Origin of the sequence: Aerococcus sanguinicola, from assembly GCF_008726925.1 — a bacterium.
Taxonomy (GTDB): Bacteria; Bacillota; Bacilli; order Lactobacillales; family Aerococcaceae; genus Aerococcus.
Window position 1 is genome coordinate 1 of record NZ_VYWO01000003.1, and the last position, 57,671, is coordinate 57,671.

The window sequence follows — 57,671 nt, forward strand, 5'->3', positions numbered from 1 at the left end:
ATTCCCTCTTTATATAGATGGATATAGTTAGCCAATTCTGCTGGTGAATGTTTTCTATTTGAACGCATAAAAACTCCCCCTAAAGTAGTTTACTTTTTTTAGTGTCTACTTTAGGGGGAGCATACCAATTTTCCAAGCATCTTTTTTTAGATATTAGATAAATACAGATTATATATACTGGTCAGAAATGGTAAATTAGTTTTGATTGATTAAGCTTTTTAGCGCTCAGATCGTTTCTTGTATTTAGACTAATCTAACTTTGGGCAAAATTTTATAAAAGTAGCTTTATGTTTTAGCTAATTATAGGAGGAAGACTATGGTTGGAAAAAATAACTACCAAGTGAAGAAGGAGAAGCAGAGTAATAAATTCTACCGCTACTCTATTAAGCGCTTAAGTGTTGGTGTGGCTTCAGTTGCCGTAGCAGCCGGGCTTCTTTTTGCTGGTGATGCTGTGGTTGTTGAAGCAGCTGCGGCGGAAGAAGCGAACACTAGCGAGGAATTGCCGACTGCCCCAGAGGAAGAAGTTCCAGCTGAGGAGGAAGCAGCTCCGGTAGCTGAAGAAGAAGTACCTGTAGAAGAGCCTGCACCTGTTGTTGAAGAAGCACCAGCTGAAGAAGGCCCTGCTGAAGAAGAGGCTCCAGTAGCTGAAGAAACAGTTGCTGAAACGAGCCCAGCTGATGAGGACGTCAAGGTCACAACTTATGCGGCACCTGAGGGAGCCCCTTCTAATACATCTTCACGTGCTGCAGCTGATAATCCAGCACCAAATAAAGAGAATTTAGATACTGCGATTAACCAAGAAATTCCTTTTAAGGAAGAAACTTTTGGTAAGACAGAATATGAGCCAGGGGACGCGGGTCCTATCCGCTATAATACAGCGGAAGTTATGGATACTACTGAAAATACCGCAGATTTGGCTATTCGCTTCTGGCCTTTCGCTAGTGCTGCTGGTCGCTGGGGAGCTGTAGAAGGAACTACTTACCCAGGTCGCTATGTGATTTCTTTTGAAAATCCAGATTTCTATCAAAATATTGCTTCTGTAGAAACAACCCGGGGGAATGGACCACTTGGGTCAACAACTTGGGCAAGCGCAACTAGTGGCCGTGATTGGACCATGCCATTAACCAATGCGAACCTCCAAGCAGGTATTACGGGCTCTATTTCCGATGTCGATGTTCGTATTACGCTTAAAGAAGGTACAACCTTTGAAAACCTAGGCCTTGCTGAAACGCCCTTACCATTTACTGTAGGTATGGTCACTGGTGAAGGTGCCGGCAATGACTTTAACTTGATCGAGGGTAGAGCTTTAGATAATGGCTTTATCTTGCGTAATAATCCGAATAACCCTGATCCTGAAGAAAATCCAGAGCTTTTTGCTCCGCATCGCACAATTGGAGCGACCGGGGAGTCTCGATTTGCGGATGGTAAGTTCTATGAAAAAGGAATGAGCCATACGGTATACTTTGATGAAACGACCAACTCCATTGTCTCACGCCATACGGTTCAACCTGACCAGAACTTCAGTGAATCAAGTTTCTCAAATGTTCATTACTTCATGGAACAAATTCCTAAGGTCTTAGTACCTTATATCGACAAGAATAGTGTGAAAATTGGGGTAATGAATGATGTCTCAAATCCAAACTTATTCCGGAACTCAGTCAATCGTCCAATTGATCCGATTCCATTGGTTATGGATGATTCTGGTCTCGTGGATTCACGCAAGACACCTGCTATCTCGATTACCCACGCAGATCCTAATGATCGTCAAGCTCAGAGGGATGCTCTTAGAAATGCTCGAAACAATATCAATTCTAAGATATTAGAGGGTACTTTAGGTCAACCGCGAACCTATTCAATTGTGTATCCATTGGCAGAAGGTTATACCACTCGTGATGTTGCTCAAGCTATGGCCGAATATACCCAAAATAATAATAATAAACTCTTATTTGAGACTTGGGTAGAACAGGACTTTGTGGATACACCAGGTGGTCCGCTTAATGGTCAAACACCTTATGCCGATAATGGGGAACCTACCAAGCGCTTAATCGGATCTTATGGGAATGCTTACTTCGATGCTTATTATGAATTAAGCTTGGCCGCCACGAATGATCCAGAGACACAATTAGTTGAAACTGAAGTTGGTACAGTACCTCCAGCAGAAGATGGCATCAGCAATAAGGCTGATTTACCTGAAGGCACAAGCTTCTCATGGGAAGAAGAGCCCGATGTAAGCCAAGTAACAGCTAAGGATGAAGAAGGTAACGACATCCCTCAAAATGCAAGGGTCAAAGTTACTTATTCAGATGGCAGCTCAGAAGTTGTCAATGTCCCTGTTGTTGTTCGTGAAAAGACAGAAAAAGACGCGGACAAGTATACGCCAGAAGCTCAACCCGTTGAGAAGGCACATGGTGAAGCAGCGACAGAGGATGATGTTACAAATGCCGTGAAAGTTCCAAACTTCCCAACAGAAGGTGAACAACCAGGCGTGACAGTTGACGATACAAGTCAATTGCCAGATGGTACGACACCAGGGACAACTGATGTACCAGTGACCGTTACGTATCCAGATGGTTCAGAAGATAAGCTGACCGTACCAGTAACTATTGCTGAACCCGAAGCACCAGCTGAGACTGACGCAGACAAGTACGACCCAACAGCAGAAACTGTTACGAAGCCAAATGGTGAAGCCGCAACAGAAGAAGACGTTACAAACGCCGTAACTTTCCCAGACTTCCCTGCAGAAGGCGAACAACCAAGCGTCACTGTCGATGATCCAAGTCAATTGCCAGATGGTCAAACACCAGGCACAACTGACGTACCTGTAACTGTAACTTACCCAGATGGTTCAGAAGATAAGTTGACCGTACCCGTAACGGTTGAAGAAGCGACAGAAACTGACGCAGACAAGTACGACCCAACGGCAAAACCCGTTACGAAGCCAAATGGCGAAGCTGCGACAGAGGAAGAAGTTAAGAATGCTGTAACTGTTCCAAACTTCCCAACAGAAGGTGAACAACCAAGCGTCAAAGTTGACGATCCAAGTCAATTACCAGATGGCCAAAACCCAGGCACAACTGACGTACCTGTTACCGTGACGTATCCAGATGGTTCAGAAGACAAGTTAACTGTACCTGTAACGGTTGAAGCCCCAACAGAGACTGACGCAGACAAGTACGACCCAAGCGCAAAAGAAGTGACCAAGGACCATGGTCAACCTGCAAGAGAAGACGACGTGAAGGGCGCAGTTACTGTTCCAAACTTCCCAGAAGATGGCGAACAACCAAGCGTGACAGTTGATGACCGAAGTCAATTACCGGATGGTCAAACCCCAGGTACCACTGACGTCGATGTTACGGTAACTTACCCAGATGGATCCGAAGACAAGGTTAAGGTTCCAGTAACTGTTAAAGAACAATCAGTAGCAGATAAATATGAACCAAGCGCAGAAGAAGTGGCCAAGGACCATGGCCAAGCTGCAAGTGAAGATGACGTGAAGGGCGCAGTCACTGTTCCAAACTATCCAGCAACAGCTGAGAAACCAAGCGTAACAGTTGACGACCCAAGTCAATTACCTGATGGCCAAACCCCAGGTACGACAGAAGTTCCTGTAACTGTGACTTACCCAGATGGTTCTGAAGATAAGTTGACTGTTCCAGTAACTGTTGCGGAACCCGAAGCGCCTAAGACCGAAGTCGGTGGTTCTGTTAAATCAGTTGAACCAAGTGATGAAAAACAAGGCACTGGTATTACAGTGACCAACCCTGATGAGTCAACAACTGTAACTGCTTCTGACGAAGATGGCGAAGAAATTCCAGCCGAAATCAATCCAGAAACAGGCGAAGTTGAAGTCACCCCAGGTACTGACGTGGACGGCCCAATCGATGTGGTGATCAATGACGAAGACTTGCCAAATGGTAAGGCTACTATCCCTGTTCCAGTAAATGGTCACGAAGAAGATCGCGACGACAATGGTTCAGAAGAGAAACCAGCGACTGAACAAACCAGCATCGATGACTCCAACGTCACACCAGTTGATCCAACAAAAGACCAACAATCAACCGGCGTCGTTATCGTCAATCCAGATGCAGATACAGAAGTAACTGCCAAGGATGAAGATGGCAAGGACGTTCCAGTTGAAGTCACTACAGACGAAAACGGCCGCTTCGGCGATGTCAAGGTCACTCCAGGTACAGATGTCGATGGTCCAATTACCGTTACCATCAAGGACCCTGAATTACCAGAAGGCCAAGAAGAAGTTACCGTTCCAGTTAACGGTCATGAAGCAGGCCGCGATGACAATGGTTCAGAAGAGAAACCAGCGACTGAACAAACTCGCATCGATGATTCCAACCTCACACCAGTTGATCCAACTGAAGACCAACAATCAACCGGCGTTGTTATCGTCAACCCAGATGCAGACACTGAAGTAACTGCTAAGGATGAAGATGGCAAGGACGTTCCAGTTGAAGTCACTACAGACGAAAACGGCCGCTTCGGCGATGTCAAGGTCACTCCAGGTACAGATGTCGATGGCCCAATCACCGTCACCATCAAGGACCCTGAATTACCAGGCGGTCAAGAAGAAGTTACCGTTCCAGTTAATGGTCACGAAGCAGGCCGCGACGATAACGCACCTAAGACCGAAGTTGGCGGATCTGTAGGATCGGTTAACCCAACAGACGAAAAACAAGGGACCGGCATCATCGTCACTAATCCTGATGAGTCAACAACCGTAACTGCTTCTGACGAAGACGGTAAGGACATTCCTGCTGAAATCAATCCAGAAACAGGCGAAGTTGAAGTCACTCCAGGTACTGATGTGGATGGTCCAATCGATGTGGTGATCAATGACGAAGACTTGCCAAACGGTAAAGCTACTATTCCAGTCACTGTCAATGGTCACGAAGAAGGTCGCGACGACAACGGATCTGAGAGCGAAGTTGGCCATGTTGGTATCCCACGTGCTGAAAATGAAATTGGCAAAGATACCACAACAGTAACAGCTTTAACCGATCCAAACACCGATGTGGAAGTCACAGATCAAGATGGCAAGACGATCGCTTCTGGTACATCCAATGGCGAGGGTGAAATTAACCTTGAAGTGCCTAAGCAAAAGGCTAACAGTACCATCACAATCGTCCCAGGCACGAAAGACGAGCAAGGAAACTTCATTCCAAGCCCTGATAAAGCGGGTGAAACAGTAGTTCGAGAAACCCCAGTCATTACCACTGCTGAGGCTAATAATGAAGCCAATTCAGAATACACTGTGGTTAGCGGTAAGACTACCGTTCCAGGTGCAGAGATTGACGTAGAAGATAAGGATGGAAACTTCCTCTTCTCTACAATCGCTGACGAAAATGGTGACTTTAGTTTCAAAGGCCCACGTTTAGAACCTGGCACAGTCCTTGTCTTGAAACCATTAAGAACATATTGGATGCTAGATGATACCATTGAAACGCACCGGGGCGATTCAGTCGAAGTCACAGTAACAGGTCCGAATGACGATAACGCGCCTAAGACCGAAGTTGGCGGCTCTGTTGGTTCAGTTAACCCAACAGACGAAAAACAAGGGACTGGCATCATCGTCATCAATCCAGATGACAAGACAAGCGTGTCTGCTAAGGATGAAGACGGCAAGGATATCCCGGCTGAAATCAATCCAGAGACAGGCGAAATCGAAGTCACTCCAGGGACTGACGTGGACGGCCCAATCAAGGTAGTCATCGAAGATGAAGATCTACCAAGAGGCAAGGCAACCATCCCAGTCACTGTTAATGGTCATGAAGAAGGCCGCGATGACAATGGTTCAGATACGACCACACCACCAACTGGCGGCGACACAGGTGAAACCCCAGGGGACGGTGGCCAAAAACCAGGACAAGAAGGCGACCACAAACCAGGTACAACCACACCAAGCCGTCCAGGTTCAGACCAACATGACCAAGCACCAAGCACCCGTCCTGACGGTCAAGACCAAACACCAAGCCGCGAAGACACTGACCAAGCTCCAGCGACACAACCAAACCGTGATCAAGCAGCAGGTCAAAAAGATGAACAGACTGGCGCCCAACAAGTCATCAAGAACTTAGTGCCAACTGTTGAAGCTGCAAGTCAAGCCCCAAGCACTAGCGCGAAGAAGGAAACTGTGAAATCAGCTCTCCCACAAACCGGCGCTATCGTAGGCTTGACGAGCGGCCTAGCCCTCGCCCTCATCGGCGCAGGGAGTGTCCTCGCTCTCGGCAAAAAGAAAAAAGAAGACTAAGCAACTGAGCTAGTTGATAGCCTTCACTTTCAGCACCTCGCACAAGCGGGGTGCTTTTTTGCTTATCTAAAACCGCTTCTACCTCCTGATGATAGTTCCAAACATAATAAGCAGTATTGTTCATTGCTTTATTCTATTTATTATAAAAGCTTGATTATATACAAAATATGTATTATCGATTGATGAAGAAATGATGAGTTTGACGAAAAATAACGCCTAAACCAGGCTTTTTGACGCTTTTTCTGGTTTTTATAGTTTTAATAATTAAACGAAATAGTTAAGAACAATACACCTTTGTCTTTTTTGTTGATATCTTAAAATTTTTTCTGTACGATAGTTTTATCAAATGGATTTCATTTGGAAAATACTAGTTATTTGTACTGTATCGCCCGATGAACGAAAAATCTGACAAATCGCTAGCGCTACTGAAACATAATGCATATTATTAATCAATAAGAACTATTGGATATGGAATGTGCTTTGACGGATCAGTAATTTTAAAACCATGGGAATTTTTGTTTAGGCGAGAAGGTAACAAATGATGGTATTGATGTGAATGATAATATGCTTTGACTAAATATTAGGAGGAAAGCTATGGTTGGAAAAAATAATTATCAAGTGAAGAAGGAGAAGCAGAGTAACAAGTTCTATCGTTACTCCATTAAGCGCTTAAGTGTCGGCGTGGCTTCTGTCGCTGTGGCAGCGGGGCTCCTCTTTGCGGGAGACGTTCAAGTCGCTCGCGCTGCTGGTACCAATGATGCTGTGAATGGTGAGTTGAACTTAACGGCTGAAGAGCAAGGTAAAGTAGACCAAGCAGCCAAAGACAATGAAAACCAGCCCAACACCCAAAAAACGACCAGTGATCCTGTAACTAAACAAGTGATCCCTGCAGATGGTGGCGTAGCTGAAACTATTGAAACCGAAAAGGACTTAAAAGTTCAAGATCCTAAACTAGCTGAAAAAATTGAAAGCCAGTCAGATAATGGAGCTTCTGACGGGGCAGTATCTACTAAACCTGCACCTAAGGAAGCAGCCTTGGAAGAAAAGACTGAAGTGGCGAATGCGCCAACAACAGACGAAGATGGGACTGAACGCACTGGTCAACCCTTAAATAGCAATGACCTGAATGCGGCACTTGATCAAAATAATCCTGAGGGTAGCTTGAAACAAAATAATATTCGTGATTTCGGGATTGATATTGAAGATTTAACCGATGAAGAAAGCACGGCGAAAGATACCCTAAAAATCGAAAACCGTGTCTACTTAGAAACAGTACCACCAGTTGATCGTTATGAAGTTCGTTATGAAATTGATGAACGTCTGGCTAAGCATATTACTGATATTCGTTATATTGCCAGTGACAGCGATAAGACATCCGACCGTGATTTCTCTTTCACCCGGATGCAAGATGCTGAAGACCCAAGTAAATTAACGAATACTTGGCGAGCAAATGCCTTTGACGTCAACATTGTGTCGACTTCAAGCAATCCTAATGCTTGGAATAACTATGATTCTGTTTTCGCTTCTTCACAAACTGGTTTCTCGAGACTAGCGACAGTTCAAGTTAAATTTAACAAATCCTTAGCTGATATTATCGGCGCCTATCCTGATGCGCGTCGCCGTAATGAACTATTCTTCAATGCTTATATCTACGACCCCGTAGAAAAGAAAATCATTGAAAGAACTGTGGATACAGCAGTTGTTAAGACGGAAGATACGAATTTAGATAAATTACAAGCAGCTGGCCATGCTCAAGAAGTTGAAGGAGAGTATTCCAATTCTAATGGCTTTGGTCAGTATGTGGAAGGCGGGACCTACAACCCTCACACGGGTCAATATGATGAGAATGCCAAGGTACGGGGGATTGCAGTTGACCATTACTTTACTAAGAAGTCTTCCAACTCCAGCCCAGATTCACCCGCAAGCTATCATTTCCAAGCGGATGAACGCCTTGTGCCATATATTAAGGGGGTAGGGATTTATCAGCTTTCTGATGGATCAAGAGAATTTGATCCCAAGTCCCAAGTCTTCTATAATGGCTTAATCCTTCATGCTAAAGGTGGTGTGGCTAAGACTTTACCTATCGCTAGTGATGGTGGTTTAGATGGTAAGTTTGACCAATACTTCTTAGACTACAATCCAAGAACTGGTGCAGGCCGTTTCCGTTTAGACCCTAATGATAAGGTACAATTTAACGAGGGGGTAGGCAGTAATCCTTCATCTGTTCGTGTCGTTTACTACCTTAAAGATGATGTGAATATTAAGGGTCTCATGCCAAACAACCTCGACCAACGCTATGTCTTCAATGGTTTCTTCTTAGATGAGAAGGGGAACTATGTTGCGAATACAGAAGCTAACATTGGATACAACTTCGGTGACTTCTCTGGCGATCCAAGCCCAATTACTAATGAAGGCAATCCAGGCGTAGATGATACCAGTCAAACGAATCCAGCAGAAGGTGACTTGCCAGAACCAGCTAAGCCTGAAATTAACTATGAATTAGCTGGCCAAAATCGGACCGTTCTCCTGAATACGGAAGTCACTGCTAAAGATTTGGCTCAAAACTTGACGAAGACGGCAGACGGTCAAGCGGTTGATTTGCCAGAAGGGACCAAGTTTAGCTTTGCGGATGATGAAGCCACTCAAGCTGCGATTGTTGAGCTCTTCGAAAAAGATGCAGACGGCAATGATAAGTTAGATGCAGAAGGGAATAAGATTTCACGTGGCTTCTTTGTAGATACTTCCAAAGTCGGCCAAAAAGAAATTAAAGTGGTGGTTGAATTGCCACGTTCATCGACTTCTAACTTGATTTCTGGTTTAGTCGATGTGAACAAACGCCCTGGCGAATCTGGGCAGAAGGTTTCTGAAGAGCGCTTCATTCCACAAAGTATTGAAGATTCTCGTAATGAAAATTCAGAAGGCTTCTTCAACAACCAAGTGCACCAATTAGCCGATGCGATTACGCCTGAAACTCAAGCCAAGAATGAAATTGATGTGACCATCTCCAGTCTGATCCATACCATTCCAAGCTCAAGCCTTGAAACACTGAAGAAATGGGACTATGTCATTTGGTTCTCAGATAACTTAGCTAAGCACATTACTAAGGTGGAGAATGGCTCTGGAACTGAATTCGAACGGATTGTCAACCGCAATGGCGACAAGACTAATTCATGGCGGATGCGTGCCTGGGGTGGGGCAGCTGATAATGAAGCCCTGATGACCAATACTGCAGTTGGGGCACAGTACAACTACCCAGCTAAGGTGACTTTAGATTCTTCTATCAAGTCCATTATCGATGAGACGGAACAAGAACTAGGACGTCCTGTAACCAACGGCGACTTCGGCTCAACTTCCTTCATCTACAACAATGCCAACAAGGCCATGATCGAAGGCTCTTACTCATCCACCTTTATGAAGGTTAACCCAACCCAGTATGATGAAAAAGTAGCTGCTGACAATGTAGCCAAGAACCCAACCTTCAATAACTGGTTCCGTCTTTCTGGTGGGGAAGTCAGCTACAAGGAAGGCGACGAAGTGAGCCCATACACCGGTTTAACTGGGGATAAGATGCGCGGTTTTGTCTTTGACCAAATCTTTGCTAAGCAAGGGGGTTCTTCACTGAACACAGCTGGGGCAACCACCGATCCAATCCACTACCACTACACTGTGGACCAACGGCTCTTGCTATATATTGAGTCAGCTGAACTCTACTATGTACCAAATGGTGAGGATTACTACAATAACTCCGCTGTTGGCTTAGACAAGTCCTATATTCCTCAAGCCAAGGTCTTCTTCAATGGCCTAGATTCACGGAATGATGACTTCCAAAGCGAATTCAATCGGGAAACAGGTGAAGGGGTCTTCAAGTTAGATCCACAGAACGATACCGTAAGTCGGGTCTTCAACTTCAACAACTCTCACTTGGATCCTGCAGCTGCTCGGATTGTTTACAAACTGCGTGATGGAGTCACAACTGAAGACATCCTCAAGGCTTATCCAGATGCCAGCTTTGCCTTCACGGGGTATCTCACCCTTGAATCCGGCCCAGTTGTTCGTAACTCCAACGCCAATGTGGGTTACCGCATCTCAGATATCGATGGCGATGGCCGTCCGGATGAATTCCAGAATGATCGCTTATCCAATCTAAGTGAGGAAGAAAAACAACTTCTTTCCCCAATCGAAAAAGCTATCGTCAATGAAGGCCTCACCGGGACCAATGCGAATATTCTTGTCCAATCAGCACGTGATAAGGATACGAACGTTCATGGCGTAATTAACACAGGCTTCAGTGAAGCAGATGCACCAAGTGTTGAAGCAGCTATTGTTAATGAAGACGGTAGCGTGACGGCACTCGGCAGCTCAGCTGTAGATCCTCAAAGTGGCGAATACAGCATTGACACGCCAGAGGGAACAACCTTAACCCAAGGCCAAACGATCTTGATTACCTTAACGACTGGTGGACAAGTTCACTCAGCTAATTACACCACTGTGGGTGAAGGTAATCCAGAAGTAACTGCCAAGGTTGATGTTCTTGATCTTAAAGATATAAACAATGATCAGAGAGTAGCCAAGGGTCAAGACATGACAGCTGTTAAGGTTGACCAATTTGTCGATGCAGCGGGTCAAGTGAACCCAGCAAGCACAGAAAATGGTCAAGTACACTTTGCAACTGTAGATACGGATGGTCAAACAGATACAGAAGAGCTCGCGAACCAGCTCAGTGTACGTATCGCAACAACCGATGCCCAAGGCAATGTGACCTATCAAGACCTTGCCAGTGCAGGTTTAACTTATAATCCTGAAACTGGTCAAGTGACAGGTAGCCCAATCTTGCCTGAAGGGGAAGAAGAGCACACTTATACTATTGTGGTAGACGCGAAGAATGCTAAAGCAGGGGATGCGACCAACCGGACCTTTACCGTAACGGTTTACAGCCAAGCTTCCGAATACACACCTGCATATGAAGCAGTTGATGTGATTCCAGGGAATAAGGCTGAAACAGCTAGCCCAAGCTTTACAGATTCTAATAATCAAGCGGCTACACCAGCTTTAGACTCAGACGCAGCTTATACTGCACCTGAGACGGTGGATGTTGAAGGCACACAAGTCGCTGTTCAGGTAGACCCACGAACAGGGGTTGTCACTGTAGATCCTGCTGAAACAGCTAAAGTACCAGGCAAGGCCATCACTGTTCCAGTAACCGTTAAGTACCAAGATGGGTCAACTGACCAAGCCAATGCTACCATCAATGTCATGGATCCAGGCTTTATCGATCGGACAAACGACCCAGATGCGTCTGTTCCTGAAGGTTACAAGAAGGTAGATCTCATTGCTGGCGAAGGGGTCACACCATTTGAAGGTGGCAATAAGACCTATCATGTTAAGGAAGGCACTAGCATTCCAGCTGATAAGATTCCTCAACTTACTGCACAAGCGGGTTACGAAAATCCTGCTTGGGACAATGATCCGGCACAAACGGTAACTGCTGATAGTCCATCTCGCTTCACAGCGACAGCTGGCCAAGTTGCAGAAGCCGACACCACCGCCCCAACCATCACCGTTTCCGCTAAGGATATCCAAGCGACGGAAGGTCAACCAATCGATCCGGTTTCTGTAGAGACTGATGATCCGGAAGCGACCGTGACCGTTGACGGCTTGCCAGATGGTTTAGTCTACAATCCTGAGACCAAACAGATCGAAGGAACGGTTCCAGCGGGTTCCGTGCAATGGGCGGATGACCAAGATGAGTCGCGCGACTTCCCAGCAACCGTGAAGGCCGTAGATCCAGCGGGCAATGAAGCGACTGAGCCAATCAATGTCACTGTTCTCCGCGACACAGACGGCGACGGCCAAGCGGATAAGACCGACGACGATGATGACAACGACGGCATTCCAGATACAGAGGACCAAGCCTCTAAGACTTGGGACGGCCTGGATGCGCAAACGACTGATGTCACAGCCACTAATGGCCAAGAAGTCCCAGCTGACACCAAGGTTGTCACACCGAACAAACCGGGTGCCAAGGTTTCAACCCCTGCCCCAGTGGATGGCCTGTCTGTGGATGAAAACGGCAACTTAGTCGGCACACCGACCGTGGACTTCCAACCTGGTGAGACCGAAAAAGTCGTTGAAATCCCTGTTGAAATCACGTCAACTGGCACCGGTCAAAAAGATGGTCAAGGCCAACCGACCGATGAAGCTATCACGCGAACCGTCAAAGTTACTGTGACGAATCCAAATGCGGGTGAAACCCCTGCCGAGTCCAGCGTCGAGCTGACACCGAAGTCACAAAACGCTCTGGAAGGTAAGGACATCACCCCAGTGACGCCAGATGCTAAGGACTTGCCAGAAGGCGGCAGTGTCAAAGTCAGCATCGATGGCCAAGACACTTACCCAGGTCTGACGGTCGACCCAGACAGCGGCCAAGTAACCGGTCAACCTCAAATCACCGACTGGGCCCCTGAAGAGGAAACGCGGACCATTACCGTAACCGCCCAAGTCCAAGACAAGGACGGCAACCCAGTCCGTGATGCAGACGGCAATCCAGTGACAGCTGAATCAACCATCACCGTTTACCGCGATACCGATAAGGACGGCCAACCCGACAAGGATTCCGGCATGCCGCAAGATCCAAATAATCCATCTGTCCCAGGCATCGACCAAGGCGACAAGGATGACGACAACGACGGTTGGACCGACCAGGAAGAAAAAGACCGCGGAACGGACGGCAAAGATGAAAACAGCTTCCCACGTGTAACGGAACCTGGTGCCGAAAACACTCCAGGTCAAGACACCACCAAGGTCACCGGCAAGACCACGCCAAATACCGAAGTGGAAGTTAAGGATAAAGATGGCAACACCATCGGCACCGGAACATCCGATGACCAAGGTAATATCGACCTTGATGTGCCTAAACAAAATCCTGGCGACAAAGTAACCATCGTTCCAGGTAAGAAGGACGACCAAGGCAACTTTAAGCCAGGTAATCCAGAGGGTAACGGCGAAAGCGTGGTTAAGGAAACCCCACAAATCAGCAACCCAGGGGCTAAGAACGAACCCGGTTCCGATAAGACTCAAGTGACCGGTAAGACCACGGTGCCTAACTCTAAGGTTGAAGTGAAGGATAAGGATGGCAATACCATCGGCACCGGCACTTCCGATGAGAACGGTGACTTTAGCATCGACGTGCCACGCCAAGAAGGCGGCGACACGATTTCGGTGACCCCATCCAAGGACTATACCAACCCAGATGGCTCTACCGAAACACGGACGGGCGACCCTGTCGAAACCACCGTTAGCGAAGAGGCCCCAGTCCTTTCTGAAGCGAGCGTCGACATGACACCGAAGTCACAAAATATTGGCGACTGGCAACATGATTACATCATCCCAATCCAGGTGACTTCTGAGAATGTTCCAGAAGGCGGCTCGGTGAAGGTTAGCTTCGACTACCAACCAGGTACTCAAGGCCTCCACTACTCCCCTTCAGACGACGGCCTCAGCGGTACGGTCACTGGCAACCTCGAAGCAAGCTGGCAAGGAGACCAAGAAACCCAAGTCGTCACGGTAACTGCTGAAGTCGTAGACAAGGACGGCAATCCAGTTACTGACGCAGACGGCAATCCTGTGAAGACCGAAGCCACCATCACCATTTACCGCGACACGGACGGCGACGGCAAGGTGGACAAGGACTCCGGCATATCAAGAGACGAGAACAATCCATACTCACCTGACGCCGATGGTGACAAGGATGACGACAATGACGGTTGGACCGACCAGGAAGAAAAAGACCGCGGAACGGATTCCAAGGATGCAGACAGCTTCCCACGTGTGACCGAACCTGGTGCGGAAAACGAGCCTGGTCAAGACACCACCAAGGTTACCGGCAAGACCACGCCAAATACCGAAGTTGAAGTCAAGGATAAAGATGGCAACACCATCGGCACCGGCACTTCCGACGACCAAGGTAACATCGACCTCGACGTACCGAAGCAAAATCCTGGTGACAAGGTGACCATCGTTCCAGGCAAGAAGGACGACCAAGGCAACTTTACCCCAGTGAAAGATGACCAAGGCAATCCGCGTGGCGGCGTCGAAACTGTGGTTAAAGAAACCCCACAAATCACCAACCCAGGAGCTGATAATGAAGCAGGTTCCGATAAGACTAAGGTCACTGGTAAGACCACGGTGCCAAACACCACCGTTGAAGTGAAGGATAAAGATCGCAAGACCATCGGCACCGGCACTTCCGATGAGAATGGTGACTTCACAATTGAAGTGCCTCGTCAAGGTAAGGGCGACACCCTCACCATCATCCCATCCAAGGAATACACTAATCCAGATGGTTCTACCGAAACCCGGACGGGCGACCCTGTCGAAACCACTGTAACTGGTCAAACGCCAGCGGTTAAGGAAGACAAGGACATCTACCAACCAGAATACAAACCTGGCACTGGTCAACCCGGCACCAAGGTAGAAATCGGCGAACCGATTTTCAAGGATGAAGAAGGTCAAGTGGTGACCCCACCAACCGGCACCAGCTTCAAGCCAGGCGAAGGTGAAACGGGCATCACAGTAGATCCTGAAACAGGTGAAGTGACGGTCGACGTACCTGCAGACGCCAAAGCAGGCGACACGATTGAGAAAACAATCACCGTGACCTACCCTGACGGCTCAAGCGAAAGCGTCACCGTTACCGTGACAGTCGAAGGCAAGGGCGGCAGCGGCCTGACACCTACGCCAACACCAACGCCTGAACCTGAACCACAACCCGAAGGCAAAGATGAGGTCAAGGACGAGCCAGCGCCTGACCAAGACCCTGTCGAAAAACCTGGCAAGCAAGACGACACGACCCCATCAGACCAAGGTCAAGTTGTCCTCAAGCCAGCTGCTAAGGACCAAGGCAAAGCTCAAGCAGCCCCAGCCAAAGCCCAAAGCAAACTCCCACAAACCGGCGCCATCGCAGGCTTAACAACCGGCCTGTCCCTCGCCCTAGTCGGAGTCGGCAGCCTACTCGCCCTCGGCAAAAAGAAAAAAGAAGACTAAGTAACTTAGGAAGTTGAGTGGTTAGCCTTCACTTTCAGCACCTCGCACAAGCGGGGTGCTTTTTTTCTTTTGTAAGGTTGAAGGGAGCTGGCCTCCTTTTTTATTTTGATTAAGGAGGCGGAGATTTTGGCGGTTAGCGACAGAAGTCAGGCGATATGTCGGTAATTGGGGTAGAAAGCGACATAACTCAGGGGACGTGTCGGTAACTGGGGGGGCATTGCTGCCATATCGTCAGGGGAGATGCGGAATCTCAGTTAGAAAAGGCATGTTTCTAAAAAGGTGGTTTTCCCCAAAGCAGCCACGGCCTTTTTCCTTAATATAGGTCCCTCCAATACAAAAGAACAATCGTGTCTCGCTCAGTAATGATCACCAAAACAGGACTTGCTAGGAATCTTGATAAATCAGCCTTATTGATCAAGGCTGGTTTTTATTTGCGATCACGGCGAAATATTTGGGACAAAAATATACAATAGTGTTCCATATCAGGACAAAATTTGGTCTTATATTAATTAATTTTTAAAACCAATTTTTGTAAACGATAAGAAAGCCGATAGAATCAATATTTGATCCAATTATCAAGAAATATATTTCATGAAATAAGTTTGTGTTATTTTTATAATTTTATTATGAACTATATAATCCATTTAACAAATGTTTCATTATTGCATTGTTTAATTTATAAGGAGGAGACATATGGTAGGTAAGAATAACTATCAGGTCAAGAAGGAAAAGCAGGCAGACAAGTTCTACCGCTATTCCATTAAACGATTAAGTGTCGGGGTGGCCTCGGTTGCTGTTGCAGCCGGCTTGTTATTTACCAGTGACGCTGCCGTGGTTGAAGTAGCCGCCGCAGAAACTGGCAATACGAGCACCCTCGCACAACCGGAAGAAACTGAAGAGGAAAAAGCGCGCCGAGCTGCCGCTGCAGCCGCAGCCCTCGAAGCTGAGAAGCAAGCGAAAGCAGTTGAAGCGCCAGCTGAAACAAGCGCCGCTCCTGTAGCTGAAGCCCCAGTAGAGCCAACCGCTCCTGTTGCTGAAGCTGACAAGAAGGCCGAAGAAGCCCCAGCTGAAAAGCCAGCAGAAGCTGAGAAAGTTGAAGCTGACAAGAAGGCTGAGGAAAAAGCGCCAGAAGCTAAGAAAGCCGAAGAAAAACCGGCTGAAAAGACTGAAGCTAAGAAGGCTGAAGAAGCGCCAAAAGCTGACAAGAAAGCTGAAGAAAAGCCAGCTGATAAAGAAGTTAAGGCTGACGAAAAAGCAGCTGAAGACGAAAAGCCAGGTGAATTGACTTTCTATGCGGCTAGAGATACCTCTAGAAGAGGCCGTGCGAACAAGAAGCCTGACAAACCAGCTGAAAACAAACCATCAACTCGTACAGCCAACTCAGCTAATCCTGGGAATGGCTCAGGTGTTGATACAACCAATTCAGACATGAGCATGGCTGGGGAATCTGAATTAATTAAAAATTTACAGGATTCCGCTATTGATGCAACGGGTAAGAAAGGCGATAAGCGCTCTTATTCCGGTACTGTTTTCGTATATAGAAATGGTAATAGTAACGAAATAACTAAGGAAACCTTAGCTGGCGTTCCTGTTTATTTGCAATGGGCTTATAAAGATGGCTATGTGTCACCAGTATATAAGACTGTTTCAAATGCTGATGGGACCTTTACTTTTACCTTTGATAAGCCAATTATCGATAAGTTTGGTAACGTTCATAAATGGAAATTATCTGATGGGGACCAAGAAGCCTTTGCAGTTAGAACTTGGGCAGAAAACCCTGATCCAGCGAATTTAGCTTTGATCAAGGGTGGGGACCAAATTACTGGATTCCACAAACGTTTGACTCGTACCAATGAATCTTGGGACTTTACGGTAGGGATTGACCGCATTGTGAATGGTCAAGTGGTTTTCCAAGAAAAATTATTGAATAATGATTGGCTAGTTGGCCCTAAAAATACCTGGCGAGTATCCCCAGATCCTTCCGGTGAGTGGAAAGATAAAGGTCCTTATGGGACTGTTAGAGGGACTGTTTGGTTCGATGGTGGCGACCCTGCTGGATCAGATGCTCGTATGTGGAAGAAAGATTCATGGGACCTTCCGGCAGCTAAGACTAAGGTAGTGGCTTCCTACGTGAATGATGAGGTAGCTCGTTTATTCGATAAATGGAAGAAAGACAATAACTACACAGGTTCTGATGGGCAAGACAATCCGAGAATTTTGGAATTTAGAAAAGCTCAAGAAAAAATCATTGCCGATTATGAAAAGAAACATGGCAAAGGATCACATATTGCTGAAACAGTAGTTGGAACCGTTGATTCTGATGGAAATTACTATATTCCATTTAGAGGGCTCTATGGTGTGTCTCGAAATGAAGCAAATAGTGGGCTACCAATTTCTCATACGATTAAACCTGAAGAATATGGAAAAGTAGTTGATGTTAAAGATGAAAACCATACGAATTTAATGGCTTGGAATGGGACGATTGGTCAAAAACACCGTCACATTAACCAAGATTATATGTATGCAGCTTCTTTGATTGATAACTATAATATTTGGTCAAATACATCACAAAACAACATGTTTGCTCTTCTAGACGGGGCTGCAAAACCAGTTGGTCCATCAAACTTGGCTTCAGGAAATATCTCAGACGTCAATTTTGCTGCCATCGTAGCTAAACCGGCTCATGCGATTAAAACTTACGATGCACAATCAAACTTTGCTCCAGCCGGTGCAAAAGTAGAAAATGCGTCTGAAGGTCTTTTACCAAGTACGACTTATGTCCAAAGATGGTTTAAAGATGGTAAGCCATATGGAGAAGCGACTGAATTCGTAACAACTCCTGAAGGCAAAGCACCAGCCTCCATTCCATTGAATGTCGATAAGCAACTTGGCGCACCAGCTAAATTCACTTCTGCTATTTTCTTAAATGATGGAAGCAAGCATGATAATCTAACAGATGCACTTGCTGCAGATGCTTTCATTGCAGCTCCTAAGGTCGAATATGATAAGATCGAAAAGCAAGCTGGTCAAGAAGCAAAAACAGCTGCACCAAAATATAAGAATGAAGCAGGTAAAGCATATACACCGAATGCCAATGACGGTAAACCAACTTTCTCATTTGAAGAAAGAAAAGAAACGGTTGATAAGAATGGCGAAACCAAAATCTCTTACGAACCGCTTAAAACTGTCAAAGTTGGAAATAAAGATATTCCTGTAAGCGTTGATCCTAAGACTGGTGTAGTAACAATCAAGGCTGCAGATACAGCTAAGATTCCAGGTGAAACTGTCACCGTTCCTGTAACTCTTACTTATCCAAATGGGATGAAGATTCAATCAAATGCTGTGATTCAGGTCTTAGCTAAGGAAAAACAAAAAGACTTAGTTGACCCAGTCTACGAACCCGTCCAAACCAATGTCGGTCAAGAAGCTACTTCAAACCTTAAGTTCATCGACAAGGCTGGCAAGGATGTCGCTAAACCAGCAGGCGCTAAGTTTGCTTTAGCTGATAATGCACCAGCCGGAGCAACAATTGACCCCGAAACTGGTGTTGTGAAGTACACCCCTAAAGCAGCTGACGCGGATACAACCGTTAATGTCCCAGTCGTTGTTACCTACAAAGATGGCTCACAAGATAACACCAATGCGCCAATCCATGTGGCTGCCCAAGATAAGATCAAAGACGTAACCGATCCAAATGCCCCTGTTCCAGAAGGCTATGTTCGTCTGAAATTCAATGCAGACTCCAAGGACGGTTCGGTGACCGGTAAATTTGCGGATAAGTCTAAGGTCAAAGCTTTCGACGTCCTCAAGGGCACCAAGTTTAACGACCCAGCTATCCAAGAGAAATTCGACCAAGTTGTACCAACTAACCCAGTTGCAGACAACCCAGCCAAGAAATGGTCTTCATGGGAACCTATCTTTGACAATGAATTAGTGAAAGATACCCCAATTGAAGAAGGGCTCACTGGCGACACCCGTGAATACCACTCTGTTTACGAAGACAAAGCCTTCAACGAAAACAATGTCGGTATCGCTAAGGTTGAAATCGTCAAAGACCCAACCAAGAAAGCCTACACTGAAGGCAAGGAAGGCGACAACAAGCTTGATCCAGCCGGCACCCAGGTGAAATTAACCGATGCCAATGGCGTAACAAAAGTTGTTGGACCAGAAGACTTCGGCAAGTATGGCATTAAAGTTGGCCTTAAAGACGTACCTAACTACACCCCAGACACACCTCTAACCAAGAAAGACCATGACGGTAAGAAGGTTGAAGTCACTGTCCCAGGTAAGACGGGTGAACTCAAGGCCGAATCCAAGGCACCAATCACGGTGAAACAACAGGATAAGGATGCTTACCAACCAAGCTACGAAGAAACCCAAGCTAATGTTGGTCAACCAGCTGCTTCGAAGGCACCAACTTTCAAAGATAGTGCCAATAAAGCAACTAAGACTCCAGCCGGCGCTAAATTCGCTTTAGGCAAGGGGGCTCCAGCAGGGGCTAAGATCGATCCTAAGACCGGTGTTGTGACTTACACCCCTCAAGATGCTGACGAAGGCAAAGTGGTCAAAGTTCCAGTCGTTGTGACTTACGGCGATAAGACAACCGATACCACAGAAGCAAGCTTCAACGTGGCCCAACGCGCTGACGTGATCGAACCAACTGATCCAAACGCAGAAGTCCCACAAGGCTATCACAAGGTAACCCTCAAGGCCGGCGAAGGCACCCAAGTTCCAGAAAAAGTTCTCCACGTAAGAGACGGCAAGGGCATCCCAGCTGACAAGTACCCAGCAGCTAAAATTGATCCTGCTAAAGCCAATGACTACAAGGAACCAATCACTTGGTCTGTTGCTCCTAATACCCCAATCACCAAGGATGAGGTTATTGTAGCTAACGCCACTAAGAAGACTGACGCAGAAAAGAACACGCCACAAGCTAAGGACCAAACAGTTAAAGTTGGTGAAACACCTAAAGCAGAAGATTCTATCGCGAACTTAGGCGATCTTCCACAAGGGACTAAGGTGGCTTACAAGGAACCTGTTGACACCAAGACACCAGGTGACAAACAAGCAACTGTAGTGGTAACCTACCCAGATGGTTCAAGTGAAGAAGTTCCAGCTAAAGTTGTCGTAAAAGACTTAACTGATGCAGAAAAGAACACGCCACAAGCTAAGGACCAAACAGTTAAAGTAGGCGAAACACCTAAGGCTGAAGATTCAATTGCGAACTTAGGCGACCTACCACAAGGGACTAAAGTTGCCTACAAGGAACCAGTCGATACCAAGACACCAGGTGACAAACAAGCAACTGTAGTGGTAACCTACCCAGATGGTTCAAGCGAAGAAGTTCCAGCTAAAGTTGTCGTCAAAGACTTAACTGATGCAGAAAAGAACACGCCACAAGCTAAGGACCAAACAGTCAAAGTCGGCGAAACACCTAAGGCTGAAGATTCAATTGCGAACTTAGGCGACCTTCCACAAGGCACTAAAGTTGCCTACAAGGAACCAGTCGATACCAAGACACCAGGTGACAAACAAGCAACTGTTGTTGTAACCTACCCAGACGGTTCAAGCGAAGAAGTTCCAGCTAAAGTTGTCGTTAAAGATTTAACTGACGCAGAAAAGAACACACCACAAGCTAAGGACCAAACAGTCAAAGTCGGTGAAACACCTAAGGCTGAAGATTCAATTGCGAACTTAGGCGACCTACCACAAGGGACTAAAGTTGCCTACAAGGAACCAGTCGATACCAAGACACCAGGTGACAAACAAGCAACTGTTGTTGTAACTTACCCAGACGGTTCAAGCGAAGAAGTTCCTGCCAAGGTACAAGTCAAAGACTTAACGGATGCAGAAAAGAACAATCCTCAAGGTCAAGACATCAACACCAAGGTAGGGGAAACACCAAACGCTAAAGACGGAATCAAGGATGCGGACAAGTTACCACAAGGCACCAAGTTCGAGTTCAAGACACCAGTCGATACGCAAAAACCAGGTGACAAACCAGCAACTGTTGTTGTAACCTACCCAGACGGGACTAAGGATGAAGTGCCAGTAACGGTTAAGGTTTCTGAAAATCCAACCCAAGCTGAAACTACTACCCCAACTGTCCCAGCCAAGACCGAAGTCGAAGACAAGACTAACTTAACCCCAGAAGAACAAGACAAGGTTAAGAAGGCTATCGAAGACGCCAACAAGGATAAATTCCCAGCGCCTAAGGACGGCCAAAACCCAACAACCGTTGAAGTGGCTAAAGACGGCACCGCAACCATTACCTATCCAGATGGGTCTACAGACACCATCCCAGGTACCGACTTAGTTGTTGAACGTCCTAAGACCACTGTTGAAGGCACACCTAAGACGGTTAAGCCAACTGCTGATCCTCAAGACACCGGTCTAGTTGTGAAGAACCAAGACGACAAGACCCCAACTAAGGTGACTGCCAAGGACGAAGACGGTCAAGACGTTCCTGTAACCGTTGACCCAACAACTGGTAAGGTTTCTGTAACTCCAGGTACTAAGGTAGACGGCCCAATCACCGTAACCGTTGAAGACAAAGACTTACCAGCAGGTAAACAAGACTTCGTCGTTCCAGTTGAAGGTCATGAAGCCGGACGCGATGATAACGGTACTGATAAGACCCAAGCAGACCAAATCACGCCTAACCTCCCAGCTGAGAAAACTCCTGTAGCTGACAAGACTAACTTAACCCCAGAAGAAAAAGATGCGGTTAAGAAAGCTATTGAAGACGCTAACAAGGATAAATTCCCAGCGCCTAAGGACGGTCAAAAACCAACTACGGTTGAAGTAGGTAAAGACGGCACCGCAACTATCACCTACCCAGATGGGTCTAAGGACACCATCCCAGGTACGGACTTAGTTCGCGAAAAGACTAACGTTGATGACTCAGCTGTTAAACCTGTCAACCCAACGGACGACAAGCAAGGCACTGGCATCAAAGTCAACAACCCTGACAAAGACACCACAGTAACCGCTAAGGATGAAGACGGCAAGGACATTCCTGTAGTCATCAACCCAGAAACCGGCGAAGTGGAAGTTACTCCAGGTACAAAAGTTGACGGTCCAATCACAGTAACAGTTAACGACCCAGACCTACCAGGCGGTAAGAAGGAAGTTACCGTTCCAGTTAACGGCCACGAAGCTGGTCGCAACGACAACGGTTCAGATCCAACCCAAGCGGATCAAATTACACCTGCTGTCCCAGCTGAGAAGACTCCAGTTGCCGATAAGAACAACTTAACTGATGACGAAAAAGCTCAAGTTAAGAAGGCTATAGAAGACGCTAATAAGGATAAATTCCCAGCAGCTAAGGAAGGCCAAAAGCCAACCACCGTTGAAATCGGTAAGGACGGCACCGCAACTATCACCTACCCAGATGGGTCTAAAGACACCATCCCAGGTATGGACTTAGTTCGCGAAAAGACTAACGTTGATGACTCAGCTGTTAAACCTGTCAACCCAACGGACGACAAGCAAGGCACTGGCATCAAAGTCAACAACCCTGACAAAGACACCACAGTAACCGCTAAGGATGAAGACGGCAAGGACATTCCTGTAGTCATCAACCCAGAAACCGGCGAAGTGGAAGTTACTCCAGGGACAAAAGTTGACGGTCCAATCGTAGTCACAGTCAACGATCCAGATCTCCCAGGTGGTAAGAAGGAAGTTACCGTTCCTGTTAAGGGCCACGAAGCAGGCCGCGATGACAACGGTTCAGATCCAACTCAAGCAGACCAAATCACTCCTGACCTTCCAGCTGAGAAAACTCCAGTCGCCGACAAGAACAACTTAACCCCAGAAGAACAAGCTGAAGTTAAGAAGAAAGTCGAAGACGCCAACAAGGACAAATTCCCAACACCTAAGGAAGGCCAAAACCCAACCACCGTTGAAATCGGTAAAGACGGCACCGCAACCATCACCTACCCAGATGGCTCGAAAGACACCATCCCAGGGACTGACTTAGTCCGTGAAAAGACTAACGTTGATGATTCAGCGGTTAAACCTGTTAACCCAACGGATGACAAGCAAGGCACTGGCATCAAGGTCAACAACCCTGACAAAGACACCACAGTAACCGCCAAGGATGAAGACGGCAAGGATGTTCCTGTAGTCATCAACCCAGAAACCGGCGAAGTGGAAGTCACTCCAGGTAAGAATGTTGACGGTCCAATTGTGGTAACTGTCAACGATCCAGACCTCCCAGGCGGTAAGAAGGAAGTTACCGTTCCAGTCAAAGGCCACGAAGCTGGTCGTGATGACAACGGTTCAGATCCAACCCAAGCGGATCAAATTACACCTAATGTCCCAGCTGAGAAGACTCCAGTCGCCGATAAGAACAACTTAACTGAAGACGAAAAAGCTCAAGTTAAGAAAGCTATCGAAGACGCTAACAAGGATAAATTCCCAGCGCCTAAGGAAGGCCAAAACCCAACCACCGTTGAAATCGGTAAGGACGGCACCGCAACCATCACCTACCCAGATGGCTCTAAAGACACCATCCCAGGTACGGACTTAGTTCGCGAAAAGACCAACGTTGATGACTCAGCTGTTAAACCTGTCAACCCAACGGACGACAAGCAAGGCACTGGCATCAAGGTTAACAACGCGGATAAGGATACCAAAGTGACCGCCAAGGATGAAGACGGCAAAGACATTCCTGCCGTAATCAACCCTGAAACCGGCGAAGTGGAAGTTACCCCAGGTACAAATGTTGACGGTCCAATCACTGTGACGATCACCGATCCGGAATTACCAGGCGGTAAGAAGGAAGTCACCGTTCCAGTCAAAGGCCATGAAGCTGGTCGCGACGACAACGGCTCTGACCAATCCGCTAAACCGACGATCGAAGCGATCCATGAAGGCGACGAAATCGTGGAAGGTAACGGCGTGCCAGATGCTAAGATTGTTGTGAAAGACAAGGACGGCAAGGTCATTGGCGAAACAACGGTTGACGGTATCGGCAACTGGTCGGTTAAGGTTCCTGCCAACAAACTTTTCGCTGGCGACAAGGTGACGGTGGAACAAACCGAAGAAGGTAAGAAGCCTGCTGTTGAAACCGCAACGGTTCAAAAGGCAACGGGCGAAACGACACGCAAGGGCAACCCAGCTGTCGCTTACCCAATCGAATCCCACCCTGTTGTGAAACATGTCGGCGAAAGCTTGACTGCAGATGACATCACTAAGGCCATTAAGGTAGTCGGCGTTCCAGAAGGCTCTTACAAGGTTACGATCAATGAAGGCCAAGTCCTCCCATCAACCGATAAAGTGGGCGACGCCATCATCGATGTCACCGTAACTTTACCTGACGGCACCACCGAAGCTGCTCAAGTATGGGTGATTGTGAAAGCTAATGCGGACACGACACCTGATGTTAAGAAGACGACCTCAGTGGATGATTCCCAAGTCAAGGAAGTCAACCCAACGGACGACAAACAAGGCACTGGCATCAAGGTCATTAACCCGGATAAGGACACCACAGTTACCGCTAAGGACGAAGACGGCAAGGACATCCCTGTTGTCATCAACCCTGAAACGGGCGAAGTGGAAGTGACTCCAGGCACTGACGTTGACGGCCCAATCACTGTCACCATCTCTGACCCAGAATTACCAGGCGGTAAGAAGGTCGTAGTGGTTCCAGTCAAAGGCCATGCCGCTGGACGTGACGATAACGGCTCTGACGCTGCCCCAGCCCAACCAGAAGCTCCCGTCACCCCAGAAAAACCAGCCCCAGCTGAGACTAAACCTGCCGCTCCTCAAAAAGCCACAGGCGCAGTCAAAGTTAACCACAAAGCACCAAGCGCGCTTCCAAAAGCTAGCCAAGCAGGCAAAGCCCATGCTAAAGCAGCTCAAACGAAGACCAAACTCCCACAAACCGGAGCACTTGTCGGCCTAACGAGCGGCCTCGCCCTCGCTTTAGTCGGCGCTGGTAGCTTACTAGCCCTCGGCAAAGGCAAAAAGAAAGACTAAAATCTTCTTGACCGCCTAAGCTGACACAAAAGAAGCCCTCGCACAAGATCGTGCGGGGGCTTTTTGGCTTGCTTGGGTACTATAAGGTGCAGTTTCTCCACGAGAAACTGCTTCATAATGGAGGAAGGGGCAGCATCTGGGTTAGAAAGTGCAATTTCCCAAGTGGAGATGCAGTATCTCGGATAGAAAGTGCAAGTTCCCAAGCGGAGATGCAGTATCTGGGATAGAAAGTGCAAGTTCTCAAGTGAAGATGCAGTATCTCGGGGAGAACCGGTCATAAGGATAGTGGATCTGTCCGTAACTTGGAGAGAAACGGACACAGGGGTAGTAGATCTGTCCGTATCTCGGGAAGAACCGGACACAGGGGCAAGGGATCTGTCCGTAACTCGAGGAGAACCGGTCATAAGGGTAAGGGATCTGTCCGTAACTCGGGAAGAACCGGTCATAAGGGTAGTGGATCTGTCCGTAACTCGGGAGGAACCGGACACAGGGGCAAAGGATCTGTCCGTATCTCGGGAAGAACCGGCCATAAGGGTAGTGGATCTGTCCGTAACTCGTGGAGAACCGGTCAAAAGGGTAAGAGATCTGTCCGTATCTCGAGGAGAAATGGACATAGGCCAAGAGAAAAGGCAGTAAGTGAGCTAGAAGCTGCCAGATCATAAGGGGAGGTGCAGTTTCTCCCCGAGAAACTGCTTCATCATAGGGACGAAAGCGCTGCCTTGCGATAAAACTTCTACTATTATAGAGAGAAGTGAGTCAGAATTATGGGAATGGGCTGGTGCACCGGCACCTTCTTGGAGGAATATGCCGAATCACCTCGCGCACCGGCATCTTCTCAGAGGAATATGCCGAATCTCCGTGCGCACCGGCACCTTCTCGGGGGAACATGCCGAATCACCCAGCGCACCGGCACCTTCTCAGGGGAATATGCCGAATCGCCTCGCGCACCGGCATCTTCTCAGAGGAATATGCCGGATGACCCCACGCACCGCCACCTCCCCAGCAGCAGCTAGCGGCTCCCAGCTCGACTGGCTCCCACCATCAGCCTCAGTCCACACAAAAAGGCCTTGGCGACCCGAAAGCAGTCACCAAGGCGCTTGATATCACAGCCAATTGCTGAATCTAACTACAAATCTTTTCCCTCATAAATCTTGACGGTGAGGAGGAAGAAGAGGGCGGCTAGGCCTAGGCTAAGCAGGCTGGCCGATAGGAGGAGGCGGCTGGTATCCATGGCCATAAGCGTTTGGATGAGGCCTTGGACAAAGGAGCTGTGCACGATGGTCCATCCGAAGCTGATCAGGAGGAGGAAGCCAATCACCGTGACATAATTCATAAAGACTGGGCCAAAGACCATGTAGAGGAATTGGTAGCCAGCAAGGAGGAGGAGGCTGAGGAGGCCTACCAATAAGATCTCAGACAGGCTATTGGCCTTATAAGCCGGCAGGAGGGTATTCAAGAGGATGAGGGGGACGAGGAAGAGCCCCATTTCGAGCAGGTGGGCGAGGAACTTGCCAGCTACGACTTCCCTCCGACTGACGGGGAGGCTCTGAATCAATTGGCGGTAGGCCCGCTTGTCATCCTGGCCGTCGATGTTTCGAATCTGGAAGAGGGCGAGGACCAGGCCCATAGCTAAAGGCAGCTGGCCGTCTCCGATAATAAAGAGGACACTATAATGGACCAATAAGGAGAGCAGTAATAAGTTTCGGCTGACTTGCCATTCTTTGTTTAGTAAGGCTTTCATTTAATGGCCTCCTTTCAAACTGTAGACCATAATTTCTTCCAGGCTGGCGGGCTCAATGAGCACCTGGTCGCCAAAAAGCTCCTGGAAGCTGGCCGCTTCTTGGGTCAAACCGGAAAAGCCGGCTCTTGTTTCGCTTAAACCGCTGAGCAAGGGACGGGTATCGGCATCCAGCAGGGCAGTCGGCCCCTTGACCAGGCGGTAGCGGTCAAGCAGGTCATCCTTCGCCTCGTCCATCAGAATGCGCCCATCCTGGATCAGGACAATGTAATCGGCAATCTTCTCTAAGTCACTAATGAGGTCCAAGCCCGAAGTCGGTTCATCGAGGATAATCAGGTCGGCATTGTGGCTCAAGGCAAGGGCCAGCGCAAGCTTCACCTTCATGCCCGTGGACAAGGCCTTCACCTTCTTAGCCAGGGGCAGGTCAAAGTCTTGGCACAGTTGATGGAAGCGGTCCGTCTCCCACTTGGCATAGAAGGGGCCAACGACCCTGCCGATAGCTTCCACCGTCAAATTCTCGTAAAAAACATTCTCCGCATAGACAAAGCCGATCCGGTCGCGTGCCGACTTGCCCGCCTGCTGATGGTCCCGGCCCAGGAGCTCAATCTGCCCCCTGTCCAGCTTGACCAGGTCCATGATGAGCTGGATAGTGGTGGACTTGCCCGCTCCATTCGGGCCGATAAAGCCGGTGATATAGCCTTTAGGGATCTGTAAATTCATGTCTTCAATCGCAAAATCGTCCCATCTCTTGGACACATTGCTTAGTTTAATCGCGTCAGTCATCTCTTATTCCTCCATCTTCTCTAGGATGCGTTGGGTCAGGTCTGAGCTAGTCAGTCCGATACTCTTGGCCTTCTGCGTGATGTCGTCTAGGCTCTGGTCGATGTCAGCCAGGATCTTGGCCTCAATCTGTGCCGTATCAAGGTCCGCCACATAGGTTCCTTGGCTAGGGATGGTCATGAGAAAATCCTCCTGCTCCAGGCGCTCATAGGCCTTCTTGACCGTGATCACACTCACGCCCAAATCCTTGGCCAGTTGCCGGATCGAGGGCAGGCGCTCGCGTTCAGCTAGCTGACCGGATAAAATATTACGCTTCATTTCGCTAATGATTTGTTGGTACAAGGGCAACTTGGAAAATTTGGAAAGCTTGATGTTCATCCACAAAACTCCTTCTATAGTGTATACACGGTATATACAGATTATAAGATTCAGGGAGGGGCTTGTCAAGTTTGGGGGAGGGGAGGACCAGCTAAAGCCCCAAGAGCTGGCTTCGATTGCAAAGACAAAAAAATAATTTATTAACTCATAACTAAACAATATTTGTACACCCTATATTATAAGCTGAAACATAGAAAAGATTATAAATACAAAATAATAAACAATCATAACAAGCAAAAAGTTCAGAATAAAAGAAAATAAAGATGTAAGAAACAGCGAGATCAAGAGCCAAATGTCGTTCAGAGAAAAGTAAAAGTTTGATGAGATAAATTTTTAATTACATATAAGGCCTGAAACGCCCTCGACATGAATATTCTGAATAATGACAAAGCGGTTTACTTTACCGATCAAATGTGATCTAATGCTCCTTGTGATGCCCTCCCGCATCATAAGGCCTACTGACTCTCCTAATAAAAAACAAAGCAAATAATGAAACAACCTAGCAATAGTCAGTGGGGCAGGCGATGAAGTCATCAGGCTTCATCGCTTTTTGTATACAATATTGTTTATTTCTGTTGATGAAAATATCTTGAAAAACGAAAACATTTGGAAGGAGAAAGCCTTTGATAGCTTGATTTGTACATGCATTTATAGAAAAGACATTTGGAGGCCGTTTAAATATTTTATGGCCTTTTCTGAAGTTTTTCTTGCGTTTTTTTTTTTTTTTTATACGATTTGGGTGCTTAGATTTAAGCGTAAATCGTGTCAAAAAAAGAAAACGGAGGGGAATTTATGGTTAGTAAGAATAATCTTAAATTACTTCAAGAAAAGAGAAGTAATAAATTCTATCGCTATTCGATCAAACGATTGAATGTTGGCGTGGCATCAGTAGCGGTAGCAGCGGGCTTACTCTTTATGGGCAATGCAGCAGTTGTTGAAGCGGCAAGCAATGAAGAAGTGAGCGCACCCGTCGCTGAAACGGTGGCCCAACCAAGCGAGACGGCAGCAAGCGAAAGTCTTGAAGCCGCACCAAGTCTGGACGAAACACCAGCAAGCACGCCTCAAGCTGAACCTGCTAAGGCAGAGGAAGCACCAACAGCAGAAAAAGAAAATGAGGAAGCACCAACAGCAGAAAAAGCTGGAGCAGAAGAAAAACCAGCAACACCTGAAGCTGACAAGGAAAGTCGTGCAGGCTATTATGCTGGTGAGGGTGCAAGCAATGAGCCTAAAGAACGCTTAGCCCTATATGCCAATGCGGATCAAATTCCTGGCAAAAATGTTAACAGCGAGATTGAAAATGTTGAAATTAAGATCTCCAATCCAAATAGTCGCGTGGGTGAGGGGACCGTTCAACCCCAAGCTAGCGGGTCTTTACGTGTCGATACCTCATTCAACATCGGCAACGGAGCCAAGGCTGGCGACTATTTCGATATCCAATTCAGTAATAATGTCAACCTCAATGGGGTGATGAAAGATGCAGCGGTTTCTTTCGAACCGATCTATTACAAGGGTGCAGTCCTAGCTGAACCTGTTGTGCTCCCCCAAGAGCAACGTCAGATTCGCTATGTCCTAACCCCAACTGCCGAATTATTGGATAATGTGAAGGCTAATGTCAGCTTCCCAATCTTTATCGATCCGAAGACTGTGCCTCAAGATGGCCCACAAAACATTATGGTTTCCGTGGGTGACCGGTCACAGAGCCATGTCATTAATGTGGATTACCAAGGCATCGGCAAGAATCCAAATACTGGGGTAAGTAATGAGATCCTTGTCCAAAACATCGATTGGAAGGGCAATACTTTCCGTGTTCAAGGGGTAGCCAACGCCACTAACTTGACCTTACAAACGGGGGCTTATCCTTTAGATGCGGATTACCAAGCCATTAACCAACACTTAAACCCAGGTGTGCCAACGATTGCGATCACCAAGAAGGATGCGCAAAGTGATGCGGCCTTTAGCCCAGCGGATGAAGTCCATGTTTACCGCATTCCTAGAGGTCAAGAGGTTAACCAAAGCTTATATTATAATCCCAACACCCTCCAAGAAGTGACCAATGATCTGAATATTAAGCGCACGACGGAAGGGATCTTCATTGAATTACCTAACTGCACGAGTGACGCTTATTATTACACGGTAGATACCAAGGTCAAACCCGCTGCGAACGGCGAAACCACGGTATCTGCTAAGAGTACCTTGTACGCCAACAATTCGCCTTTCTACTGGACCTTTGACATCACCAAAAAAACCAACAAAGCGGATGGTTCAGGCGAAGTCAAGGAAAAATACAATATCGGCGATTTCGTCTGGGAAGATGCCAACAAGAACGGAATCCAAGACGCAGGTGAAGCCGGAATTGCAGGCGTTAAGGTGACCTTGCGGGATGCCCGGGGTGAAGTGCTTGAATCCACCGTCACAGACGCTCAAGGGAATTATCACTTCAACCAGAAAGCAGCCGGGGTCTATATTGTGACCTTCGATGCCCCTCAAGGCTATCTGCCATCCCCAGCTAACCAAGGCACACCCGGGAAGAACTCGCGTGGCAGCCAAGTCGTGGTTAGCTTAGAGAACGGGAATGACATGACCGTTGACTCTGGTTTCTACAAAGATGAAAAGAAAGCCGATAAGAAGTTTACAAACTTTGAAATGACAACTGAAGAAGTGGCCTTCGAAGTTCAAACCCGCGAAAACAACAACTTGCCTAAAGGGGTAACCGTTGTGGTTCAAGGTGGCGTTAAAGGCCGTGACCGTGTCATCTACAAACATGAATTGGTTGAAACTACTGAAACAGGTCAAGATACCATCCAAGTTGACGGGAAGAACTACAAGTCCTACTTTACCGAAGTGAGTCGCGTACGGGAGTTAGAACCTCAAGCTGAGATCCGTGAAGTCGGAACCAAAGAGGAAGTAGCGCCTAAGGATGGCAAGTCCTCATTCGTTAAATTAGAAGCTGGAACGAACTCAGAAGGCCGCCAAGGCAAGTGGGTCACCAGCTACTTCGACAAGAATGGCGACGGCCAATTCGGTGAAGACGAAGTGGTCTCACGTGAATTCATTGCTGACGGTAAAGACGGCGATTCAGGCAAAGACGGTAAGTCCTCTTACGTTCATCTCGTTAAGGGAGAAAACGAAGCGGGCGACCAAGGCCAATGGATCATTAGCTACTTCGATAAGAACGGCGACGGCAAGTTCACTGAAGATGAAATCGTTTCTACTGAATTCGTTGCGGACGGTAAAGATGGGAAGGGACCTAAGGCCGAAGTTAAAGATAACGGCGATGGTACTCACACCGTAACCATCACCAACCCAGACGGTACGAAATCTGAAACAGTGATTGAAGATGGTAAGGACGGCAAGGCCGCTACAGCTGAAGTCAAAGACAACAATGACGGAACGCACACGATTACCATTACCAATCCAGATGGTAGCCAAACAACCACTGTGGTTCGCAATGGTGAAAAAGGCGACAAGGGTGATCCAGGTAAAGACGGTAAGTCTTCTTACGTTCACCTGGTTAAGGGACCAAACGAAGCAGGCGACCCAGGTCAATGGATTATCACTTACTTCGACAAGAACGGTGACGGTAAATTCACCGAAGATGAAATTGTCTCAACTGAATTTGTTGCGGACGGTAAATCACCTAAGGCCGAAGTTAAGGATAACGGCAATGGAACTCACACCGTAATCATCACCAACCCAGACGGCACGACATCTGAAACGATCATCAAAGATGGAAAAGATGGCAAGTCTGCCACAGCTGAAGTTAAGGACAACGGTGACGGTAGCCATACCATTACCATCACTAATCCAGATGGCAGCCAAACAACTACTGTAGTGAAAAATGGTAAAGATGGTAAGGACGGTAAAGATGGTAAATCCGCTTACGTTCATGTAGTCGAAGGACCAAACGAAGCCGGTCAACCTGGTCAATGGATCATTAGCTACTTCGACAAGAACGGTGACGGTAAATTCACCGAAGATGAAATCGTCTCAACCGAATTCGTTGCGGACGGTAAATCACCAAAAGCTGAAGTCAAAGACAACGGCAATGGGACTCACACTGTAACCATCACTAACCCAGACGGCACGAAGACTGAAACAGTCATTGAAGATGGTAAGGACGGCAAGGCCGCTACAGCTGAAGTCAAAGACAACAATAACGGCACCCACACCATCACCATTACTAACCCAGATGGTAGCCAAACGACTACCGTAGTGAAAAATGGTAAAGACGGTAAGGACGGCAAAGATGGTAAGTCACCAAAAGCTGAAGTCAAAGACAACGGCAATGGGACCCATACGGTAACCATCACTAACCCAGACGGCACGACATCTGAAACGGTCATCAAAGACGGTAAAGATGGCAAGTCTGCCACAGCTGAAGTTAAGGACAACGGCGACGGTAGCCACACCATTACCATCACTAATCCAGACGGCAGCCAAACGACTACCGTAGTGAAAAATGGTAAAGACGGTAAAGATGGTAAATCTGCTTACGTTCATGTAGTCGAAGGACCAAACGAAGCCGGTCAACCTGGTCAATGGATCATTAGCTACTTCGACAAGAACGGCGACGGCAAGTTCACCGAAGATGAAATTGTTTCAACCGAATTTGTTGCGGATGGTAAGTCACCTAAGGCTGAAGTCAAAGACAACGGCAATGGGACCCATACCGTAACCATCACCAACCCAGATGGCACGACATCTGAAACAATCATCAAAGACGGTAAGGATGGTAAGGCTGCCACAGCTGAAGTCAAAGACAACAATGACGGCACCCATACCATTACGATTACCAATCCAGATGGCAGCCAAACAACCACTGTAGTGAAAGATGGTAAAGACGGTAAGGACGGCAAAGATGGCAAATCAGCTTACGTTCATGTGGTTGAAGGACCAAACGAAGCTGGTCAATCTGGCCAATGGATCATCACTTACTTTGACAAGAACGGCGACGGCAAGTTCACTGAAGATGAAATTGTTTCAACTGAATTCGTTGCTGACGGTAAGGATGGTAAAGATGGCCAAGACGGCAAGACACCATCCGTTAAGGTTCAACCGGGTCAAAACGATAAAGGTGAAAGCGGCCAATGGATTATCGTTTTCGATGGCGATAACAAAGAAATTTCTCGCGAATTTGTCCGTGACGGCAAGGATGGCCAATCACCACGTGTCGATATCCGAGACAATGCGAACGGTTCATACACTATCATCGTGACAAATACCGATGGTTCAACCCAAGAAACCATTATTCGTGATGGTAAAGACGGTAAGTCACCACAAATCACAGTAACTGACAATAAAGATGGCAGCTACACGATCACAGTCATTGACACCGATGGCAAGAAGACCGAAACTGTCGTACGTGATGGCAAAGACGGTAAAGATGGCAAGGACGGCAAAGATGGTCGCGGCATTGTCAATGTTTACTTCGATGAAAACAAACATTTAATCATCGAATATACGGACGAGACGAAGACAGACCTTGGCTATATTTGCGAAATTTGTTCGAAAGAAGATAAACCAGGTAATCCAGGTGGCAATACCCCAGGCGGCGACACCCCAGGCGGTAATACTCCAGGTGGTAATACACCAGGCGGCAACACCCCAGGCGGTAATACTCCAGGTGGCGATACTCCAGGTGGTAACACACCAGGCGGCAACACCCCAGGCGGTAATACTCCAGGTGGCGATACTCCAGGTGGTAACACCCCAGGCGGCGACACCCCAGGCGGCAATACCCCAGGTGGCGATACCCCAGGCGGCAATACACCAGGTGGCGACACCCCAGGCGGCAATACACCAGGTGGGAACACCCCAGGCGGTAATACCCCAGGTGGCAATACTCCAGGCGGTAATACCCCAGGTGGCAATGTCCCAGGCAGCAAGCAACCAGGTGAAGCAAAGATTAAACGAACAAAGCATGTAGAAATTAATCAAAAGCTGACACCTAAAGCCAACGGAAAAGCTACTAAAGGTCACCAAGCAGTAAACAGTAAATTACCACAAACAGGTGCTATCGCTGGCGTATCAACAGCAGCACTTACAGTATCCGTACTTTTGGGCTTTGCATCACTAACATTAGGATCAAAGAAAAAAGATTAAGTAATATAATAATCGCAGGTATTTCTTCTCAATATCCTTCTCATCAGTACAAATAACAATAAGGCATATCAAAGACGCTATAAAGCTGACTTGATATGCCTTTTGTTGTGTGTGTGGGGTGGGGATATACCCACATGTATATAATATGGTAGGAACTGGTCCAGAATGATTGGGATGAGCTAGTGGACCGGCATTTTCGTGAGCGAAGATACCGACTGACGGCGTGGACGGCTCCACAAAAACGACAACGTTGTCGCTTTTCAGATAAGCTGTCTTTAGAGACAAATAGATAGCTGTTGATTTAGGATTTTAGCCCTAAACTTCAGCTATTTCCTGCTGTTCAGGAGTGTCATGCTACTATTTGAGAGTGATCGGCTTTCTGGGATATTTTATATGGTAAAGTATATTTAATCATAATAAAATAGATTGGAGAAATTGATATGAAGAAATCCATAAAGTATCTTGGCTTAAGTGTGTTGACCCTATCCATGCTAGCTGCTTGCTCGAATACTGAGGAAGGCGCGAGTCAAGGGCAAAGTGATGACCAAGCTGGTGGACAGGAATTAGTGACCAATTCAAAGTCTGACCAGAAAGAAGTAACAGAGGACGATGTTGATAAGATTAAAGAACAAATTGAGCTATCAAATCTTAAAATTGAAGAATCTAAACGGAACCCAGATGACTATCAGGTGCAGACAGCTGGTTCACTATGGGATACCTCATTCACTGTGACGAATAATAGTGATTTTACCGTGAGCTTCCCTGTCGAATTTTATAGGACAAGGGGGGTTGAAGATGAATACGGCGAAATTACTTCAGAACAGACGAATGAAGCAGGTTTCGGGCAAAGTTTCGAAGATCTGGAAACTGGAAATATTCTTGATAAGGGCTATGTTGCTTACCTTGAGCCTGGCGAAAGTCGGACTTATCAAGGCTATATGACAACTGTTGAAAATGAGGAAATTCATCAAGCAGTAGAAATGGGAGATATGTTCTATACGAATGTAGAGGATGCTGAAGATGGGAGGGTCCCTCATGTTGCGACGACTGATGAAATTAGCTATGAGTTATTTAAGGAGAGACCTGATGATGTAGTCATTAGTTTAAAAGCCAAAAATAACTTAGATCAATATATTAAATTCGCTAACTTTTGGTTCAAAGATAAGGAAAAGTCAGGGGATTCCCTGGTAGGGTATGATGTTAGTCATCTAAAACCTAATGGGGAAGCTACAGCTGAAAATGTTTGGGCTGTGGAGCCTGAAAACTTACAAAGTACCGGTTATGTTCTGTACTATGTCGACACAGCTAAACGCGATGAAAACAAATAGATCATTCTATCCGGTATAAAACAAGGAAATCCAACGCACGACCTGACTGAGGCCTTGCGTTGGGTTTTTTTCTTAACTACGATGTGGCTACATCCTGGTCAAGCACCCACCCCAAATAATACCTGCCATCTCGCAAGAGGTAAGCTTTCCGACTATGGCTCTGCTTGACAGCCTTCTCACCGACTACTTTATAGGTCTTACCGAGAACTTTGGGGTGGATACGCTCACCAGTCTGCCAGTGAGTAGCGTGCTTGGCGATGGTGACTTCCTTGGCATCACGCAACTTAACCAGCTCATTGACGGCTTGCTGGACGGTCGCGGGATTGTGGCCAGCCTTCCGTAGGCGACTTACTCTCACGGCTCCATTGCCCCACTTGGCGTCCAACACCTCCTTAGCTAGCTGGTAGTCCTTGTCGCTTGGCTTGGCAGTAGAGCTACTGTAATGTGGCCTTGCATAGCCTTTTACCTGCCAGTCGTTCCATCGGATGTAATTGCGGCGGACCATAGCTCCCGAATTTCCTTCGATCGTAGTCACTCGGCCTCCCGACACGGCTTCAACGAAACCAATATGGTCGGCGAATCCTCCGCCATCCCAGTCGAAGGTGATGATATCGCCGGGCTTGGGATAGGCACGTCCTAGCCAGATACCGAGCTGGGTGAAGCGGTGGATGTGGCACTGGACACCGCACTCCCGGCCGATGAGTGATGTAGCTCCCACTTCATCGCTGACCGCTGTGACGAAGGCGTCACACCAGTCATCGGCGTAGGTCATCGTGTAGCCGACCGGACGGGGCAGGACGGAATTATAGCGGTCAATGAGTGCCTTATGCGTGCCCGACCACTGGCGGACGCCTATATACTTCCTGGCACAATTAAGGATGTCTTGGACGCTGACCATAACCATCACCCCCTCCGTGGTAGTTTTGACTTGAGATTTGTAATATGGTACCTAAAAAGGCGGTGCCCAGGTTGATAAGGGTGACCCAGATATCGACGGCCTCCCAGTAGAGGACCTCGCCAACGCCTTTGACCAGGACAGCCAGGGCAGGTAGGAAGATCAGGACGAGCCATTTTGCTTTGTCGTAGGAATTATTATCTAGGAACATACGTGAACCTCCAAACTTTTGAGTCTTTCTTTGAACTGCTGTAGGGTATCTTGGTGGATCTTCAGTTGGTAGCCTTGGCGACCGACTGCCTGGGTCAGCGCTTGGCAGGCTTCCACTTGGCTATCGAGGCTGGTTTGGATCCGGTCGATGCGTTGAATGAGGTCGTGGATGGCGGTGATGAGCTTGACCAGGTGGCGAATCAGCGTGACCAGGGTGAGCAGGGCGCCAGCCAGACTGCCGATTTCAATCAGTGTCATGGTTTCCTCCTTTTATGAGCTTAGCCCGGGCTACTGTCTGGAAGGCCTAGGCGGGACGCCTTTTGAAGTCGAGGGATAAAAAGCCCCGCTGGGAGTCAGCGGGGCCTGGTCAAGGGGACTTAGGCTAGGGCGTCAGCTTCCCCGGCGACGTAGAGGTCGTCGACTTGGCGGGTCACATAGCGGGCAGAGACGGGTTCGTCATAGACCACGGTGCCTTCTGGGGTGACGAAGGCTTGGGCGCCAGCGATGGCTTCGATAGCCGCTTGGGCTTCCGCTGCGCTGACATCCAAGCGGGGGTTAGCGACGGTGAGGCGGGTGGACTTTCCGAGGGAGTTCTTGAAGTTGAGTTCGAGCTTTTGAGTGACTTCTGGCATGTCTTATTCCTCCTTCTAAGGGCTTAGGCGAAAACGTTGGTGACCACTTCAGCGACAGCGAAGATATCGTAGTTGGAGACTGAAGCGTAGGCTTCCTGAATGGCCTTGGCCTCCTCTGTTGAGATGTCTTCCTTCAAGTGGTTGATATGGATCTTTTTGTCTTTACCGGATTCGGTGTCGAAGCCGATCAGCTGCAGGCGGGCGCTTTCGAATACTTTCATTTGTGTTTCCTCCTTTTTTTGGCTGGGTCATGCATGACACCCTAAGAACGAGATGGCAGGCGGGAATGTCAAGGGCGGAGAATATCGGCGAGGGGGAGGAGCTTCTCCCGCAGGCGCTTGACCCGGCAGTGGACGGCTTGGCGGGAGACGCCATCTGCCTGGGCGATGCTGGCGAGGGAGTGACCGGCCTGGAGTTGACGGACGGTCTGGAATTCCTTGGGCGTGAGGATGTCCTTGGCCTGGGAGAGGAAGACCTGGACGGCCAGGGAGTGGTCAGTGGGAGAGTCATCCTTGAGGTAGTGGAGGCCTTCCAGGGAGCTCGTTCCTTCAGGCTGCCGGCGGAGGAGGTCCAAGCAATACCAGGACAGGGCGCGCTTGAGATAGGCCGTGAAGCGGAAGCGATCCTGGTCGAGGAGGTCCCCATCAAAAGATTCCGCCACCTTGAGTGCCTTGAGCCGGAGTTCCTGGAGCAGGTCGTCATAGTCCGCATGCTGGGGTGCAATGGAGAAGCCGGCCAGGACATGGTGGAAGAGGGGGGTGAACTGGTTGAGAATTGCGGTTGAATTGGGCATAGGGTCTCCTTTCTTGGGCAAGTGATCGATCCTAAGTCCATGATAAGGGACCTCAGTAGTTATTGCATTAGCAGGGAATGAGCAGGAATGCGTCAAAAGTGAGCATCAGGGTGTGAGCAAAGGCGTTCAGAAAGGGATGACTGGAGGCAGAGAGGAAAAGAGCGGCTTTCCAGCCGATCGTTCCACTCTGCTGAAGTCACTCCCTTTCTGCCTTTGCGAACCCGACTAGAGGGTGTAAGCAAAGGTGCCTGCCTCGCGTCACTCGGTGCTGTGAGGCTACCGCCAAGGCCCCCGATTTGCACTCAGGGGCTCTGAAAGCAATTCCGCCCGCCGAACGTTGTCCTGTAAGCATGCCCTAAACAAAAAACAGGTTATCCTGGCGATAACCTGCGCGCGCTAGTCGAATAAAAAATATCTGTCTAACCGAGTGCGGGCTGTAATTCTGTGGTGGGGGCGAGCGACTTGGCGTAGTTGTAGATGGTTTCGGGGAAGCTGAGGTCGAACTGGCTTTCGCTCATGGCCCACAAGGCATAGAACAGGTGGTGGAGGGGCTGGTCGATGCTGGCCTCGTTACGCAGGTTCTTGACCAAGCGGCCGAGCGCCTGGCTGACCGAGAGACCGTCGACATAGCGGTAGTTGAACTGGATCTTGGTCTGGCTTAGACGGGAGAGGGTATAGAGCTGGGCGAAGGCTCGGCCAATCCGGTCTTCAATCAGGGGCAGGTAGGTCGCCGTCTCCAGGTCATGGAAGCATTCGATGAGACCAAGCGCCAATTCACTGGGCGAGGGATAAGCGCTCTGGCTCCTTGCCTGGCGATTATCAATTTGGGTGATGGTCTGTGCCAAGAGCAGGCGCTCGATCATTTTTTCGCGTTCGATTAAGACAAGTTCTTCAGTCATGTGGGCCTCCTTGTTTAATTTAATTAATTCAATTTGTTAATTCGTCTTTGTATATTTAGTCCTTTGTTAATTAGTATTTTGTTAATTAGTTATTAGTAGTCGCCGGTTACCAGTAACTAGCTTTCCTAGTTACTGGTAACCTACATCTTGCTTTCCATTATCTAGCTTTTGACTAGCTATGCAGTCGCTTGAGGGGACGTTCATAGACGATGGTCTTCCAAAATTTGATCCGATTGCCCGTGGCATGGCGGACAGGCAACCGTTCGATGTAGCCTTCTTTGACAAGTTCTGTCCAACCACTGCGGAAAGAAGTTTTTCCGTCAGTGGCCTGGTCTTTGACCGTCTCAATTCGGATCACCCAGTCATCAGGCAGGGAGAGCAGGTAGGCAAGGATTCCTTTTGCCTTCCAGGACAGGTCGGGCCGTTGGAGGAATTCGTTATCGATCAAGGAATAGTTATTGTCTTTCTCAATTCTCACATAGGACGTCTGGGGGCTGGGGCAAATATGTTTAATCATGGCTTGAACCTCCTAGAAAGTGATGACAAGCTAAAACTAGTGATTGACGCGCGGCAGACGTCACGGCTTGACCGCCGCTTCAGCTAGAGCACGGACTCACCGCGGATGGCGTTGATGGTGAGCACCAGCTCGGCTTCAGGGCCCAGGAAGATACGGTCCTTCTCCACCTGGAAGAGATAAGACATGGTCTCGAGCATCTGGCAAGGCATCAGGCTGCTGTCCCGCTCATAGCGGCGTAGGGTCTGCACATGGATGCCACAGAAATCAGCAACCGTCTCAGCTGAAAGCCCGCAGTTCACCCGGCAGGCCTTAATGGAAAATTTCATGCTAAAAAAACCTCCATCTGGTCATAAATTAATATTCAATTGTCAAAATTAGATAAAAATAATGCAAAATTGTTACACGATTGAGGCCTCAAAATAAATATATCAAACAAGAAATTATTTTCAAGAGATAATAGGACCAATGAATAAAAATTATAATCTATGCTCACTTTTTGAGCATGGGTGGTGAGGAGAAAGAAGGAATAACTTTCCCATCTCATTGACTATAAATTATGTAGCGTGCAATAAGTTTCTGAATGAACAATTTATGCTTTAATATGATAGCGAGCAAGTCATTGTTTAACTAAATTATACGGTTTGGGAGTGCATTTTAACGCTTTAGGAATACAAAAAATCGACAATTTTTGAAAAGTGAAGAAAAAGTGAAGATATAGTTGCATTTTTATCAGCAATGTATTACACTACGAAATATACATAAGATTGGTTTTACTGATATTATGGATTCCCTTTTGAACTGAAATCGTTAATATTAGTCATTCAAAATCTCATTCATATCATAATTTATGAATTAATTATGAATTATTTTATGATTTAGTGTGACTAAAGAAGTGGTTTACGTTATAATAGGGGTGTGTAGGGAGAGGAAGAATTCATCTTTGAATTTCAACTCTACATGATGTAGTTGTTACTAAGAATTTTTGACTAAGGTCAAGGAGGAATTATCTATGAAAGACTTGTAAAAAGTTTTATTAACATCAGTTGCTACTACTGCAGCTGCCGGTGCTTTCTTCGCAGCTAACGCTAACGTTGCCCAAGCAGCAGAATTAAATAAATTTGAAAATCCATTCGGCCCTGGCGGAATTGGGACACGTTTTGAAGAATTCCATACAGACGAGACTCCTAAGGAAGAAACTAAGAAAGAAGAAACTCCTAAGGAAGAAACTAAAAAAGAAGAAAAAGTTGAAATTCCAGCAGATGAAAAAGCTCCTTTAAGCAAAGAAGAAGCGCCATTTGCAGGCAAAGAAACTAAACAACCTGAATTCACAGATGCAGAAAACCCATTCGCTGGTCGTACGCAAGGTGAAGAATTCACTGAAGCAGAAGCTCCATTCAAGAACCGCCAAGAAGGTACTGAATTAAACGGTGCAGAAGATCCATTTGGCGCAACTAAAGTAAACAAAGAAGCTCCAACGACTTCATACGAAAACGTACCACACTACTTCGATACCCTACAAGATGCTTTAGGTGCTTATCCTAACGCTAAACCAATGTATGACAACAAGACTGATAAGTATGTTGTTTACTCAGACAAGGGTCAATTAGTTAAATATGAATTCAAGACTGTTGAAGAAGCAGCAGATGCATTCCCTAACTTAGATCCACTTGCTGAAAACGGTAAATACTATGTATATACTGACCAAGCACCTGTGTTAAAATATGTGTTCGATACTCGTGAAGAAGCATTCAACGCTTTCCAAGATATCGCACCAATGTTCGAAAACGGCAAATATGTTGTTTACACACAAGAATCACCAAAAGTTCGCTATGAGTTCAAGACTGTTGATGAAGCATTAGCTGCATTCCCAGGCTCAAACCCAATGGCTGAAGGTGACATCTATGTTGTTTACACCAACATGAAACCTGTAGCTGGTACTGTTGCTGAAATCGTTCCAGGTAAAGTTGTTAAACCAACTGCTTTAAACCCTGAAACTGGCAAACCTTTAAACCAAGCTGCAGCAGCTCAACAAGATCCTAAGGCTGAAGGTGAAAAACCAGCAGACCAAAAAGATCCTAAGGCTGAAGGCCAAAAAGCTGGCGACAAGAAAGCTGCTGACAAGAAAGCTGCCGACAAGAAAGTCGCTGCTAAGAAAGCTGACGCTGTTAAAGCGAACAACAAGAAAGAAGCTGCTAAGAAAGCTAAATCTACTTTACCTAAGACTGGTGCAGTTGCAACCGCAGCTCCTGCAGTATTAGGCTTAGCATTAGCTTCTGTTGGTACTGCCTTCGCATTCGGTAAAAAGAAAGAAGACAAATAAGTCTTTCTTAATTGAATAAGAAGCGAAAACAACCTTAGCATTATATGATCGGACGAGATAGGCAATTGCTACGGTAATTGCCTTTTTTCTCTTTTGTTGTTAAAATATAGACCGTGCTAGGCACTGACAAGCCATATTTTCGGTTTTGTCGAAAAATTTAAAAGGAGGATGTCTATTATGAACTTCAAAAAAGTCTTATTAGGCTCTATTGCGACTACCGCTGCTGTGGGGACGCTTTTTGCCAGTCAATTACAAGTTGCTGAAGCCGCAGCTTATGAAACACCTGTTGATGAAAATGGTAACGTGATTCTTGGAGGAGCTCCTGATGTCAATCCAGCTGACAAATCAGCAACACCAGGTGGATCCAACCAATTTAAACTTTCAGTAGATGAGAATGGTGTTCCAACTACTGTTTCAAATAATAAACAAGCTAAGTCTGTTGAACAGCTTAAAGAACAAAACCTAAACGAAGGCTTTAAGACCAAAGCTGAAGCAGAAGATGCAGCGAAGAAAGTCCTGAAAGAAGATAAAGTGAACAAGTCTTTCACTGTAACTCAAGGGGCAAATTCTAACTACTACTTCTCATTAAGCCCAAATGAACCTGCAAAGAAAGCAGACACTCAAGATAAGGAAGCTACTGTTGCTGAATTAAAAGAACAAAATGCGGGCGACGGCTTCAAGACTAAAGCTGAAGCAGAAGAAGCAGCTAAGACAGTGCTTAAAGACGATAAAGTGAACAAATCCTTCACTGTGTCTCAAGGCGCTAACTCTAACTACTACTTCTTATTGAGCCCAAATGAAGCCGAAGAAACCGTAGACACTCAAGACAAGCAAGCTACTGTTGATGAGCTAAAAGAACAAAATGCTGGTGATGGCTTCAAGACTAAGGCCGAAGCAGAAGATGCAGCTAAGACAGTGCTTGCGGAAGATAAAGTGAACAAATCCTTCACTGTATCTCAAGGAGCAAATTCTAACTACTACTTCTTATTGAGCCCAAATGAAGCTGAAGAGGTTGTCGAAGAAGACAAGGCAGATAATAAATCTGAAGATAAGCAAGAAAAGCCATCTGAAGATAAGAAAGATCATAAGTCTGCAAGCATTAAAGAGCTTGAAGAACAAAACTTAAATGACGGCTTCAAGACGAAAAAAGAAGCAGAAGATGCTGCGAAGAAAGTGCTTAAAGAAGATAAGATCAATAAATCTTTCACTGTTTCTCAAGGGGCAAATGATAACTACTATTACTTATTAAGCCCAAATGAAGCAGCAGCAGCTGGCCAATCAGGCAAGAAGACTGAAGGCAATCAAGCTAACACGTCCGAAGGCAAGAAATCTGAAGCTAAGCCATCAGAAGGTAAGGAAAATACCAAGGGCGAAGATAAAAAATCAGATAAGCAAGTTGCTGCTGACAAGAAGGTAGCCGCTAAGAAATCTGATGCAGTTAAAGCTAACGGTAAGAAAGAAGCTGCTAAGAAAGCTAAAACAACCTTACCTAAGACCGGTGCAGTTGCAAGTGCAGCCCCTGCTGTATTAGGTTTAGCCTTAGCTTCTGTTGGGACTGCTTTCGCATTCGGCAAGAAGAAAGAAGACAAATAAGTCTTTTAAACGAACCACTTTGAATAACATATGATCGTACGAGATAGGCAAGGGCTTTGGTCCTTGCCTTTTTTATGCAAGCATAGAGAAATAAATGACAAGGTGAAAGACCGTGTTAAATCAAGCTTTCAATCAAATGTGAATTTTCTGAGAAGATTTTTCTTTTGCCTAGAATAGACAATGGGGTATGATTTGAACTAGGCAAGGGCCACGGGTCGAGGCCTGGATTTGCCGAATAAATTTTATCTAAATGAGAGGAAGTCTAATCATGAACTTCAAAAAAGTGTTATTAACATCAGTTGCTACTACCGCTGCTGCCGGTGCACTCTTCGCTAACAGCTTACAAGTTGCTGAAGCTGCTCCAGCTTATACTGCTCCTGTTGACAAAGATGGTAACATCATTCTTGGTGGGGTTGCTGACAGTAACCCAACAGATTCTAACTCTGAAAAATCAGCTGTAAATGCAGAAACTTCTAACCAATTCACAAATACTGTCGATGCTGATGGTGTACCTACCAGCGTATCTGGCAAACCAGCAGTTGAACAAAAAGAAGAAGTTAAAGCTGACGATCCAAACTATTCACCATATGAATACGAAGCTGAAACAAAAGAAAAAGCCATCGAAATTGGCCAAGCTATGCTTAAACGTTCTGAATTAGAAGGAACTGCATTAGCTCAAGTGAACAACCATGTTGATGCTGTTCAAACTGCTTCAGGTAAATGGACTCCAACCTTCAGCTTCATTGAAAAAGCAGAAAAACCTGCTAAAGAAGACAAGAAGGCTGAAGATAAAAAAGAAGTTAAACCAGAAGCTAAAAAAGAAAGCAAAGAAGGCAAAAAAGCTGATGATAAGAAAGCTGTTAAACCTGCCGCTAAAACAGACGCTAAGAAAGCCGCTGACAAGAAAGTAGCTGCTAAGAAGACTGAAGCTGTTAAAGCGAACAACAAGAAAGAAGCTGCTAAGAAAGCTAAATCTACCTTACCTAAGACAGGTGCGATTGCAAGTGCAACTCCAGCAGTATTAGGCTTAGCTTTAGCAAGCGCTGGTACGGCTTTAGTATTCGGTAAGAAGAAAGAAGACAAATAAGTCTTTTAAACGACCCACTTTAAACAACATATGATCGTACGAGATAGGCAAGGGCTTTGGTCCTTGTCTTTTTTTCTGGGGAGGATTGGCAGGGGCTTTGTTAGTGCCTGGTGTTGGGCTTGCTTGGGGTAGTGTCTGTTGAAGGCCCTACTCGAAACGAGGCACTGCTTAACTTGCGAACGGCGGTACTATCCAAAAGCTGGCGGTTTCAGAAAATTCTCTTTCTATAAGGAAAACCAGCTAGTAAGGCAGTTCGTCTTACTAGCTGGTTGATTCATGATTTATAATGGTTGGGTGTTTGCAAGAGATTTTTTTGATTAAGGGCCCTTTACAGCTTGTAAGTCTGGAGGGGAATTGCTTTCGGAGACTCTGTGCGCAAATAGTGGGACTACAAGATAGCAGCATAAGGCTGAGTAAAGATTGCCAGGCCCCCGTCCTCACCCTCAGTCGGGTTCAGGCTAGCAGAAATAGCTCCTCTTCGCAAAGATCCGCCGAAGACTTTCAGTCTTCTCTGGCTCTTTGCTCCAGAGGTCTATTTCTCCCGCTAGCCTTCACACCCTTTTAGTCGGGTTCGCAAAGGCAGAAAGGGAGTGACTTCAGCAAAAGGGAACGACCGGCTGCTAGCCGCTCTTATCCCTTTTGCTTCCAGTCATCCCTTTCTGAACGCCTTTGCTCTCACCCTTTTATTTCTTGTATGGTATCGATGAACCCCTTGAAGAAGTCTTCGGAGGGGCCGTGGGCGTGGTGCCATTCGGGGTGGAATTGGACGCCGACTGCGAAGTGGTCGTCGTCTTTGGCTTCGATGGCTTCGACGACGCCGTCTGGGCTCCATGCGGTGGCTTGGAGGGCGTCGGCGACTTTTTTGACGCCTTGGTGGTGGTAGGAGTTGACCAGGTCGCCGTCGAAGTAGGACTGGCAGATCCAGGAGTTAGGTTTGACCTGGATGCTGTGGGTGGCGATATTGGTGGCGGATTTTTGCACGTGCTGGATGCGGACGTCGGGATTCTCGCTCAGGTCTTGGTAGAGGGAACCGCCGAGGCTGACGTTCATCAACTGCATGCCCCGGCAGACGCCTAGGATGGGGAGTTTGCGCTTCCAGGCGGAGTGGAAGACGGCCATTTCGAAGATGTCGCGCTCGTGGGAGATGTTTTGGAGCTTGAAGCCGGGTTCTTCGCCGTAGAGGTGGGGCGACAGGTCCTGGCCGCCCGTGAAGATGACAGCATCGACCAGGTCCAAGTAGTATTCAGTTTCCGCCTTATGGGTCAGGGGGAAGAAGATGGGCGTCCCACCGGCCTTGATCAGCCCCTTGGGGAAGCCCTCGTGTGTATAAAAAATCGGCAGGCCGGTGTAGTGTTCGTCATCACTCGTCAGCCGATTCATTGGAATGCCAATGATAGGTTTGGTCATTTGTCGTCATCCTTTCCAAATGAATAAACAGTTGTCGCTTATTATATGATTAAATGAGCCAAAATTCAAGCGATGCCGCTTTACCTGGAAATGGTTTTCGGTTAGAATTTGAAAGAAGAAGATTTTCGCTAAGAAGGGGGAATTTGACATGCGAGTGATTGCAGGCGAAATGGGGGGCCGGCGTCTCAAGGCGGTACCGGGCAAGAACACCCGTCCGACAACGGATAAGATCAAAGAATCCATGTTCAATCGTATTGGACCATATTTCGACGGGGGGATTGCCCTGGATTTCTACGCGGGCTCGGGCGCCCTTGGTATCGAGGCCCTATCACGGGGGATCGAAAAAGTCTATGCCTTCGAGAACAATCGCAAGGCCCAAGCGACCATCCAGGACAATGTCTCGACCCTGAAATTGGATGAGCGCTACCAGCTCCTGCGCGAGGACAACCGGCGTGGCTTGAAGAACTTGTTGGACCGTAACCCAGGCCTCCAGTTCGACCTGGTCCTCCTCGACCCACCTTATGAAGGCCAGCGCCTCCTGGAGATCCTCGAGAGCTTCCAGGACTTGGACTGCCTAGCAGCAGGCGCCGTCGTCCTCTGCGAACTAGGTAAGGAAGATGACCTCCCCGAAAGGATCGGCCAACTGGAACGCTGGCAGGACGTCACCATGGGCATCACGCGCTTGGTGACCTACCGGATGCCTTAGATTAGATCAATTGATTGACGAATAGCGAAGGTTGGGCCCTGTCCCAGCCTTTTTCTAATGGGCGCGAGTTGAGGAAGGAGGCAGCGCCTGACAATTTGCGAATACGAGTCTTGTGCGCAATTAGGAGCTGGCATCTCTCAAAAAAGGCCCATCTAAAAATTAAGTGAGGGACCTCGGCCCGAACCGCTAACCCTTTAACGACCAAGCTCGAAGCACAAGGCAAGAAATGCTTATTATTATATTTAAAACGGTTCATTATTGATTTTGAAATTTATATAAATAATTCTAGCGATTTAATTCGTGAGCAGGAGTGGAGCTCGAGTTTGATCGTTAGCCATGAAAAAGCAAGCTCCAGGGTGTGAAGGCTAGCGGGAGAAATAGACCTCTGGAGCAAAGAGCCAGAGAAGACGGCAAGTCTTCGGCGGATCTTTGTGAAGAGGAGCTATTTCTGCTAGCCTGAACCCGACTAGATGCGAATGATGGAGAGTTGGCGCAAGCCTTACTCTCCATTTGAGTCTCGTTAGGCGAGAGACCAAGGCTCGAGCCGGTGCCATGGCTCTATAACGATCAAACTCGAAGCGCAACGTATGCTCATCACCACAAGCTCTATTTAAAAATAAAGTTCTTTTAAAAAATTTAAATCACTTGATGAATTTCCGCCTCCCAGCGTTTATATATCTATGAGGTGATTAAGATGTGGAATCGTTGGAAGGATGTATCACTGGCAAATATGGTGCGCGACTATGGGCGCTACCTGCTAGGTGGCCTGGTCGGCATTTGCCTGGTGGGCTTTTTCCTGGGGCGTTTTTTGGCGGGCAATGAGGTGGCTGAAGTGGTGGAGGAAGTGCCAGTGGCGGAATCGGTCGAACTGGAGGCGGCCCAGGCAGCTTCTATCCCGGCTGAATCGAGTGCGGCGAGCTCACAGACGCCTGTCGAGGAAACCCTCTACGTGGATGTCAAGGGAGCGGTCAAAGAACCCAAGCTCTACCAGGTGGAAGCGGGCATGCGGGTCTACGATGCGGTCATGCTAGCGGGGGGCTTCTTACCCGAGGCGGCCCAGGACCAGGTCAACTTCGCCCAGCGCTTGGAGGACCAGATGTTGGTCTATATCCCTAGAGAAGGGGAGGAGGTCCCGGACCACTTGATGCTGGCTGGTCAGAAGCCAGGTGGCCAGGCAACTTCTGGGCAGGGAGACCCGGCATCTGGTGACAAGGTCAACCTGAACACGGCGGATAGTGCGGAACTCCAGACCCTGTCCGGTGTGGGGGAGAAGAAGGCGGCGGATATTATTGCCTACCGGGAGGCGAACGGCCCCTTCCAAACGGTGGATGACCTGTCCCAGGTATCTGGCATTGGGGAGAAGACCCTGGACAAGCTCCGCCCCCAGTTGACGGTGGACTAGGATGTTGGCTCGTTTAAAGACCTACCATATTGTCAGCTGGGCCCTCCTGGTTCTTCTGGCGGCCTGCCTGGTCTTGGCGCCATCCATTTGGTCCGGGGCAGGCCTTGCTCTCTTAGTGGTCCGACTGGCTTATTTAAAAGAGCCCCGCTTTTTTCGTTGGAGTCTGGTCTTAGTGGGCCTCTGCCTGGCTTATTTTAGCTGGGTGGGGGCTGGTCAGGCTTCCCAATTGGAGGCGGGGGACTTTGAGGGCGCCTTGGCCATGGACCTGGCGACCCTCCAGGTGGACGGCGACCAGCTGAAATTTCAAGCGGACCTTCTTTTGGAAGAGGGGGAAAGTGAGCAGGTCCAGGCCTTTTACCGGCTGGAATCAGCTGAAGAAAAGGCGGCCTTTGACGGCTTGGACCAGGCCTTGACTTGGCAGGTCAGCGGTGCGCTCGAGCGTCCCCAGCCCAACCGCAACCGCTATCTCTTCAACTACCGGGCTTATCTTGAGCGCCAGGGGATCTGCTTTGTCTTGGACCTGGAAGGCATGCGACCGCTGGCTGTCCAAGGGGGCTGGCGGCCCCGTCTGGCAGAGGCTCAGGTCGCCATCCGCCAGCAGCTCGCTCGCTTGGCAGATGGCCAAGTTCGGGCCTATGTCCTGGCCCTCTTCTTCAATGACAGCCAGTGGATCGACCCGGAAGCCATGGATGCCTACCAGACCATTGGCATGATCCATCTCTTTTCCTTGAGTGGCTTCCATGTCAATTTCCTGCTCAAGCACTGTCGCTACCTCTACCTGCGCCTGGGTGGTCTCTTGGATTACTTTGACGGCCTGGCCTTGGTCCTCCTCTTGGTCTATGGAACCCTCCTCGCCTGGCCCTTTGGCATGGTCCGGGCGGTGGGCGTCTACCTCTACCGGGTCCTCTGCGGCTATCTGGGCCGCCCACCTTCTAGTCTGGAGGGGACGGCTTGGACCATGATGGCTTTACTTTTCCTGCAACCCTTTGCGCTTTTCTCCCTGGGCTTCCAGCTCTCCTTTGCCCTGGCGACGGCCCTCCTTGTCCTGGATGGGGGCATCCGCCGTTTGACCAGTCGGCCTCTGGGGAGGGAACTGGTCCGGTCTCTGGCCTGTGCCCTGGTCAGCCTGCCCTTTCTTTTGGCCCAGCACCACTTCTTTTCCTGGCTGTCCCTCCTGGTCAATTATTTTTACAGCCTGCTTTTTTCCTCCTTCCTCATCCCGGTCCTCCTTGGCCTCCTGGTCCTCCACGCCCTGGGCCTAGCCAATCATTTGCCCCTTTTCCAGGCCCTCTTAGGCAGGGGACTCTTGGTCCTAGAAAAGATTTCCTCGGCTTTGAGCCAGTGGCAGGGCTTGACCTGGGTGACCGGTCACTTGCCGGCCTGGTTGTTTGTGGTCTACGGCCTGGCCTTGCTTGCTTTTTTCGCCAGTCTCCAAGCGGGCCACTGGGGACGGAAAGCTTGGCTGCCTCTGCTCAGTCTGCTGGCTTTGATTTACTGCTGGCCCAATCTGCAGTGGACGGGCCAGGTGTCGGCCCTAGCGATCGGCCAGGGGGACTGCCTACTCGTCCGCCTGCCCTTTAACCAGGGCAATTACCTGATCGATGCGGGGAGCCAGCCTAACTTTTTTGACCGCGAGCCCTGGCAGGTCCGCCGGCAGAGCTCGACGGTGGCTAGCCGGGAGATTCTGCCGGCGCTCCGAGCGGAAGGGGTCCGCCATTTGGACGGAATCTTTATCAGCCATTCCGACTATGACCATTATGGCTCTTTGGCGGAGATCTGTGAGAACTTGCCGGTGGACACCCTCTACCTGCCGATTGGTCTGGCCCAGGATGAAGCGGTCTTGGCTGACTGGCGGGGCCTGACCCGGCAAGGCTGGCACTGGCTCAAGACCGGGGACCGTCTCCATTTGGGGCGGCGGGCTGTTTTTGACATCATCCAACCAGACCGCCTGGGAGAGGGCGCCAATGAAGATTCCCTGGTCATCTGGGCCGAGCTCTACGGCCATTCCTTCCTCTTTACCGGGGATACGGAGGGCCAGGCGGAAGCGGTCATGGGCCAGCGGGTCAGGGGAAGGGATCTCGATTACCTCAAAGTGGCCCATCACGGCTCGGACCATTCCTCGCCGCCTGAACTCCTCGCCCAGCTCAGGCCCCGGCATGCCGTCATCTCAGTGGGCAAGAAGAACCGCTACGGCCACCCCAGTCCCCGGGTCCTCGCTGACCTGGAGGCAGTGGGCGCCCAGGTCTGGCGGACGGACCAAATGGGAGCTATCCACTATATTTTTAGCCCCAAATCCGCTACAATAGAAAGGACGATTCAATTGGAAGAAGGGGAGTAAAGCGTGGAAATTCAAAAACAGCTGCAAAAGATCAAGGCGGGCAAGTGGGACCCGGTCTACCTCCTGCTGGGCCAGGAGACCTATTTGGTGGACCGCTTTCAGGAGACCCTGGTCGAATCGGTCCTGGCTGGGGAGGTCAATGCCTTTAACTTTGCCCACTTCGACCTCCAAGAGCAGAGCCTATCGGATGCCATGTTGGAAGCCAATACCATTTCTTTTTTCCAAGAGACGCGGATTATCTGGCTCAGCCATCCCAGCTTTTTGACCGGGGACAAGGGCAAGGGGGCCATCAAGCAGGATCCGGACGAGCTCCTGGCCTACCTGGATAACCCGGCTGAGGAAGTGGTCCTGGTGATCGAAGCCCCCTATGAGAAACTCGATAACCGGAAGAAAGTGGTCAAGCAATTGAAAAAAACGGCCAGCCTGGTGGACGTGGGCGAGATGAAGCCTGACCAGGTGGCCCGCTACCTGGAAGGCTATGTCTCCCAACTGGACCAGGCTATGGACCGGGAGGCAGTCAAGCTCTTCCTCGAGCGGACCAATTACAAGCTGAGCCGGACCATGGACGAAATGGCCAAGCTCCAGCTCTTCACGGCGGACGCCGACCGGATCACCGCCCAGGATGTCCGCCTCCTGGTTGAGCCCTCCATTGATGACGATATCTTCCACCTGACCGACTACCTGATGCGCGCCCAGGCGGACCCCGCGCTCAGCCTCTACCGCCAGCTGATCGCGGACAAGCAATCGCCCATCGCCATCCTGGCCCTCCTTCTCTCCAACTTCCGCCTCTACTGCCAGATCAACCAATTCCAGCGCATGGGCTACGACCAGGGCTCCATGGCCAAGGCCCTGTCCGCCCACCCCTACCGGATCAAGATGGCCAGCAAACAAGCCAGCGCCTATCCCGGCGAGCGCCTAGTCCAAGCCTACCTAGCCCTCGTCGACCTGGACTTCCGGATCAAAACCGGCCGCGTCGACCAAAACTTAGGCATCGAATGGTTCATCCTGAAATTCTGTGGCTAAAAAAGCACCGCGCGAAGCCTTCCTACTTAGCGAGGAAGTTCGCGCGGTGCTTGATTGTGTATAGGGTGGGAAGATGGGAATCGGGAAGGCGTCCCTAAGCAGGCATCCTAGAAATTAAGGTAAACTGACATCGCTTGAACAATTATTGCTGTCCCCACCGTCAATCTCATAGTAAAGATAGTCATCCAAATCTTCATAAGCGTAGGATTGGTCAATCCCTTTCAAATAAACTAAACGATCAGCCACTTTATCCGTCAGAGCTTTTTCTAAAAGCATCTTCAAAAGGTTATTATTGCTCGGACTTAACGCCATAGCGGATAAGTAATCTCTTTTGTTGATGCGCGACCAATCAATACAAAGCAATAAATTGTCTCTTAGCATTTGATCCAACCATATCCGAGTAGACCGTCCATTGCCTTCTCTAAAAGGGTGGACAACGTTCATTTCCGTGTATTTATCAATAATCGCATCAAAATTATTTTCGGGCATGGCTTCGACAGCCTGAATAGCAGCCTCTAAATAGAGAACACTCGCAAAACGAAAATTTCCCTTAGAAAGGTTTACCTGCCTGATTTTGCCTGGATGAACTTCTGGAAAGTCTTGGAACAAATAGGCATGAATAGCTGCCAAAGATTTAAAGGTCCCAACTTCAAATTTATCGATTAGATTGAGATCCCAAAGCTCATGGGCTCGACGTTTTGTTTGGTACTCTTCATTCTTCATCTATTCCCTCCCTAATCACTTTTTTTCAAGTTAAGTATAACATGTGGTCAACTCCTAGGAAAAACGACAAACTTGCCTGGGTGTTAAAGTTGGACGCACTTATCCGTTGGCAAGTGGGTAGCACCTAACAATACATAGTTGAACCCCTATTTTTTAAAGAAATCATTTCATACTTTTCCGTTGGTGATTAAAGAATGGATTTTATAACAGGTCGTTTTGAGCAAAAGCGGAGCGCATGCTCACTAGAACTTATATCAATTAACAAATATCTTACCATTTACTTATGAGCAGGAGTGGAGCGTTGATGTTGGCCGTTAGCCACGTAAAAGCAAGCGAAGCGAATTACGGATCGTAGGCGATAGCCGTACGATCCGTTTGAGTCTCGCTAGGTGAGGGACCTTGGCCCGAACCGGTGCCGTGGCTGTATAACGGACAAAAATCAACGCAGAACGGATGCTCACCAACGCAATATTGCAAGAAAAAACTAGCTCATCCCATTCGATCAGCTAGTTTTTTCAATAATTATTTGTTTAATTTTTTAGCGAGACGTGATTTTTCACGAGCTGCTTTGTTGCTGTGAATTAAGTTCTTGCCAGCTGCTTGGTCAAGTTCTTTTGAAGCTTGAACGAATAAGTCTTGGGCGTTGTCGGCACCAGCTTCAGCAGCTTGTTCGAATTTCTTCATCGCTGTACGCATCTTGCTTAATTTTTTACCGTTTTGAGCAGTACGTTTTTCTTCTTGGCGTACACGCTTGATTGCTGATTGAATTTGTGGCATGAGAGCACCTCTTTCTGTGATAGATTTCAAGTGATGAGTCACTAACAGAAATATTATATCGAATATTTTCACCAGATGCAAGGGGAAAAGAAATTTATCCCAATCCGCAAACTAGCCCCTAGCTAGCTAAAATGATAGAATAGGGGGGAATGGAGTGGATCGTGACATGGAGAATGAAACAGTAATATCAAATCAAAAATTCGACCTGGTGGCGCCCTATGAACCGAATGGGGACCAGCCAGAAGCTATCAAGGAATTAGTGGCCGGGGTGGAAGCTGGCGACCAGGCCCAGGTACTCCTCGGAGGGACCGGGACGGGGAAGACCTTCACCATGGCCAATGTGATTGCCCAGACCAACCGGCCGACCCTAGTTTTGGCCCACAATAAGACCTTGGCGGGCCAGCTCTACGGCGAGTTGAAGGAATTCTTCCCCAACAACGCGGTGGAATATTTTGTTTCTTACTATGACTACTATCAGCCGGAAGCCTATGTGCCGTCGAGCGATTCCTATATCGAAAAGTCGGCCTCGGTCAACGATGAGATCGACAAGCTCCGCCACTCGGCAACCTCAGCCTTGTTGGAACGGCGCGATGTGGTGATTGTGGCTTCGGTTTCTTGTATTTATGGTTTGGTCAACCCCGAAGAGTACCGGGACCATGTGCTCTCTATCCGGGAAGGCCAGGAGATCGACCGCAATGATTTTATGCGCCGCCTGGTGGATATGCAGTTTGAGCGCAATGATTTTGACTTCCAGCGGGGGACCTTCCGGGTGCGCGGGGACGTGGTGGAGGTCTTCCTGGCCTCCCGCGATTCTTCGGCCATCCGGGTGGAATTCTTTGGCGATGAAATCGACCGGATCCGCGAGGTGGATGTTTTGACAGGCGAAGTGAAGAATGATGTCAAGCACTATCCGATTTTCCCGGCGACGCACTTTGTGGCCAACCGGGAACAGATTCTGCGGGCGGTGCAGACCATTGAAGCGGAATTGGAAGACCGGCTCAAGGAATTGGAAGCGGACAATAAGCTCTTGGAGGCCCAGCGCTTGGAGCAGCGGACCCGCTATGATATTGAGATGCTCCTGGAAATGGGCTATTGTAACGGGATTGAGAACTATTCGCGCCACATGGACGGCCGGCAGCCGGGCGAGGCGCCCTATACCTTGCTGGACTTCTTCCCGGACGATTGGTTGCTCATGGTGGACGAGTCCCACATGACCATGCCCCAGGTGCGCGGGATGTACAATGGGGACCGGGCCCGCAAGCAGCAGTTGATCGATTATGGCTTCCGCCTGCCCAGTGCCCTCGATAACCGGCCGCTCAAGCTGGAAGAATTCGAGAAGCGGGTTAACCAGGCCATCTATGTGTCCGCCACACCGGGTGACTATGAGGTGGACCTGGCGGATGGCGAAGTGGTTGAACAGATCATCCGACCCACCGGCCTCCTCGATCCCCAAGTGGAAGTTCGTCCCATCAAGGGGCAGATTGACGATTTGGTCAGCGAGATCAACGAACGGGTCGAGAGAGAGGAGCGCGTCTTTATCACGACCTTGACCAAGCAGATGTCCGAAGACCTAACCGATTATTTAGAAGAGATCGGCATCCGGGTCAAGTACCTCCACTCGGATATCAAGACCCTGGAGCGGACCGAGATTATCCGCGACCTGCGCCTGGGCGTCTTCGATGTCCTCGTCGGGATCAACCTCCTGCGTGAGGGGATCGACGTGCCGGAAGTCTCCCTGGTGGCCATCTTGGACGCGGACAAGGAAGGCTTCCTGCGCAACGAACGGTCGCTCATCCAGACCATCGGCCGGGCCGCGCGGAACAGCTCGGGTCACGTGATCATGTACGCCGACCACATCACTGGGTCCATGCGTTATGCCATGGATGAAACAGCCCGCCGGCGGAAAATCCAGCAGGCCTATAACAAGGAACACGGGATCACCCCGCAAACCATCAAGAAGGACATCCACGATTCCATCCGCATCACCACCGATGTCAACCTGGCCGAAGAATCCGAATCCCTCACCGAAAGCATCCGCGCCCTCAAGCGCAACGACAAAGAAGAGGCCCTCCACAACCTGGAAATGGAAATGCGCCAGGCCGCCAAGGACCTCGAATTCGAACGCGCCGCCGAACTGCGTGATGTTTTGATGGAATTGAAAGCGGAGTTTAAGATAAAATAAGGGTGTGAGGGAGCGCGGTTAGAAGTGGACCTCTGGAGCAAAAGACCGAAGAAGTCTGAAAGACTTCGAAGGGATTTTGTGAAGAGGAGCCACTTCTGCGCGACCGAACCCGACTAGATAAGGGTATGAGCAAGAGCGCTTAGAAAGGGATGACTGGAGGCAAAAGGGATAAGGCCGGCTTTAGCCGGTCGTTCCCTTTTGCTGAAGTCACTCCCTTTCTGCTCTTGCGAACCCGACTAGATGATATTTTAAGAAATGGTATTAAGGAGCATACGTTGCGCTCTTGAACTTGGTCCTTAAAAAGCCATGGCACCGGCTCGAGCCTTGGTCTCTCGCCTAGCGAGCTTCAAAGGGATAGTAAGGCTCACGCCAACTATCCCTAATTCACATCGCTTGCTTTTTCATGGCTAAGGCCCAAGTTCAAGGCTCCACTCCTGCTCCTATTAATATTGTGAATTTAATTTAAATTAACATTGAGTAGTATCACCAAAATATCACTTATTTAATAAATTTAGAAATGAGAAAACCAGATCCACATAGTTGAGGATCTGGTTTTTGTGGTCTTATTAGGAGATGGGTTTGCCACCGCCATCCCCACTCAGGGATTTCTTTCACAAGCTGCAGTCTTTCCCACATTCAAATTATAAGGAAAAACCAGGCTGTCTGCCTGGTTTTATTGCAGCTGGCGACGGGGTGTTAGGTAGCGGTCCATGCTAGCCTTGGCGAGGATTAGGCAGGCGAGGCCGAGTGAGAGGCCGGCCAGGGTGTCGGAGAAGTAGTGGACGCCTAGGAAGATCCGCGACCAGGCCAGGGCCAGGGAGAGGAGGGCGACCAGACTGCCGAGGAGGGCCGGGTGCTTGATGCGTTGGGGCCAGAGATAGGTCAGGGTCAGGGCCAGGCTGCCGTAGAAGGCGACGGACCCCATGGAGTGGCCGCTGGGGAAGGAGTAGCCGCCGACCAGGATTAAGTGGTCGAAGAGCTCAGGCCGGGGGCGTTCGATCAGGAACTTGATGATCTGATTGATGCCGGAGATGGCCAGGAAGTTGGTCAGCAAGAGCCAGAGGGCCAGTCGTTTTTCTTTCTTATAGATGAGGTAGATCCCCAAGAGGGCGATGAAGGTCAGCTGCAGATAATTATCGCCCAGGTAGGTGAAGGCGCGGATGATCGGCACCAAGAGGGGGTAGTGTCCGCCGTAGAGGGCCGTGTTCACCGCTTGGTCCATGGCCAAGAGCGCCGGATTGCCCGTTGCGACCAGGATAAGAATAATTAAGAAAGGCAGGCCAGCCAGTCCAGCGGCCCACAGGTAGTTTGTTTTCATGATTTTCCTCCATTTAAGCAATACCTTTATTTTACGCGAATTTAAAGAAAAATAAAGTCTTTTTTAAGAGGGCTGAGAACAGACAGGGTAATCTTTCTTTGATACAATGAATGGTAAGAAGAAGAATGGAGTGACGGGATGAAAGCAGCATTTATCATTGATAGTACAGCTAGTTTGCCGGATGACTTGAGAGCGCGCGAGAATGTCTTCCAAGTGGACTTGACCATGCGCTTCCCGGACGGTAAGGAATTCGCGGATACGGCGGAACCCCAGGCGGCCCAGGCCTTCTATGATTACTTGGAGGCTTCGCCGGAACTGCCCAAGAGCTCGCAACCGGAACCCCTGGCCTTCTACCAACGCGCCCAGGAGATTATTGCGGCGGGCTATGATACGGTCTTTGCGATCTTCCTGTCGGGGCAGATCAGTGGGACCCTGCGGACGGCGCGCATGGTGCTGGATGAGTTCGCGGACCAGTTCAAAACCTACTATATTGATTCCAAGGGGACCTCTTATCAGATGCAGCATATCTTAATCGAAGGGCTGGACATGGTTGAATCAGCTTGGCCGGCTAACCGCCTGGCGGAAGAGCTCCAGTGGATTGGCGATAATTCCCGGGTCTATGTCATGATTCAGGACCTGGATACCTTCGTCAAAGGGGGCCGGGCTTCTTCCCTAACGGCCAAGTTAGGGAGCCTCTTACGGATCAATGTGGTGGCCTACTTCAATGCCGCGGGTGAGGTGGTCCTCTATGATAAGTTGCGGACCAAGAAGAAGGTTATCCAGGCCTACCAAGACTTGGTCGATGAAGCGCTGGCGACTTATCCTCAGGGAATCCGCCTGGCCTTTGCCCACGGGGGAGTGCCGGAAGAGGCCGAAGAATTCAAGGCAGCTATCCACGGCCAGCACCCCGAGCTCGACTGTATGATCGGCTACCTGACGCCAGTCTTAGGGACCCACGGCGGCAAGGGCTCGATCGGGATGGGGACCCTGGCTAAGCACCGGCCCCTGACTGACTAAGTGAGAAATCTTTTAGGTATTTTCCCTTGCATTCTTGCCTTTTTGGGCGTATACTTTGGGGAGTGCCGTCATGGCATGACCTAGTACTTAGTCTTTGCGAGTCACCGACGATTGACTCAGTTCTAGGCAAAAATATAGAAAGAGGTGTTGTCAATATGGCAATTTCAAAAGAAGAAAAAACACAAATTATCGAAAAATATGCTACGCATGAAGGGGAT

32 protein-coding genes (1 of these 32 running past the window's edge) are annotated in these 57,671 nt (G+C 48.4%); 15 read left to right on the forward strand and 17 right to left on the reverse strand.

Annotated elements, in window-relative coordinates; translation table 11 throughout:
• Window positions 1–316 precede the first annotated feature (316 nt).
• The 3 genes from F6I03_RS05450 to F6I03_RS09960 all read left to right on the forward strand — a co-directional run bounded on the left by F6I03_RS05450 (window position 317) and on the right by F6I03_RS09960 (window position 25,288).
• A complete protein-coding gene (locus F6I03_RS05450) occupies window positions 317–6,262 on the forward strand; it encodes a Rib/alpha-like domain-containing protein (protein ID WP_070698505.1) in 5,946 nt (1,981 codons plus the stop codon).
• A gap of 594 nt (window positions 6,263–6,856) precedes the next feature.
• Window positions 6,857–15,304 carry a YPDG domain-containing protein gene (locus F6I03_RS05455; RefSeq protein WP_150983079.1) on the forward strand — a complete coding sequence of 2,816 codons (8,448 nt, stop codon included), beginning with the start codon at window positions 6,857–6,859 and terminating at the stop codon, window positions 15,302–15,304.
• Window positions 15,305–15,997: 693 nt separating this feature from the next.
• A complete protein-coding gene (locus tag F6I03_RS09960; protein ID WP_150983080.1) occupies window positions 15,998–25,288 on the forward strand; it encodes a Rib/alpha-like domain-containing protein in 9,291 nt (3,096 codons plus the stop codon).
• A gap of 1,126 nt (window positions 25,289–26,414) precedes the next feature.
• Here the strand turns inward: F6I03_RS09960 and F6I03_RS05465 are convergent.
• The 3 genes from F6I03_RS05465 to F6I03_RS05475 are packed head-to-tail and all read right to left on the reverse strand — an operon-like array spanning window position 26,415 to window position 28,184.
• The gene (locus F6I03_RS05465) at window positions 26,415–27,029 is read right to left on the reverse strand and encodes an ABC-2 transporter permease (RefSeq protein ID WP_070430531.1); all 615 of its coding nucleotides are present in this window, start codon (window positions 27,027–27,029) and stop codon (window positions 26,415–26,417) included.
• Window positions 27,030–27,809 carry an ABC transporter ATP-binding protein gene (locus F6I03_RS05470; RefSeq protein ID WP_070430530.1) on the reverse strand — a complete coding sequence of 260 codons (780 nt, stop codon included), beginning with the start codon at window positions 27,807–27,809 and terminating at the stop codon, window positions 27,030–27,032.
• 3 nt (window positions 27,810–27,812) lie between these two features.
• The gene (locus tag F6I03_RS05475; RefSeq protein ID WP_070430529.1) at window positions 27,813–28,184 is read right to left on the reverse strand and encodes a GntR family transcriptional regulator; all 372 of its coding nucleotides are present in this window, start codon (window positions 28,182–28,184) and stop codon (window positions 27,813–27,815) included.
• Between the two features lie 792 nt (window positions 28,185–28,976).
• Here F6I03_RS05475 and F6I03_RS05480 point away from each other — a divergent pair.
• A complete protein-coding gene (locus tag F6I03_RS05480) occupies window positions 28,977–34,286 on the forward strand; it encodes an SdrD B-like domain-containing protein (RefSeq protein WP_150983081.1) in 5,310 nt (1,769 codons plus the stop codon).
• A gap of 440 nt (window positions 34,287–34,726) precedes the next feature.
• The gene (locus F6I03_RS05485) at window positions 34,727–35,614 is read left to right on the forward strand and encodes a hypothetical protein (protein WP_070430553.1); all 888 of its coding nucleotides are present in this window, start codon (window positions 34,727–34,729) and stop codon (window positions 35,612–35,614) included.
• Between the two features lie 76 nt (window positions 35,615–35,690).
• Here F6I03_RS05485 and F6I03_RS05490 read toward each other — a convergent pair whose 3' ends face one another.
• From F6I03_RS05490 to F6I03_RS05535, 10 genes are all read right to left on the reverse strand, one after another.
• Complete coding sequence (locus tag F6I03_RS05490) at window positions 35,691–36,512, reverse strand: CHAP domain-containing protein (RefSeq protein ID WP_191622026.1); 822 nt, start codon at window positions 36,510–36,512, stop codon at window positions 35,691–35,693.
• Window positions 36,487–36,720, reverse strand: coding sequence for a phage holin (locus F6I03_RS05495; RefSeq protein WP_070430551.1), 234 nt, complete (start codon window positions 36,718–36,720; stop codon window positions 36,487–36,489). Before F6I03_RS05495 ends, F6I03_RS05490 begins: the two co-directional genes overlap by 26 nt.
• Window positions 36,711–36,977 carry a hypothetical protein gene (locus F6I03_RS05500; RefSeq protein WP_070430550.1) on the reverse strand — a complete coding sequence of 89 codons (267 nt, stop codon included), beginning with the start codon at window positions 36,975–36,977 and terminating at the stop codon, window positions 36,711–36,713. Before F6I03_RS05500 ends, F6I03_RS05495 begins: the two co-directional genes overlap by 10 nt.
• A 119-nt stretch (window positions 36,978–37,096) precedes the next feature.
• Window positions 37,097–37,351, reverse strand: a complete 255-nt coding sequence (locus F6I03_RS05505) for a DUF2922 domain-containing protein (protein WP_070626280.1) — start codon at window positions 37,349–37,351, stop codon at window positions 37,097–37,099.
• 23 nt (window positions 37,352–37,374) lie between these two features.
• The gene (locus F6I03_RS05510) at window positions 37,375–37,572 is read right to left on the reverse strand and encodes a hypothetical protein (protein WP_070430548.1); all 198 of its coding nucleotides are present in this window, start codon (window positions 37,570–37,572) and stop codon (window positions 37,375–37,377) included.
• Window positions 37,573–37,640: 68 nt separating this feature from the next.
• Window positions 37,641–38,144: a sigma-70 family RNA polymerase sigma factor gene (locus tag F6I03_RS05515; protein ID WP_070430547.1), complete on the reverse strand. Its 504-nt coding sequence runs from the start codon at window positions 38,142–38,144 to the stop codon at window positions 37,641–37,643.
• Between the two features lie 419 nt (window positions 38,145–38,563).
• A complete protein-coding gene (locus tag F6I03_RS05520; protein ID WP_070430546.1) occupies window positions 38,564–39,043 on the reverse strand; it encodes a hypothetical protein in 480 nt (159 codons plus the stop codon).
• Window positions 39,044–39,215: 172 nt separating this feature from the next.
• Complete coding sequence (locus F6I03_RS05525; RefSeq protein ID WP_070430545.1) at window positions 39,216–39,560, reverse strand: hypothetical protein; 345 nt, start codon at window positions 39,558–39,560, stop codon at window positions 39,216–39,218.
• Between the two features lie 83 nt (window positions 39,561–39,643).
• A complete protein-coding gene (locus F6I03_RS05530; protein WP_070430544.1) occupies window positions 39,644–39,886 on the reverse strand; it encodes a helix-turn-helix domain-containing protein in 243 nt (80 codons plus the stop codon).
• A gap of 646 nt (window positions 39,887–40,532) precedes the next feature.
• Window positions 40,533–41,024, reverse strand: a complete 492-nt coding sequence (locus tag F6I03_RS05535) for a hypothetical protein (RefSeq protein ID WP_141737839.1) — start codon at window positions 41,022–41,024, stop codon at window positions 40,533–40,535.
• A gap of 88 nt (window positions 41,025–41,112) precedes the next feature.
• Here F6I03_RS05535 and F6I03_RS05540 point away from each other — a divergent pair, with 88 nt between their 5' ends.
• The 3 genes from F6I03_RS05540 (at window position 41,113) to F6I03_RS05550 (ending at window position 44,560) form a co-directional block, all read left to right on the forward strand.
• On the forward strand, window positions 41,113–41,880 hold the full coding sequence (locus F6I03_RS05540) for an LPXTG cell wall anchor domain-containing protein (RefSeq protein WP_070430543.1): 768 nt from the start codon (window positions 41,113–41,115) through the stop codon (window positions 41,878–41,880).
• A gap of 177 nt (window positions 41,881–42,057) precedes the next feature.
• Window positions 42,058–43,473 carry a DUF5633 domain-containing protein gene (locus F6I03_RS05545; protein WP_191622027.1) on the forward strand — a complete coding sequence of 472 codons (1,416 nt, stop codon included), beginning with the start codon at window positions 42,058–42,060 and terminating at the stop codon, window positions 43,471–43,473.
• A gap of 268 nt (window positions 43,474–43,741) precedes the next feature.
• A complete protein-coding gene (locus F6I03_RS05550) occupies window positions 43,742–44,560 on the forward strand; it encodes an LPXTG cell wall anchor domain-containing protein (RefSeq protein WP_070430542.1) in 819 nt (272 codons plus the stop codon).
• 675 nt (window positions 44,561–45,235) lie between these two features.
• On the opposite strand, the gene F6I03_RS05555 is transcribed toward F6I03_RS05550, so the two are convergent.
• The gene (locus tag F6I03_RS05555; protein WP_150983084.1) at window positions 45,236–45,967 is read right to left on the reverse strand and encodes a gamma-glutamyl-gamma-aminobutyrate hydrolase family protein; all 732 of its coding nucleotides are present in this window, start codon (window positions 45,965–45,967) and stop codon (window positions 45,236–45,238) included.
• Between the two features lie 121 nt (window positions 45,968–46,088).
• Between F6I03_RS05555 and rsmD the strand changes: the two genes are divergently transcribed.
• The 4 genes from rsmD (at window position 46,089) to holA (ending at window position 51,436) form a co-directional block, all read left to right on the forward strand.
• Window positions 46,089–46,673, forward strand: a complete 585-nt coding sequence (gene rsmD / locus F6I03_RS05560; RefSeq protein WP_256365962.1) for a 16S rRNA (guanine(966)-N(2))-methyltransferase RsmD — start codon at window positions 46,089–46,091, stop codon at window positions 46,671–46,673.
• Between the two features lie 694 nt (window positions 46,674–47,367).
• Window positions 47,368–48,075: a helix-hairpin-helix domain-containing protein gene (locus F6I03_RS05565; RefSeq protein ID WP_083290523.1), complete on the forward strand. Its 708-nt coding sequence runs from the start codon at window positions 47,368–47,370 to the stop codon at window positions 48,073–48,075.
• Between the two features lies 1 nt (window position 48,076).
• Window positions 48,077–50,413 (forward strand): DNA internalization-related competence protein ComEC/Rec2, encoded by a 2,337-nt coding sequence (locus F6I03_RS05570; RefSeq protein WP_083290522.1) that lies wholly within the window; start codon window positions 48,077–48,079, stop codon window positions 50,411–50,413.
• A 3-nt stretch (window positions 50,414–50,416) separates the two neighbouring features.
• Window positions 50,417–51,436 carry a DNA polymerase III subunit delta gene (gene holA / locus F6I03_RS05575; RefSeq protein ID WP_070430538.1) on the forward strand — a complete coding sequence of 340 codons (1,020 nt, stop codon included), beginning with the start codon at window positions 50,417–50,419 and terminating at the stop codon, window positions 51,434–51,436.
• A 114-nt stretch (window positions 51,437–51,550) separates the two neighbouring features.
• On the opposite strand, the gene fic is transcribed toward holA, so the two are convergent.
• Both fic and rpsT read right to left on the reverse strand, forming a co-directional pair.
• The gene (gene fic / locus F6I03_RS05580; RefSeq protein WP_070430537.1) at window positions 51,551–52,159 is read right to left on the reverse strand and encodes a protein adenylyltransferase Fic; all 609 of its coding nucleotides are present in this window, start codon (window positions 52,157–52,159) and stop codon (window positions 51,551–51,553) included.
• Between the two features lie 522 nt (window positions 52,160–52,681).
• Window positions 52,682–52,936 carry a 30S ribosomal protein S20 gene (rpsT, locus tag F6I03_RS05585; RefSeq protein WP_070430536.1) on the reverse strand — a complete coding sequence of 85 codons (255 nt, stop codon included), beginning with the start codon at window positions 52,934–52,936 and terminating at the stop codon, window positions 52,682–52,684.
• A gap of 166 nt (window positions 52,937–53,102) precedes the next feature.
• Between rpsT and uvrB the strand changes: the two genes are divergently transcribed.
• Window positions 53,103–55,118 (forward strand): excinuclease ABC subunit UvrB, encoded by a 2,016-nt coding sequence (uvrB, locus tag F6I03_RS05590; protein ID WP_070430554.1) that lies wholly within the window; start codon window positions 53,103–53,105, stop codon window positions 55,116–55,118.
• Window positions 55,119–55,791: 673 nt separating this feature from the next.
• Here the strand turns inward: uvrB and F6I03_RS05595 are convergent.
• Window positions 55,792–56,436, reverse strand: a complete 645-nt coding sequence (locus F6I03_RS05595) for a phosphatase PAP2 family protein (protein WP_070430535.1) — start codon at window positions 56,434–56,436, stop codon at window positions 55,792–55,794.
• Between the two features lie 138 nt (window positions 56,437–56,574).
• Here F6I03_RS05595 and F6I03_RS05600 point away from each other — a divergent pair, with 138 nt between their 5' ends.
• On the forward strand, window positions 56,575–57,453 hold the full coding sequence (locus F6I03_RS05600; protein WP_070430534.1) for a DegV family protein: 879 nt from the start codon (window positions 56,575–56,577) through the stop codon (window positions 57,451–57,453).
• 155 nt (window positions 57,454–57,608) lie between these two features.
• Window positions 57,609–57,671 carry the 5' end (the start) of a 30S ribosomal protein S15 gene (rpsO, locus tag F6I03_RS05605; protein WP_067972344.1) on the forward strand. Its footprint extends 207 nt past the window's final position, so the window shows 63 of its 270 coding nt (coding positions 1–63); its start codon is at window positions 57,609–57,611; the stop codon falls past the right edge of the window.

Excerpts from the sequence above, each read along its gene's own strand:
- uvrB (WP_070430554.1), top strand. The coding sequence starts at position 53,103 with ATGGAGAATGAAACAGTAATATCAAATCAAAAATTCGACCTGGTGGCG.
- F6I03_RS05455 (WP_150983079.1), top strand. The coding sequence starts at position 6,857 with ATGGTTGGAAAAAATAATTATCAAGTGAAGAAGGAGAAGCAGAGTAAC.
- F6I03_RS05475 (WP_070430529.1), bottom strand. The coding sequence starts at position 28,184 with ATGAACATCAAGCTTTCCAAATTTTCCAAGTTGCCCTTGTACCAACAA.
- F6I03_RS05470 (WP_070430530.1), bottom strand. The coding sequence starts at position 27,809 with ATGACTGACGCGATTAAACTAAGCAATGTGTCCAAGAGATGGGACGAT.
- F6I03_RS05515 (WP_070430547.1), bottom strand. The coding sequence starts at position 38,144 with ATGCCCAATTCAACCGCAATTCTCAACCAGTTCACCCCCCTCTTCCAC.
- F6I03_RS05555 (WP_150983084.1), bottom strand. The coding sequence starts at position 45,967 with ATGACCAAACCTATCATTGGCATTCCAATGAATCGGCTGACGAGTGAT.
- F6I03_RS05595 (WP_070430535.1), bottom strand. The coding sequence starts at position 56,436 with ATGAAAACAAACTACCTGTGGGCCGCTGGACTGGCTGGCCTGCCTTTC.
- F6I03_RS05545 (WP_191622027.1), top strand. The coding sequence starts at position 42,058 with ATGAACTTCAAAAAAGTCTTATTAGGCTCTATTGCGACTACCGCTGCT.
- F6I03_RS05480 (WP_150983081.1), top strand. The coding sequence starts at position 28,977 with ATGGTTAGTAAGAATAATCTTAAATTACTTCAAGAAAAGAGAAGTAAT.
- F6I03_RS05485 (WP_070430553.1), top strand. The coding sequence starts at position 34,727 with ATGAAGAAATCCATAAAGTATCTTGGCTTAAGTGTGTTGACCCTATCC.
- F6I03_RS05520 (WP_070430546.1), bottom strand. The coding sequence starts at position 39,043 with ATGACTGAAGAACTTGTCTTAATCGAACGCGAAAAAATGATCGAGCGC.
- F6I03_RS05505 (WP_070626280.1), bottom strand. The coding sequence starts at position 37,351 with ATGCCAGAAGTCACTCAAAAGCTCGAACTCAACTTCAAGAACTCCCTC.
- F6I03_RS05495 (WP_070430551.1), bottom strand. The coding sequence starts at position 36,720 with ATGTTCCTAGATAATAATTCCTACGACAAAGCAAAATGGCTCGTCCTG.
- F6I03_RS05550 (WP_070430542.1), top strand. The coding sequence starts at position 43,742 with ATGAACTTCAAAAAAGTGTTATTAACATCAGTTGCTACTACCGCTGCT.
- F6I03_RS05510 (WP_070430548.1), bottom strand. The coding sequence starts at position 37,572 with ATGAAAGTATTCGAAAGCGCCCGCCTGCAGCTGATCGGCTTCGACACC.
- fic (WP_070430537.1), bottom strand. The coding sequence starts at position 52,159 with ATGAAGAATGAAGAGTACCAAACAAAACGTCGAGCCCATGAGCTTTGG.
- F6I03_RS05500 (WP_070430550.1), bottom strand. The coding sequence starts at position 36,977 with ATGACACTGATTGAAATCGGCAGTCTGGCTGGCGCCCTGCTCACCCTG.
- F6I03_RS05565 (WP_083290523.1), top strand. The coding sequence starts at position 47,368 with ATGTGGAATCGTTGGAAGGATGTATCACTGGCAAATATGGTGCGCGAC.
- F6I03_RS05540 (WP_070430543.1), top strand. The coding sequence starts at position 41,113 with ATGTATGACAACAAGACTGATAAGTATGTTGTTTACTCAGACAAGGGT.
- F6I03_RS09960 (WP_150983080.1), top strand. The coding sequence starts at position 15,998 with ATGGTAGGTAAGAATAACTATCAGGTCAAGAAGGAAAAGCAGGCAGAC.
- F6I03_RS05530 (WP_070430544.1), bottom strand. The coding sequence starts at position 39,886 with ATGAAATTTTCCATTAAGGCCTGCCGGGTGAACTGCGGGCTTTCAGCT.
- F6I03_RS05490 (WP_191622026.1), bottom strand. The coding sequence starts at position 36,512 with ATGGTCAGCGTCCAAGACATCCTTAATTGTGCCAGGAAGTATATAGGC.
- F6I03_RS05450 (WP_070698505.1), top strand. The coding sequence starts at position 317 with ATGGTTGGAAAAAATAACTACCAAGTGAAGAAGGAGAAGCAGAGTAAT.
- F6I03_RS05465 (WP_070430531.1), bottom strand. The coding sequence starts at position 27,029 with ATGAAAGCCTTACTAAACAAAGAATGGCAAGTCAGCCGAAACTTATTA.
- F6I03_RS05525 (WP_070430545.1), bottom strand. The coding sequence starts at position 39,560 with ATGATTAAACATATTTGCCCCAGCCCCCAGACGTCCTATGTGAGAATT.
- rpsT (WP_070430536.1), bottom strand. The coding sequence starts at position 52,936 with ATGCCACAAATTCAATCAGCAATCAAGCGTGTACGCCAAGAAGAAAAA.
- F6I03_RS05600 (WP_070430534.1), top strand. The coding sequence starts at position 56,575 with ATGAAAGCAGCATTTATCATTGATAGTACAGCTAGTTTGCCGGATGAC.
- F6I03_RS05570 (WP_083290522.1), top strand. The coding sequence starts at position 48,077 with ATGTTGGCTCGTTTAAAGACCTACCATATTGTCAGCTGGGCCCTCCTG.